At 39.7% G+C, this 42,159-nt stretch carries 35 protein-coding genes; 25 read left to right on the forward strand and 10 right to left on the reverse strand.

From position 1 onward, the window contains the following. Positions 1 to 1,782 (reverse strand): HYR domain-containing protein (locus AC58DT_RS14890; RefSeq protein WP_497217603.1); only part of this gene is annotated, 1,782 nt, incomplete at its 3' end. A gap of 189 nt (positions 1,783 to 1,971) precedes the next feature. Further along, a complete protein-coding gene (gene htpG / locus AC58DT_RS14895) occupies positions 1,972 to 3,864 on the reverse strand; it encodes a molecular chaperone HtpG (protein ID WP_497217604.1) in 1,893 nt (630 codons plus the stop codon). Between the two features lie 222 nt (positions 3,865 to 4,086). Here htpG and AC58DT_RS14900 point away from each other — a divergent pair, with 222 nt between their 5' ends. Together AC58DT_RS14900 and AC58DT_RS14905 are read left to right on the forward strand one after the other, a co-directional pair. Beyond that, a complete protein-coding gene (locus AC58DT_RS14900; RefSeq protein ID WP_497217605.1) occupies positions 4,087 to 4,776 on the forward strand; it encodes a TetR/AcrR family transcriptional regulator in 690 nt (229 codons plus the stop codon). Continuing rightward, entirely contained in the window at positions 4,776 to 6,083 is a 1,308-nt protein-coding gene (locus AC58DT_RS14905) for an ABC1 kinase family protein (protein ID WP_497217606.1), read from the forward strand. The genes AC58DT_RS14900 and AC58DT_RS14905 overlap by 1 nt, the downstream gene beginning before the upstream one ends. A 174-nt stretch (positions 6,084 to 6,257) precedes the next feature. Here AC58DT_RS14905 and AC58DT_RS14910 read toward each other — a convergent pair whose 3' ends face one another. Continuing rightward, positions 6,258 to 8,711 (reverse strand): alpha/beta hydrolase family protein, encoded by a 2,454-nt coding sequence (locus AC58DT_RS14910; protein WP_497217607.1) that lies wholly within the window; start codon positions 8,709 to 8,711, stop codon positions 6,258 to 6,260. Positions 8,712 to 8,849: 138 nt separating this feature from the next. Here AC58DT_RS14910 and AC58DT_RS14915 point away from each other — a divergent pair, with 138 nt between their 5' ends. Then, positions 8,850 to 9,857, forward strand: a complete 1,008-nt coding sequence (locus AC58DT_RS14915) for a 3-oxoacyl-ACP synthase III family protein (RefSeq protein ID WP_497217608.1) — start codon at positions 8,850 to 8,852, stop codon at positions 9,855 to 9,857. Positions 9,858 to 10,055: 198 nt separating this feature from the next. On the opposite strand, the gene AC58DT_RS14920 is transcribed toward AC58DT_RS14915, so the two are convergent. Continuing rightward, the gene (locus tag AC58DT_RS14920; RefSeq protein WP_497217609.1) at positions 10,056 to 12,494 is read right to left on the reverse strand and encodes a TonB-dependent receptor; all 2,439 of its coding nucleotides are present in this window, start codon (positions 12,492 to 12,494) and stop codon (positions 10,056 to 10,058) included. Between the two features lie 378 nt (positions 12,495 to 12,872). Between AC58DT_RS14920 and AC58DT_RS14925 the strand changes: the two genes are divergently transcribed. Then, positions 12,873 to 13,232: a CoA-binding protein gene (locus AC58DT_RS14925; RefSeq protein ID WP_497217610.1), complete on the forward strand. Its 360-nt coding sequence runs from the start codon at positions 12,873 to 12,875 to the stop codon at positions 13,230 to 13,232. Here AC58DT_RS14925 and AC58DT_RS14930 read toward each other — a convergent pair. After that, the gene (locus AC58DT_RS14930) at positions 13,203 to 14,648 is read right to left on the reverse strand and encodes a sodium:solute symporter (protein WP_497217611.1); all 1,446 of its coding nucleotides are present in this window, start codon (positions 14,646 to 14,648) and stop codon (positions 13,203 to 13,205) included. The two genes, AC58DT_RS14925 and AC58DT_RS14930, sit on opposite strands and share 30 nt — an antisense overlap. 135 nt (positions 14,649 to 14,783) lie before the next feature. On the opposite strand from AC58DT_RS14930, the gene AC58DT_RS14935 reads away from it, so the two are divergent. From AC58DT_RS14935 to AC58DT_RS14995, 13 genes are all read left to right on the forward strand, one after another. Continuing rightward, on the forward strand, positions 14,784 to 17,276 hold the full coding sequence (locus tag AC58DT_RS14935) for a T9SS type A sorting domain-containing protein (protein WP_497217612.1): 2,493 nt from the start codon (positions 14,784 to 14,786) through the stop codon (positions 17,274 to 17,276). 84 nt (positions 17,277 to 17,360) lie between these two features. After that, positions 17,361 to 17,981 (forward strand): recombination mediator RecR, encoded by a 621-nt coding sequence (gene recR, locus AC58DT_RS14940; RefSeq protein ID WP_497217613.1) that lies wholly within the window; start codon positions 17,361 to 17,363, stop codon positions 17,979 to 17,981. Positions 17,982 to 17,984: 3 nt separating this feature from the next. Next, on the forward strand, positions 17,985 to 19,106 hold the full coding sequence (locus AC58DT_RS14945) for a glycosyltransferase family 2 protein (RefSeq protein ID WP_497217614.1): 1,122 nt from the start codon (positions 17,985 to 17,987) through the stop codon (positions 19,104 to 19,106). 98 nt (positions 19,107 to 19,204) lie between these two features. Beyond that, positions 19,205 to 20,533 (forward strand): dihydrolipoamide acetyltransferase family protein, encoded by a 1,329-nt coding sequence (locus AC58DT_RS14950; protein ID WP_497217615.1) that lies wholly within the window; start codon positions 19,205 to 19,207, stop codon positions 20,531 to 20,533. 112 nt (positions 20,534 to 20,645) lie between these two features. After that, on the forward strand, positions 20,646 to 21,419 hold the full coding sequence (locus AC58DT_RS14955; protein ID WP_497217616.1) for an exonuclease domain-containing protein: 774 nt from the start codon (positions 20,646 to 20,648) through the stop codon (positions 21,417 to 21,419). Positions 21,420 to 21,426: 7 nt separating this feature from the next. After that, positions 21,427 to 22,038, forward strand: coding sequence for a fumarylacetoacetate hydrolase family protein (locus tag AC58DT_RS14960; RefSeq protein WP_497217617.1), 612 nt, complete (start codon positions 21,427 to 21,429; stop codon positions 22,036 to 22,038). 1 nt (position 22,039) lies between these two features. Beyond that, positions 22,040 to 22,381, forward strand: coding sequence for an Hpt domain-containing protein (locus AC58DT_RS14965; RefSeq protein WP_497217618.1), 342 nt, complete (start codon positions 22,040 to 22,042; stop codon positions 22,379 to 22,381). A 1-nt stretch (position 22,382) separates the two neighbouring features. Then, positions 22,383 to 23,630 (forward strand): competence/damage-inducible protein A, encoded by a 1,248-nt coding sequence (locus tag AC58DT_RS14970; protein ID WP_497217619.1) that lies wholly within the window; start codon positions 22,383 to 22,385, stop codon positions 23,628 to 23,630. Positions 23,631 to 23,707: 77 nt separating this feature from the next. After that, a complete protein-coding gene (gene rpmB, locus AC58DT_RS14975; RefSeq protein WP_014782807.1) occupies positions 23,708 to 23,947 on the forward strand; it encodes a 50S ribosomal protein L28 in 240 nt (79 codons plus the stop codon). 27 nt (positions 23,948 to 23,974) lie between these two features. Further along, positions 23,975 to 24,157, forward strand: a complete 183-nt coding sequence (rpmG, locus tag AC58DT_RS14980; protein ID WP_014782808.1) for a 50S ribosomal protein L33 — start codon at positions 23,975 to 23,977, stop codon at positions 24,155 to 24,157. Positions 24,158 to 24,165: 8 nt separating this feature from the next. Further along, positions 24,166 to 24,318, forward strand: a complete 153-nt coding sequence (locus AC58DT_RS14985) for a DUF4295 domain-containing protein (protein WP_076692490.1) — start codon at positions 24,166 to 24,168, stop codon at positions 24,316 to 24,318. A gap of 211 nt (positions 24,319 to 24,529) precedes the next feature. Then, complete coding sequence (ftsY, locus tag AC58DT_RS14990) at positions 24,530 to 25,483, forward strand: signal recognition particle-docking protein FtsY (RefSeq protein WP_497217620.1); 954 nt, start codon at positions 24,530 to 24,532, stop codon at positions 25,481 to 25,483. Then, positions 25,484 to 25,837 (forward strand): hypothetical protein, encoded by a 354-nt coding sequence (locus AC58DT_RS14995; protein ID WP_497217621.1) that lies wholly within the window; start codon positions 25,484 to 25,486, stop codon positions 25,835 to 25,837. 73 nt (positions 25,838 to 25,910) lie between these two features. Here AC58DT_RS14995 and AC58DT_RS15000 read toward each other — a convergent pair whose 3' ends face one another. Further along, complete coding sequence (locus tag AC58DT_RS15000; protein WP_497217622.1) at positions 25,911 to 27,809, reverse strand: S9 family peptidase; 1,899 nt, start codon at positions 27,807 to 27,809, stop codon at positions 25,911 to 25,913. Between the two features lie 167 nt (positions 27,810 to 27,976). Between AC58DT_RS15000 and rimO the strand changes: the two genes are divergently transcribed. Then, positions 27,977 to 29,278 carry a 30S ribosomal protein S12 methylthiotransferase RimO gene (gene rimO / locus AC58DT_RS15005; protein WP_497217623.1) on the forward strand — a complete coding sequence of 434 codons (1,302 nt, stop codon included), beginning with the start codon at positions 27,977 to 27,979 and terminating at the stop codon, positions 29,276 to 29,278. Positions 29,279 to 29,390: 112 nt separating this feature from the next. Here the strand turns inward: rimO and AC58DT_RS15010 are convergent, their stop codons facing one another. Together AC58DT_RS15010 and AC58DT_RS15015 are read right to left on the reverse strand one after the other, a co-directional pair. Then, complete coding sequence (locus tag AC58DT_RS15010) at positions 29,391 to 30,149, reverse strand: LytR/AlgR family response regulator transcription factor (RefSeq protein ID WP_272856880.1); 759 nt, start codon at positions 30,147 to 30,149, stop codon at positions 29,391 to 29,393. A gap of 1 nt (position 30,150) precedes the next feature. Then, positions 30,151 to 32,178 (reverse strand): histidine kinase, encoded by a 2,028-nt coding sequence (locus AC58DT_RS15015; RefSeq protein ID WP_497217624.1) that lies wholly within the window; start codon positions 32,176 to 32,178, stop codon positions 30,151 to 30,153. A 209-nt stretch (positions 32,179 to 32,387) separates the two neighbouring features. On the opposite strand from AC58DT_RS15015, the gene AC58DT_RS15020 reads away from it, so the two are divergent. The 6 genes from AC58DT_RS15020 to AC58DT_RS15045 all read left to right on the forward strand — a co-directional run bounded on the left by AC58DT_RS15020 (position 32,388) and on the right by AC58DT_RS15045 (position 37,493). Beyond that, the gene (locus AC58DT_RS15020; protein ID WP_045081713.1) at positions 32,388 to 33,593 is read left to right on the forward strand and encodes a hypothetical protein; all 1,206 of its coding nucleotides are present in this window, start codon (positions 32,388 to 32,390) and stop codon (positions 33,591 to 33,593) included. Positions 33,594 to 33,729: 136 nt separating this feature from the next. Beyond that, the gene (locus tag AC58DT_RS15025; protein ID WP_062623166.1) at positions 33,730 to 34,035 is read left to right on the forward strand and encodes a hypothetical protein; all 306 of its coding nucleotides are present in this window, start codon (positions 33,730 to 33,732) and stop codon (positions 34,033 to 34,035) included. A 50-nt stretch (positions 34,036 to 34,085) separates the two neighbouring features. After that, the gene (locus AC58DT_RS15030) at positions 34,086 to 35,309 is read left to right on the forward strand and encodes a glycosyltransferase (RefSeq protein ID WP_497217625.1); all 1,224 of its coding nucleotides are present in this window, start codon (positions 34,086 to 34,088) and stop codon (positions 35,307 to 35,309) included. A gap of 4 nt (positions 35,310 to 35,313) precedes the next feature. Continuing rightward, entirely contained in the window at positions 35,314 to 35,715 is a 402-nt protein-coding gene (locus tag AC58DT_RS15035) for a DUF1801 domain-containing protein (protein ID WP_497217626.1), read from the forward strand. Positions 35,716 to 35,745: 30 nt separating this feature from the next. Beyond that, complete coding sequence (locus AC58DT_RS15040) at positions 35,746 to 36,330, forward strand: hypothetical protein (RefSeq protein WP_497217627.1); 585 nt, start codon at positions 35,746 to 35,748, stop codon at positions 36,328 to 36,330. Between the two features lie 275 nt (positions 36,331 to 36,605). Further along, positions 36,606 to 37,493: a hypothetical protein gene (locus AC58DT_RS15045; RefSeq protein ID WP_497217628.1), complete on the forward strand. Its 888-nt coding sequence runs from the start codon at positions 36,606 to 36,608 to the stop codon at positions 37,491 to 37,493. Between the two features lie 129 nt (positions 37,494 to 37,622). On the opposite strand, the gene AC58DT_RS15050 is transcribed toward AC58DT_RS15045, so the two are convergent. Both AC58DT_RS15050 and AC58DT_RS15055 read right to left on the reverse strand, forming a co-directional pair. Beyond that, positions 37,623 to 39,230: an FG-GAP-like repeat-containing protein gene (locus AC58DT_RS15050; protein WP_497217629.1), complete on the reverse strand. Its 1,608-nt coding sequence runs from the start codon at positions 39,228 to 39,230 to the stop codon at positions 37,623 to 37,625. A 17-nt stretch (positions 39,231 to 39,247) separates the two neighbouring features. After that, positions 39,248 to 40,636 carry an Ig-like domain-containing protein gene (locus AC58DT_RS15055; protein ID WP_497217630.1) on the reverse strand — a complete coding sequence of 463 codons (1,389 nt, stop codon included), beginning with the start codon at positions 40,634 to 40,636 and terminating at the stop codon, positions 39,248 to 39,250. Between the two features lie 395 nt (positions 40,637 to 41,031). Here AC58DT_RS15055 and AC58DT_RS15060 point away from each other — a divergent pair, with 395 nt between their 5' ends. Then, positions 41,032 to 42,021 carry a DUF4917 family protein gene (locus tag AC58DT_RS15060; RefSeq protein WP_497217631.1) on the forward strand — a complete coding sequence of 330 codons (990 nt, stop codon included), beginning with the start codon at positions 41,032 to 41,034 and terminating at the stop codon, positions 42,019 to 42,021. The last annotated feature ends 138 nt before the right edge of the window (positions 42,022 to 42,159 follow it).

Consider the following 42,159-nt stretch of genomic DNA (forward strand, 5'->3'; position numbering starts at 1 on the left):
GATTGTAGCACCCTCAAAGTCTTCAGACTCCGTAAAGATTCCAAATCCGCCCACGCAGAATACCTCAGGAGCTGTAACGTCCTGAACGGTTACGGTAGAAGTACAGGTAGAAATGTTTCCTGAGTCATCGGTAACTGTCATAACCACGGTGTTTGCACCGGTCATTGAGCAATCAAATGAGGAAACATCAAGGCTCATTGAGGCAATGCCACAGTTGTCAGTAGAGCCGTTGTCAACATCTGCAGCGGTAATGGTAGCCATTCCGGTAACGGGGTCAAGATCTACGGTAATATCCTGGCAAACCGCCACTGGCAGCTCATTGTCTATTACGGTTACGGTAAAGTCGCAAGTAGAGGTGTTTCCGTCGCTATCGGTAACCGAAAGGGTTACGGTAGTCACGCCAACAGGGAAGGTACTTCCGCTCGGGTGCGTAGAAACGATGTTTGCGGTTAGATCACCATCCTCGGTATCAATGGCAAGGGCCGAATAGTTGGCCACGGCGCCACAGGTTCCCGGAACGTTGTTCGCCGTAATGTCTGAGGGACAGACGATAACTGGAGGGTCGCCAATAGTTGTTATTGGATTGAACGTGATACAGTAACTATTTAAGGTTCCTGAGTCACCACCTGCATCATCATTAATTTCTAATGTCCAATTTCCGTTTATAGATTCTCCGGCAAATATAGTATTAAGATCCACGCCAGGTCCATCGCCAAAAGCAACAGGAAAAGTATTTCCGCCTCCTTCTGCGCGATAATTAGCCAGAGGGGCGCCAGAGTCCCATCCAGTAATATTATTAGCAGATGCATCGGTAAAAATTAGATTTGCAGTTGCATCAAGTCCTGTAGATCCACCATTATCGGTACATAATGCTACTCGGGTTCCCGCTGGAGAAACTAAGATAATTTCTAAGTCACCAGCAAATGTATGAATGCCATTCAGGGTAATATTATCTAAAGTATAATTGGTGCCTATTAACCCTACATCTGCAACTGAAGCAATTGCGGGTGTCATTAATCCACTTGTGCCAGCTGCTGGAATTGGGCGAGGGTTTCCAGTGCTACAAACTGAGAGAGGGCCAGATGTCACTTCTTCGCCAACTACATTCATGATCATCATAACGTTGGGAAATCCTATGGAGGAAAAATTTGTTGGTACTGAAATTCCGCAAGCGGGAGCTGCAATCCAAGATACACCAGTCTGTCCAGCGGCATTTGACCCAGGGAAAAATGAGTTTGTTGCGCCTAAATTAATTCGCAATTCGTAGACCATTATTGATCCTGCGGGAATAGTAGCGCTCAACGGGACTGAAACTATTGTAAGATTGTCAGGAACATCGACAATATAATTTGAAGTGCCTTGTAAGGTTAAAGATCCCGGAAATCCACTAGGAAAGGGACCAGCCGTGGAGTAGATGTTCAATGTAAGGGACACTGGTCCTAAAATTTGTTCTACACCAAACTCCACACTTGAAACTGTAAAGTCATTCACAATACCAAAATCATTGGTAAGATCAAAATCTCTGTAAAAACTATTTTGATCAGGAATTCCTCCTGCATTGCAAGTGACTGTTCCGGGCGTGATAGTTTGAGAGACACTATGCGTTATGACTACTGGAGCCATATTATTGATGTGGCCTAGTTCTATAGAAGAACTACCTGCAGGGCCATTGATCACGGGAAGTCCTCCATAATGGCCAGAATTTGACAGTGACGTCTGCCCTAAAGCAATCGTAAATGTCAAAAGCATAAATGCAATGGAGAGTAACGTAATTTTTTTCATAATTAAAATGATTTATAGTTAGATCATTAAAAGTATGTTAAATTTTTTAAATAAATACTCTTATGATTAAGTTTTTATGTTAATTATTAGATTTATAAAAAATATTTTAATATAACATTGAACTATCAATAAAAAAGGCCATTGCGAAATATTTCGCAATGGCCTTTTTTATTTTTATTTAATTGATTTCTATTTAATCATCTCATAACTACGCTTTATGAAAGCCGTAAGTTCCTCTCCCTTCAACAAATTTTTGCTCAATCTTGCCAAATCGAGCGCTTGGTTTACCAAACGTTCTTTTTTCTTTTCGGTTTTCGTATTTAAAATTTCGCTTACCAATTCGTGATTGGTATTCACAATTAAGTTATACATTTCAGGAAATCCTCCCATCCCAAACATACCGCCACCACCGGTTTTTTGCATATCTTTCATTCTACGCATAAATTCGGGTTCGGTAATTATGAAAGGATTGGCATTGCTATCCAAAGCTTCCAATTGTACGCTGAATTTTTCCTTCGGAATAAAGCCGTCCAAAAAGGTTTTCAGCGTTTCTTTTTCTTCATCGGAAAGTTTTGATATCTGTGCATCGTCTTTTTTGATGAGGTTTTCCACGTGATCGCTATCTACGCGCACAAAGGAAATTTTCTCCTCTTTGCTTTCTACTTTTTGAAGCAAGTGTGCAACTATTGGCGAATCCAAAAGCAATACTTCATAGCCTTTGTCTTTTGCGGCTTCTATGTAGCTGTGCTGCTCTTCTTTATTGGAAGCGTAAAGGATCACAAGATTGTCGTCCTTATCGGTCTGTACGTCTTTTATTTTTTCCTTTAATTCCGAAAAGGTGAAATATTTGTCATCAACTGTTGGATACAGCGCAAAATCCTGCGCTTTTTCGAAGAATTTATCTTCGGTCAACATTCCGTATTCAATAACGATTTTAATGTCGTTCCATTTCTTTTCAAAACCTTCGCGATCGTTGTTGAAAAGACTTTTCAGCTTATCCGCAACTTTACGGGTAATGTAACTTGAAATCTTTTTCACCGCGCCATCGGCCTGCAAATAGCTTCGCGATACGTTCAGCGGAATGTCCGGACTGTCAATAACCCCACGGAGCATCGTCAAGAATTCTGGCACGATTCCTTCCACGTTATCGGTTACGAAAACCTGGTTTTGATAGAGCTGGATTTTATCCTTTTGGATGCTCATATCGTTCGTCATTTTCGGGAAATAAAGTATTCCGGTAAGATTGAACGGGTAGTCAACGTTCAAGTGTATGTGGAAAAGCGGCTCCTCAAACTGCATTGGGTACAATTCCCTGTAAAAGGAATTATAATCTTTATCCTCCAACTCAGTCGGCTGCTTTGTCCACGCCGGATTTGGATTATTGATGATATTGTCAACTTCCTTTGTTGGCGCTTTGTCCTCTTCTTTTGCGTCTTCGGGTTTTGGAAGGGTTTCGGTGCGCGTTCCGAATTTAATCGGAATTGGCATAAACTTGTTATACTTCACCAGCAATTCACGGATGCGGCTTTCTTCCAAAAACTCGGTAGAATCGTCGGCTATGTGAAGGATAATCTCAGTCCCTCTTTCCTTTTTGTCGGCTTTTTCGATGGTAAACTCCGGCGAACCGTCGCAGGTCCAGTGCACCGCTGGCTCGTCTTTGTAGCTTTTGGTGATGATTTCTACCTTTTTTGCAACCATAAACGCCGAATAAAACCCAAGACCGAAATGCCCAATAATGCCGGCATCCTTTCCGTTTTTGTCCTTGTATTTTTCAATAAATTCCTCGGCGCCAGAAAAAGCGATTTCGTTGATGTATTTTTCAACTTCGTCTTTGGTCATCCCAATTCCTTGGTCGATTATGCGAAGTTCCTTTTTCTTTTTGTCCAGCTTCACTTCAATAATTGGATCGCCATATTCCACGCCTTCGGCTTCGCCAATATTCGCCAAATGCTTCATTTTTAACGTAGCATCCGTTGCGTTTGAAATCAATTCACGAAGAAAAATCTCGTGGTCGCTGTATAAAAACTTTTTGATCAGCGGGAAAATGTTGTCCACCGATACATTAATAGTTCCTTTGCTCATATTTCTTATATTTTATTTAATAATGCTTTTAATTCATTTCCTAATAGTCAAATAAAATACCAAGCCTCTCACTTCTGCCACGTTGTCACTTCAAAATGAACATAAATTCTTTGCCAAACTTTAACAGAACATTTTGTTTAACTAAACGATAAAAACATTGAACAGTAGTTATCTTTGCATAAGAATAACGACCTATTCCATAACAACAAATATTCAAACACCATGGCAACGGCAACAAACAAAACAGGAAAACCAAAAAAATCAACTTCAAAAAAAAGCGTGAGTGCAGACAAAATAATTTCTGCATACATGGATTGGGTTTTAACCAAGGAAAAAGCACCGCTCAGCGTTTTTAAATTTTGTAAAGAGAACAATTTTACCGAAGCGGAATTCTACGAACATTTCGGTTCTTTTGAAGGACTGCAAATGGAAGTTTGGAATTCGTTTTACAAGAAAACAATTCTTTTGACGAATAAGGACGAGCATTATGCGGCCTATTCCAATCAAGAAAAAATGCTTACGTTTTTTTATACCTTTTTTGAACTGTTAACCCTAAACCGCAGCTATATTCTTTTCACCTTAAGGGAACATCAAAATATGATGAGGAATTTGAGCCAGTTAAAAGGACTTCGGCAGAATATAAAGCATTTCGCTGCAGATTTGATTCGTGAAAACAACGAAGATAAAAAGCTGAAAATCCTGAAACAATCGGTAACCGTTTTTTCCGAAGGAGCTTGGATTCAAACCCTTTTCCTATTGAAATACTGGATGGACGATAACTCTGCAGGTTTTGAAAACACAGATATTGCCATCGAGAAATCGGTTCGCGCCATTTTTGATGTTTTCGATACCCAGCCGCTGGAAAGCGTGCTTGACTTCGGAAAATTTTTATGGAAAGAAAAAATGGCCTAATGAAGACGATAGACAAGATTCCCACGAATAAAATACAGCGCGCTTCAAAATTGATGACCACCGGTGTAAAAGTGGGCGGCAATTATTTGAAGTATTACGGCAAAAAGCTCGTCAATTCTGAAACCACAAAAGACGAGTTGAACGAAAGCAACGCAGAGGATATTTACGACGGCCTTAAAAACCTGAAGGGCAGCGCGCTGAAAGTGGCGCAAATGCTGAGTATGGAAAAAAACATTATGCCAAAGGCCTATGTTGAAAAATTTTCGTTGGCGCAATTTCAGGTGCCGCCGCTGTCCGCGCCTTTGGTCCGCAAAACTTTTAAAAAATATTTTGGCGATACGCCCGAAAGCCTTTACGACACTTTTAATGCCGAATCGGTTGCGGCGGCGAGTATTGGGCAAGTGCACAAGGCCACGAAGGACGGTAAAAACTTGGCGGTAAAAATACAATATCCCGGCGTTGCGGAAAGCATCAGCAGCGATCTGGCCATGGTAAAGCCGGTGGCGATGAAAATGTTCAATATAAAAGGAAAGGACAGCGATAAATATTTCAGGGAAGTGGAAGATAAATTGCTCGAAGAAACCGATTATTTGTTGGAAGTGGAACAAAGCAAGGAAATCACCGATGCCTGTAAAAACATTCCAAATTTAAAATTTCCGAAGTATTACGAAGAACTTTCCGGCGAGCGCATAATCACAATGGACTGGATGACGGGGCAGCACCTTTCGGAATTCACCCAAACGAATACCGATAGGGCAAAATCCCAAAAAGTAGGGCAGACGCTGTGGGATTTCTATATGTTCCAAATGCACCAATTGAAGCGCGTGCACGCAGATCCGCATCCCGGAAATTTTTTGGTGAATGAAGATGCAAACCTGATTGCGATAGATTTTGGTTGTGTAAAAACCGTTCCCGAGGAATTCTATGTGCCTTATTTTGAATTGGCAAAACCAGAAAACATCAACAATCCGGAAGTGTTTTTAGAAAAAATGTACGCTTTGGAAATTTTAAAAAGGGAAGATTCGCCCGAGGAAACAAAGTTCTTTTCAGAGCTGTTCCACGAAATGCTGAGTCTGTTCACCCAACCTTTTCACAGCGAAAGCTTTGATTTTTCCGATGAGCAATTCTTCGGAAAGATTGCCGAACTGAGCAATAAATATTCAAAGGATACCGAGCTTCGGAAAATGAACGGGAATCGCGGTTCCAAACATTTCCTATATATAAATCGAACTTTTTTTGGCCTTTATAATTTGATGAACGATTTGGGGGCGAAGGTCACGATAAATAATTATAAGAATTACGTTTAAACTTTAACAAAACTTTGTTTAATCCTTTAACAATTTCACTAAACAAAGAATAGTATCTTTACAGGGAGTAATCGAATATTAAATTGCTATGAAAAAGTAAAAATATTCTATTATTTAATTGGTTAGGTTGTTTAAGAAGGGCGCATTTTATGCGCCCTTTTTTTGTATTTTAAGCTACTGCTTCATTTCTTCGGAAACATTCACTGGGTTTTCATTTTTGTTTTTTACATATTTGTCGAGCCATTGGTCCTGTTCCCATAGCACGTGCAGAATGCTTTCCTTTGCACTGTAGCCGTGGCTTTCCTTCGGGAGCATAACCAGTCTTGCCGTTGCTCCCAAACCTTTTAAAGCATTGAAATAACGCTCGCTTTGCAGCGGATAGGTGCCGGAATTATTATCAGCTTCGCCGTGGATAAGCAGCAAAGGGGTTTTCATTTTGTCGGCGTGCATAAAAGGCGACATGGTATTATAGGTTTCGGGCGAATCCCAATAGCTGCGCTCCTCACTTTGGAAACCAAAAGGCGTAAGGGTTCTATTGTATGCACCGCTCCGTGCGATCCCCGCAGCAAAAAGATCTGAGTGGCTCAACAAATTTGCAACCATAAACGCTCCGTAGGAATGGCCGCCCACGCCTACACGATTTCTATCGATATAGCCCATTTTGTCAACGGCATCAATGGCGGCTTTGGCGTTGCCAACCAATTGGGTCCTAAAAGTATCATTAGGCTCTTCATCACCTTCGCCCACAATGGGAAAGGCGGCATCATCCAAGACCACATAGCCCTGGGTTACCCAATAAATGGGCGACCCGTAATAGGGGTAAATAAATTCATTGGGGTTTGTTGTGTTTTGCGACGCGCTGTTTTTATCCTTAAATTCGCGCGGATATGCCCAAAGAATCATTGGCATTTTTTCTTTGTTTTGCATATCGTAACCTATTGGCAGATATAGAGTTCCTTCCAATTCCAGTCCGTCATCGCGCTTGTAGGTAATTACTTCTTTGTGTACGTTTTGGATGCTTTTAAATGGATTTTCAAAAGAAGTTACAGGCGTTAAATCATTTTTCTTTTTAATATTTCTGAAGTAATAATTGGGGTACTCATTTTGCGATTCTATGCGCACTAAAACCTTCCCTTTCTTCATATCGATTGCCGAATTTAAGTTTTCGAGCTTATCGGTATATTCAGATTTATAGATGCGTTTCGTCTTTTGTGTTTTTAAATTGAATTCATCTATAAAAGGAAATTGTCCTTCGTCCGAAAAGCCATCGCCCATCAAAAATGCATTGCCGTCAACTATTTCGAGCACTCTTTCGTCAAAATCGTTTCGGGTGGTTACAAAATTGCCGGGATCGTTATAACGGTCCTGATAATTTCTGTCGAAAATGATCTTCGGCGTTTCCGAAGCATTTGAAGGATTAAAAATATATGATTTTGTATTTCGGTCGTTCCACCAATAATCTGAAGCAATGGCAAGATTGTCATTTCCCCAGTTAATTCCGGAGTACCGGTTTTTGGTTTTTATAAGCAGTTTTTCGTTTCCGCTAAAAGGTGCAGGCAATTCATAAACCGCATCGCGATAATCTACTTTTACTTCCGGATCGCCTTTGTCCAAAGCTTCGGCCCAATAAATAGTGGCAGGTTTATCGGCGCGCCAATTCATTCTTCTTTTTCCCATTCGGGTTGCCATAAAACCTTTGGGTTCTACTTCGTTCAACGGTACATCATTCACTTTTTTAATTAGTTTGCCTTCATTGCTATAAATATTGGTTTCAAATGGAAAACGGCTGTACGGCACTATGTAAGAAAAGGGTCTTTTAATTGTTGATACCATTACATAATTGCCGTCTGGCGAAAAATCAAGTTCGTCGTACATGGCCGTGGGAAGAAAATCTTCTACCTTTCCATCCACCGAAATCTTCTTAATTTCCGAACGTGCCAATTGTTCAAAATTATACTCGTCGTTTGGGCTGCTCAGCAAATCCTGATAGGTTCTATTTTGCGCCTTTTCGCCATCGCTAACGGTAATAGTTGGCCCATCGGGCACGGCTTCATCTGTATTTATTAAATCTTTTCTATCTATCGGAATAACGTTTACCAATAGTGCGCTGCCATCTTTAAACCAGTTGAGAGGGTTGCCCATATTCGCATTTACTTTTAAAGTACTAAGCTGTCTGGCGGAGACACTTTCAATATCTGCAAGCCAAAGCTGCACCCCACTATCGGTGGTATTTAAAAAAGCAACCATTTTTTGGTTTGGTGAAATTGTAAAACTAGAAAGTCTCGGATTCTCGGGTATCCCCAAAACTTGCCGCGCATCTTTTTCAGTAGCTTTCTTTACTTTTAAGTTGTTAAAAAACCTTGTACGGCTACCAATATTGGTATTGGGGTTTATGCGAAGTCCGCCCAAACGCATTTCTGGTTCCGATAGTTCGGCAATAGATTTATAGGCATCGCGATAAAAAAGCACTACATTTTCTCCGTTACTATCAATCCAAACCGAAGGCGCCAATGGAGCGTCCACCAGTTCCAGAATTTCTTTTGGGGGCTTTTGATAGGTTAGTTTTTCCTGTGCAATAAAATTTGCACACATTAAAAAGAATACAACAATGGCAATGGTTTTTTTCATGATAAAATTTTTAAGAGCCTAAAGATATTCAAAATTAATAGAAGTTATTTGTTATGCATGCATACTATATAAACTGTATTTTGTTTCCTTTAAAAGCAGTATATGGTTATCTTTCCAAATTATTTTAAATTGAAATAAATGTACACTTCAAAAATTACTGGTTTGGGATATTATGTGCCCGAAAATGTGGTTACCAACGACGATCTTTCAAAATTAATGGATACCAACGATGCGTGGATCCAGGAACGTACTGGCATTAAGGAACGCAGACATATTAAAAAGGGCGATGGCAATTCCACTTCGGTTATGGCCGTAAAGGCGTCCACCATTGCCTTGGAACGCGCCAATCTTCAGCCAAACGATATAGATATGATTGTTTTTGCCACACTGAGTCCAGATATGTATTTTCCGGGCGGGGGAGTGGAAGTGCAGGAAATGATGGGTATGCGCACCATTCCGGCTTTGGACGTTCGCAATCAATGCAGCGGTTTTGTGTATGCGCTTTCGGTGGCCGATCAATTTGTAAAAACGGGAATGTACAAAAACATCTTGGTAATTGGTAGTGAAAACCACAGTGGCGGACTCGATTTTACCACCCGCGGAAGAAATGTTTCCGTGATTTTTGGCGACGGTGCCGGGGCGGCTGTTGTTTCGAGAAATAAAACAGGAAAAGGTGGGATTTTATCTACACATCTGCACAGTGAAGGGCAACATAAAAACGAGCTTTCATTGCAGGGGCCGAGCACCGCTCATTGGGTGCCAAAAATTATTGCAGAAGACCCGAAGGAAAATATTCCATATTATCCGGTGATGAACGGACAGTTTGTTTTTAAGCATGCTATTGTTCGTTTTGCCGAGGTAATTCAAGAAGGATTGGAAGCAAATAATCTGGAAGTGAAAGATATTGATATGCTTATTCCGCATCAGGCTAATTTGCGCATTTCGCAGTTTATACAGCAAAAAATGAAATTGAAAGACGAGCAGGTTTTTAATAATATTCAAAAATACGGAAATACTACTGCAGCATCTATCCCAATTGCATTGACCGAAGCTTGGGAAGAGGGTAAAATAAAAGAAGGAGATTTGGTGGTATTGGCAGCCTTCGGGAGTGGTTTTACTTGGGGGAGCGCAATTATTAGATGGTAAGCCCCAAAAAAAAATGAAAAATATAAAAAGCCTTTCAGCAAAACTGAAAGGCTTTTGTTTTACCCAAAAAAGGTATAATTTTTTAAAGGCTAATTCAAATAAATTATAAAATGAAATTTTAGGTATTGCATTATAATAGACGAAATGAAATTGCCAATAGTTTCACTACTAATGGCTTTTTAACAAAATAATAACGGACTAGAAAATTCCTCCGCCTCCAGATGAGGTGTTATCGTCTCTATTTTTTCGGCTCTTTGCACGATAATTGCTTCCTCCGAATCTATAGGCCAATCCTACATAAATGGTATTGCTTTCATTTTTAAATTCCCCGCTCTGTGGATAGGGGGTGTTTCCGCTAAATGCAAATTTCATGGAATTAAAAACGTCATTATAATTTACACTAAAGGTTCCGCGGCCTTCCCATAAACTATATCGCGCGCCCAAATTCACAAAATAGAGGGGTTCAGATTCAAACTGAATTCCCTTGTTTTTTGCTCGGTAAAGTCCAAAGGCCGATAAAGTAAGGTTTTTGGTAACCGTAAAATTATTCGACATTCTAACATTCCAGGCAACGTTATCTGTTTCTACAACTTGTGTTATTATATCGTCCTCAGTTGGAGTTCCCGTAGCGTTTTCAAAAGTTTCGGTAATACCTTTTTGGGTTTGTTTGTAAAGCTCAAAACTGGTATTAAAACTCCACCATTTTGCGGGTTTGTAGTTTGAGGAAAGTTCAATTCCGTATAAATCGGTACTGCTGAAATTTTGAAAGGTAAGAATAGACCTATCTAAATTTGTGCGATCTACGAGTATTGCACGGTTTATTTCGTTATCCACCAATCGGTAGAACAATCCGCCAGTGAAACTTCCCATTTCAAAATTACGGGTGTAATTGGCCTCTATTGAATTGGTAAACTGAGGCTCCAAGTTTATGTTTCCGAAAGAAGAAATTAAGGGTGTACTAAACTCTCGAATGGGGTTTACCTGATCGAGTCCCGGACGATCTACCCTTCGGCTGTAACTAAGCTGATACTGGTTTTTTTCGCTGGGAGAATACGTTACAAAAGCACTGGGATACACCTGAAAATAATCATTGGTGAAGGCACGCACTTTGTTTGTATCGGCTTTTACGCTAACGTTTTCAACTCGTGCGCCTAGCTGGTAAGACCATTTTTCATAGGTTTTTCCGAAAGTGGCATAAAATGAATAGATATCGCGAACGTATTCAAAGCGCGTTGACGGCGTATCTGTTAACTCGCCATTGGCATTGTAACTTTTGCCGTTGGAGGCATAATCTATGGTAGTTTCAAAAAGCCGTGCCTCGGCCCCTGCTTCAATTTTTATACTTTCTGAAATTGGATTTACATAATCAAGATTCACGGTTAGTTGATTGCGGTCCGTTTCATCATTGTCCGAAAAATTTTCTAAAGGTGAAGCTCCGCGAAATTTATATTTTCCGATGGTTTCATTTGAAAATATATTATAATCTGCTTCTAGCTCAAGACTGTGATCCGCTTTTTCAAAATTTACTTTATAGTCGAAATTATATTGTGATGATACATTTTCATTGGCAAAATAGAATAATTGTTGTTGGTTGAGAGATGGTTGGTCCAAATAAAAAATTGTGGAACTTCCGTCGCCTTTTCCTTCGTATAAATTTTGATTGGTAAAGAAGGATATCGTGTTTTTGTCATTTAAATAATAATCCATTCCCACTTTAAAAAGGTTGGATTTACTATCGTCCAAAAAATGTATCACTTCTTTTGAGTTGTTCAGGGAACGTGTAATGAGTCCGTCATTCTCGTTTTTGGAAACATTATTACTAAGGTTGGCATAGAAATTAAATTTTCCATTTCTGTAATTCATATCCAAACCCGCATTGAATTTTGCGTTTTCCCTATACGTTAGCCCAACGGAAGCATTCCCGTTAAAACCCACGTTCACATTTTTATGAAGAATAATATTAATTAGACCGCTCATGCCCTCAGGATTGTATTTTGCCGAAGGATTGGTAATAAGTTCAATTTGCTTTATGGATGACGACGGAATCTGCTTTAGCAATTGTGCTACGGGAATGTTTGAAAGTTTGCCATCTACCATTACGCGTACGTTTCCGTTGCCTCGCATTGATAGTTCACCTGTTTGTTGGTCAATGCTCACTGTGGGTAAGTTGTTCATGATGTCTGAAGCAGTGGGGCCAGCCGTAGATAGGTCTTTGCCCACGTTTATTACCTTTTTGTCCAAACGTTGTTCAATGGTGGACCTTTCGGCTACAATATTTACCTCATCTAGCGATGCTATATCTTCCTCAAGCAATATATTGCCCAAGTATATATCTTCATTTCCTTTCGTGATGTTTATTTCAGTTGTAAAAACTTTATATCCTATATACTGAATAATTACCTGGCTTTTGCCTTCCGGTATTTTGTGGATTTCAAATTTACCAGCATCGTCGGTTACTGCACCGGTAATAATTTCGCCATTTAAATCTTTTACCACTACAGTTACGTAGGGAAGTGGTTCATTTAGAACTTTGTCCGTAACACTACCGTAGATATTGCCCGGTTTTTCTGTAGGGTCAACAAAAGCGTGTAACGTGCCAAATGTGATGAATGTGATTAATAAAAAAATGTTTTTCATTTTGTGATTGATTGATGTTAATGATTAATGAATTAAATAAGAGCGGTATGTTCCATTAGATAGTATCTTGTATAACATACTAAAAGCGCAAATGTTACCGAGCTTATATATACAAGACGAAATATTTTTTCTTCTGTTACACCTAAAGTGGAGGTTTTTATATAAAAAAACAAACCCGAAGCGAGCGCTTCGGGTTTGAATCTTTACTGCAATTATTAACACTAACCATCAACGTAAAAATTGTCGCAGTAAAGAATGAAATTCTAACTACTATATAGACGCTCAAACTTTAGTAATGTTTCATCGCTCTTTTCATTTTAACGAACATTTATGAAATGTTGCTGAAGAGTATTGTATTTTCATAAAAAAACTATCAAAATGAAGAAAACACTAGTATTGGGCGCTAGCCTAAATCCAGGACGCTATTCCAACCTTGCAATAAACCGATTGGTAAGTAATGGACATGCCGTAGAAGCAGTGGGTTTAAGAAAAGGTATTGTGGCGGGTGTGGAAATTTCCACGGAAAAGAAACAATTTGAAAACATTGACACCGTAACACTCTATTTAAACCCCAAACGCCAAGAGGAATATTACGATTATATCGTTTCGTTAAAACCAAAACGCGTGGTTTTCAATCCGGGCACTGAAAACCCTGCGCTTTATGAAATACTTAAAAAAAACAATATTAAAAGTGAGGTTGCCTGTACCTTAGTTCTTTTGGGAACGAATCAATATTAGACCGAAAAAGGTAAGCGCTCCGTTCAAAATAAGTATAAAAAACCCAAATTCGAAATTTAAATAGGCCGCACTAAGGGCACTGATTAAATATCCTAAAAAGGGAGTCGATATTGCCACAATAGGCACTAACCTGTCTTTTACGGTCCACTTCGTAAAAAGCCCATAGGCATATAAACCCAAAAGCGGGCCATAGGTATATCCGGCAAAAACAAACAGCTTCGCAATTACCGAATCATCAGCAATTGCATATTTAAAAATGATGATAACAGCTATCAGCACCAATGAAACCAAAATGTGTATTAACTTACGTACGCGTATCTGCTTGGCCTCGTCATATTTTTTTTCAATTTCAAGTATATCAATACTGAAAGAAGTGGTGAGGGCTGTTAAAGCACTATCTGCACTACTATATGCCGCAGCAATCAATCCTAGAATGAAAAGCACGGCCACTCCAATCCCAAATTCGTTTTGCATTGCAAGCGTTGGGTACAATTGGTCCTTGTGGGCATCTATCCCGTTCTGTGCTGCGTAAACAGTCAGCAACAAACCGAGTACCAAAAACACAAAATTCACGATGGTAAGGACAATGGTAAACCAAAACATGTTTTTCTGAGCGTCTTTCAAATTACGGCAGGTCAAGTTCTTCTGCATCATATCTTGGTCCAGTCCCGTCATTACAATAGCGATGAAGGCTCCGCTGATAAATTGCTTCACAAAATGATCGGCAGATTTCCAATCTTCAAAAAAGAAAATCTGGCTCATATCGCTATCGGCAATAAAAGTGAATAGTTGACTTCCCGAAAGCCCTAAATCTGTAGAAACATAATATACCGAAACCCCAACGGCTATAAGCATGAAAAGAGTTTGCAGTGTATCTGTCCAAACAATTGTTTTTATCCCGCTTTTGAAAGTGTAAAGCCAAATCAACAAAATAGTGATGGTTACGGTTACCCAAAAAGGGATGTTCATGGCGTCAAAAATCAAACTTTGCAGTACCACTGCCACTAAATACAGTCGAAAGCTAGCCCCGACAACTCTTGAAAGTAAGAAAAAGGAAGCACCCGTTTTATATGAAGCATTTCCGAATCGTCCTTCCAGATAGGTATAAATTGAAGTCAAATTTAAACGGTAATACAGCGGAAGCAGCACCGTGCCAATAACTGCATAGCCCACAATATAGCCCAGTACAACCTGAAAATAACTAAACTTTGAAGCCTCTACCCATCCGGGAACCGATATAAAGGTAACGCCACTCAGCGAGGCGCCAATCATTCCAAAGGCAACCAAATACCATGGCGACTGTTTTCCTGCCTTAAAAAAATCTGCATTACTGCCGCCTTTATTGGTGAAATAGGAAATTAGAATTAAAACCAAAAAATATCCAAGAATAAGTAGCAGAATGTGTAAGGATTGCATAAAATTTAAGACTTCAATATTATTACAGCAGTTTTTTTGGTAAAAATACAAAGAATGGGTACTTCAACATTTTAATTTTTAATACATTTGAAAACTTTGATTAAATAATTATATAACTTCCTTAAAATTAAAAAGATGCGTTTTAAATTACTTCTACTTTTTACATTATTTTTTGGTTCTTTTGTCGTTCAGGCACAGGAATACCTTGAGATGATTGATGCGGGTACCTATAAGGTACAAGAGATTATTGACAGTGCCGAAGCTTACTTTGCCGATAAAGACAAAGGTCGTGGAAGTGGGTACAAACAATTTAAAAGATGGGAGTACAACGCTCTCAGAAGAGTGAAAGAGGATGGGTATCTTCCTACAACCGAGGAGCGTTTAAACGAACTTCAAAAATGGAATGCTTATTTAAATGAAACGGCATCCAGCCGTCGTGTGCTTCCGGATAACTGGCAAGAATTAGGTCCAACATCTTGGAACGCTACATCAGGATGGAACCCAGGTGTAGGTAGAATTACGGGTCTTGCTATAGACGAGGGAGATGCAAACCATATGATTGTTGGCGCAAATACCGGCGGTGTTTGGAGAACCACCGATGGCGCCCAGACTTGGACGCCTTTAAGTGATTATTTCTCTAACTTATCGGTTTATTCAGTTGCTATAGATCCAACAGATTCTGACACCTATTTTTTTGGTTCAAATAGTGGAAAAATATTTAAATCAACCGATGCTGGAGCCACTTGGAATGTTCTGGGAACTATTGGAAGCAGTAGGGTAAACAAGATAGTAATCAACCCGTCTAATACTAACATGATATTTGGTACTTCTGAAAACTCTGGAATTTATAGAACCACAGATGGCGGTGCCAATTGGGTGAAAGTAGTTTCAGGAGACAATAGCGGTTATGATGTCGAATTTAAACCAGGCGATCTTTCAGTAGTATACGCTTCAGGAAGCGGTTTTCATAAATCTACAGATGGTGGAGCCACATTCACTACAATTGGCGGTTTTACCTCTGGGGCAAAAATGATTGGTGTTTCTGCAGATGACGCAAACGTGGTGTATGTTTTGGAAGCAAACGGTGGTAGATTTGGTGGGTTTTATACTTCCAATGATAGCGGTAGTTCCTTCACAAAATTAAATCACGGAGGCCTTAACTTCTTTGGTTATAGCACTAGCGGAAATGACAATAGCGGTCAAGCTCCTCGCGATATGGGGATTGCGGTTAACCCCACTGATGTAAATGAAGTGCATATTGCAGGAATCCTTACTTGGCGCTCCACAAACGGGGGTGTTAATTTCTCGTGTACTTCAGATTGGATTCCAGGAAACGCTTCTTCTCAAAATATTGGTTACTGCCACGCCGATGTAGATGATCTTCAGTTCTACGGAACTTCTCTATTTGCGGTTACCGATGGAGGTGTTTTTAAAGCTGCAAATACAGGAACAGTTACTGCCAATTATTACGAAGATTTAACCGATGGTTTAGGAATTCGTCAATTTTATAAAATAGGAGTTTCACAAACAGCTGATGTTATAGTTTCAGGAGGTTCCCAGGATAATGGCACCTCGTTTTATACTGCCGCTACTGGATGGAGAGATTGGTTGGGAGCAGATGGTATGGAATCATTTATAGATAAAACCAACAATAATTTATTTTACGGTACTACCCAGGGAGGTCAACTTTATCGTTCCAATAACGGAGGAAGTTCCTATACTGGCCTTAACGAGCCTGGAAATGGATCAGGAAATTGGGTTACTCCATTTGAGCAAGATCCGATTACTGATAACGTAATATATGTAGGATACAATGTAGTTTACAAGTCTACAACTTTTGGTGGAAGCTGGACGGCAGCTTCACAAAATTTAGGTGCAAATCTTGATAATTTAAAAATTGCACCTTCCGATAACCAAATAATGTATGCTTCCAGATCGGCATTTCTTTTCAAAACAACTGATGGGGGAGCAACCGATTGGGTGCAAACTACAAGCGCTGGCGGAGCAATTAATTCAATAGCAATACATCCTACGGACCCTAATAAAATTGCCGTAGCCGTAACTTCAACTAACCGTGTAATGGTTTCAAATGATGGAGGCGCAACTTGGATAAACTATAAAAAGAACCTTCCAAATTTTAGTGCTTTTGCGGTAGTATGGGATGATAATGGTCAAGATGGACTGTATCTGGGTATGGATTACGGAATTTATTATATAGACAATACCTTCACAGATTGGCAGCCTTACAGTAACCTGTTGCCAAATGTATATGTAAATGAGTTGGAAATTAACAAAGTTGATGGCTTGCTGTATGCAGGAACTTACGGAAGAGGCCTTTGGGCATCTCCATTGGTGACTGGTGTTGCGGGAATTGAAGATAGAATTTCTGAAAATAACGTGTCTTTATATCCAAACCCAGCAAACTCTCAATTTACCATTGCCTTACCAAAGGCGATGAAAGCTGAAATCAGGGTTTTTGATATTTCCGGAAAACTTCTCCTTAAGGAAGCAAAACAATTAATTTCAAACAAATATTCAATTGATGTTTCGTCACTTTCAAGCGGAACGTACTTTGTTCGCATTAACAGTGAAGAAGGGACAGCAACCAAAAAACTTCTTATAAAATAAAAGGTTTTTATTATAATAGGAATGCTTCAGGAAAAGTCACTTTTTCTGAAGCATTTTTTTTAACTTGCCAGCACGAATTAAGCTATGGAATTTTCTTCAAAACTTCTTGAAAATGCGGTGAATGAAATGTCCCAACTCCCTGGAATTGGCAAGCGTACGGCACTTCGTTTAGTACTTCATTTACTTAAACAGCCCAAGGAGCAATCACAAAAATTAGCAGCTGGATTGGTAAAAATGCGCGAGGAAATAAACTTCTGTGCAAATTGCCATAATATAAGTGATACAAAACTCTGTGAAATTTGTGCAAATCCGCGTCGCGATGAACAACTGGTTTGTGTTGTTGAGGACATTCGCGATGTAATGGCCATAGAAAATACGAGTCAATATCGTGGACACTACCACGTTTTGGGCGGAAAAATTTCCCCGATGGACGGCATTGGCCCAGGCGATTTGACGATTCCTTCCTTAGTTGAAAAAGTAAAGACCGGAAACGTCCGTGAGCTTATTTTTGCGCTCAGCTCCACAATGGAAGGCGATACAACCAATTTTTACATCTATAAACAAATTGAACCCTACAATATAACCACCACCACCATTGCCCGTGGAATTTCGGTAGGCGATGAACTTGAGTATGCAGATGAGGTTACCCTTGGCCGAAGCATTTTACATCGTATTCCTTTTGAATCTTCTTTAAAAAGCACGTAAGTTTTGAAACTATCTGTCGTTATACTTAATTATAATGTTCGTTATTTTTTGGAACAATGCATTCGTTCGGTTCAAAAGGCTACCAAATATTGGGATGCTGAAATCATTGTTATTGACAATGACTCCAAGGACGATAGCTGCCAGATGGTAAAATCCCTTTTTCCAAATGTAGTTTTAATTGAAAACAAGGAAAATGTAGGCTTCAGTAAAGCAAACAATCAAGCCGTAGCCGTTGCAAAGGGCGAGTACGTTTGTATTCTGAACCCAGATACTGCTGTCTCTGAAGATACCTTTAGAAAAACCATTGAATATTATGAGAGTATCGAAAATATTGGTGCGCTCGGTGTTTATTTGATGGATGGAACAGGAAACTTCCTGCCCGAAAGCAAAAGAAACCTTCCTACCCCAAAGGTTTCTTTGATGAAACTTACCGGTTTTACACAGAAATATTATGCAAATCATATAATTGAAAGTGAAAAAGGCTCGGTTGAGGTGCTCGTGGGAGCTTTTATGCTTTTGAAAAGAAGCATTTACAACCAAGTGGGCGGGTTTGATGAAGACTATTTTATGTATGGTGAAGACATAGATTTTTCATATAAAATAACAAAGGCAGGATATCAAAACCATTATTTTGGTGACACTACCGTGCTTCACTATAAAGGCGAAAGCACCAAGAAGGACGATGCCTATTTTGAACGTTTCTATGGCGCAATGCAGATTTTTTACCAAAAGCATTTCAACAAAAATTTTCTGTTGGGAAGTTCCGTTTCTGCCGGGGTTGCCTTGGCCAAAGCGGCACATAAAATCTCTTTCGATAAAAAAGTGGAACCACTTCCAAATTTGGAACGGAATTACTTCTTCACCGAAAATATTGAATTGCTGGAAAACCTTTCAGAATGTACAGCCACTGTTTTCCAAATGGTTTCAAAAAATATGCATCCCCTGATTTCCTTACAAAATAGCTTGGTGGTGTTTGATGCAGAATATATTTCTTATGCTGAAATTTTCAAATTGATGAAACAATTGAAGAACAAAAACAATCTTTTCCGCATACGTCCTTCGGGCTGCAACTTTATAATAGGGAGTGACCAAAGCGACGAAAAGGGCGGCGTGGTTGTTTTTTAAGAAATTTGAAACCAAGAACGAACAAATTTTAACTAATTTTGCAAGGTTTTTAAAACAAGCGCATTTGTGCTTACCAAATTCGACATTGAAAAAGTATTATGGCAAAATTTGAATTGAAACTGCCCAAAATGGGTGAAAGCGTTGCAGAGGCAACTTTAACCAACTGGCTAAAGGAAGTGGGCGATACCATTGAGGCTGATGAGGCCGTTCTTGAAATCGCTACCGATAAGGTGGATAGCGAAGTGCCCAGCGAGGTAGATGGCGTTTTGGTTGAAAAACTTTTTAACGTTGATGATGTGGTTCAAGTGGGCCAGACCATTGCCATAATTGAAATTGCCGGAAGCAACGGCACTGAGAAAACGACTGCTGAAAGCACTCCTTCCCCAGAAGTTGTGAAGGAAGTTGAAAAGCAAGTGGAAACCGCCAAACAAGCTACCCAAGCTCCAATCGAAAATACGGGCGACCGCTTTTATTCGCCTTTGGTGAAAAACATTGCCGCTGCCGAGAATATTTCACAAGCAGAACTTGATGGGATTTCCGGTACCGGAAAAGACGGACGTGTAACCAAAAACGATATTTTGGAATATGTTGAAAACCGTTCCTCTTCAAAAACAGAAACACCCCAGCCACAAACAGTAGTGGAGGCCAAAAATCCTGAAACTGCAAAAGCACAAACTGCTGAACCCGCAAAACCAAAAGCTCCGGTTTCGGTTAGTGGTGAGGATGAAATAGTTGAAATGACCAGAATGGGCAAACTTATTGCCCACCATATGGTTGAAAGTACGCAAACTTCAGCACACGTGCAGTCTTTTGTGGAGTGCGATGTTACCAACGTTTGGAACTGGAGAAATAAAGTGAAGAATGCCTTTGCAAAACGCGAAGGAGAGAATTTAACCTTCACGCCAATATTTATGGAAGCGGTTGCAAAAGCGCTGAAAGACTTCCCGATGATGAATATTGCGGTTGACGGCAACAATATTATTAAGCGTAAAAACATAAATCTGGGGATGGCCGCGGCCTTGCCTGACGGAAACCTGATTGTTCCGGTAATAAAAAATGCAGACCGATTGAATCTTATAGGAATGAGCAAAGCGGTGAACGATCTTGCTAACCGTGCGCGCGAAAACAAACTGAAACCAGACGAGATACAGGGCGGAACCTACACGGTTACCAATGTTGGAACCTTTGGAAGCATCATGGGAACGCCAATTATCAACCAACCGCAAGTAGGTATTCTCGCATTGGGCGCTATCAGAAAAGTACCTGCGGTTATTGAAACCCCCGAAGGTGATTTTATTGGGATTCGTCATAAAATGTTTCTTTCGCACAGTTACGACCACAGGGTGGTTAACGGTGCTTTGGGTGGACAATTCGTAAAACGCGTCGCCGATTATTTGGAAGCATGGGACGTGAACAGAGAAATTTAATTTCACATATATTATAATGTAAAAGGGGATTTTGGAAGCAAAATCCCCTTTTCTTTTTTAAAGTTCCTTCAAAACTTCAATAAAAAGTATCTTTGCAAAACAAAAAAAAACAATGGAACTCAATTTAAAAAAACCAATCTGTTTCTTCGACCTTGAAACCACTGGAATCAATGTTGCAACAGACAGAATTGTTGAAATAGCAATCTTAAAAGTATTTCCAAACGGAAATAAGGAAAGCCACACTTGGCGTGTAAATCCAGAAATGCCCATTCCCGCAGAATCTTCCGCAATCCACGGAATTACTGATGAAATGGTTGCCAACGAACCAACCTTTAAGGAATTGGCGCCAAAAATATATGCGTTGATTAAGGATAGCGACCTGGGCGGGTTCAACTCCAACCGTTTTGACATTCCGTTGCTGGCTGAGGAATTGCTCCGAGCCGAAGTGGATTTTGATATGAAAAAAGCCCTTTCGGTAGATGTGCAGACTATTTTCCACAAAATGGAAAAGCGCACACTCGAGGCTGCCTATAAGTTTTACTGCAATAAGGATCTAACCGATGCCCACAGCGCCGCTGCCGATACAAATGCAACCTACGAAGTATTGAAGGCGCAATTGGACAGGTATCCGGAGCTTCAAAACGATGTCAATTATTTGGCCGATTTCAGTTCACACCGCGATCATGCCGATTTTGCAGGTTTTATAAGTTATAACGAAGACGGTATCGAGATTTTCTCTTTTGGAAAGTATAAGGGAAATTTGGTAACTGAAATTTTGGAAAAAGACTCCGGCTACTTTGGCTGGTTGCTGAATGCCGATTTTCCTTTGTACACTAAGCAGGTGCTCACCCGCATTCGGCTTCAAAAGTTAAATACAAAATTCTAAATTTATAATGAAGATAATCTGTATAGGTCGAAATTATGCAGACCACATTAAAGAACTGGACAACGCAAAACCAACCGACCCGGTTATTTTTTTAAAACCCGACACTGCAATATTATTAAAGAAACAGCCGTTTTTTATTCCAGAGTTTTCAAATGATGTACATTACGAAGTAGAATTGCTAGTTAGGATTAATAGGATTGGGAAACACATTGACCAAAAATTCGCCCATAAATATTACGATGAAATCGGTTTGGGAATTGATTTTACGGCACGCGATTTACAGACAGAATTAAAGGAAAAGGGGTTGCCCTGGGAAAAAGCAAAAGCGTTTGACGGTTCTGCAGTTATTGGAAACTTCATGGATAAGGAGCAATTTGCAGATATAAATAACATAGATTTTAGCTTAAAAAAGAATGGAAAAAATGTTCAAAATGGCAATTCAATGCTGATGATGTGGAAAATTGATGCTTTAATCGAATATATTTCAAAATATTTTACCTTGAAAATTGGGGACATTATCTTTACGGGCACTCCCGCAGGCGTTGGTAGCGTTAAAGCTGATGATATGTTAACGGGATACATTGGGGAAGCAGAAATGTTTTCCATTAAAGTTAAGTAAGATGACCAAATATTATGCAAAGGAAAATCTAAGTGAAATCGCTGATGGGGATCAAGATTTCTTAAAGATTTTGGCACAAACATTTTTAGACGAAATCCCTCCTGATTTACATTCCATGGAAGAAGCTATTGAGAATGAAAACAGGGAATTGGCATATCAATTTGCCCATAAAATGAAACCAAACATTGAAATGTTCGGTATAGATGCGCTGAAGGATATTACAAGTATCGAGGCGTGGTCAAAGACATCCAAAAGCAAAGCTACAGTTCTTCCGCACCTGGAAAATGTGCTTGGCACATTAAACCACGTGTTTGACGAACTGAGAGAAGACTTCCAACTATAACATGCTCGCAGAAATTATTACCATAGGCGATGAGATTCTCATAGGCCAGATCGTTGATACCAATTCGGCTTATATTTCAAAAGAATTGAACAGGATTGGGGTAAAGGTCTATCAGATTACCTCGGTACAAGATGAAAGGCAACATATTCTGCAAGCATTCGAGGATGCAAAAAAGCACGCTGATTTAGTTATTATCACTGGGGGTTTGGGGCCTACCAAAGACGATATAACCAAGCAGACCTTCTGTGATTTTTTTAGTGATACTTTGATCGAAAATCAAAGTGTGATTGAAAACGTAAAGCATCTTTTTGAAAAATACCAGCTCAATAAGCCTTTGCCTGCAAATTTTCGCCAAGCAATGGTTCCTTCCAAAGCTACTGTGTTAATGAACCTTTATGGTACCGCTCCAGGAATGTGGATGGAAAATGATGAAAGTGTTTTTGTGTCACTCCCTGGTGTGCCCTATGAGATGAAGCATTTGTTACAGGAAGAAGTTTTGCCGCGAGTAACTAAGCGTTTCAATAGGCCGCATATTTATCACAAAACTCTTCTAACCTATGGATTGGGCGAAAGTGCTATTGCTGAAAGAATCGCCGATTGGGAAAACAGCTTGCCAAAAAATATAAAACTTGCATATTTGCCCTCCTTGGGGAAAGTTCGTTTAAGATTGTCATCTAGCGGAAATAATGAGTCGGATTTACAGGAAAGCGTTAATTCAAGAATGGAAGTTTTAAGTGAAATGCTTTCGGATATCGCCATTGGCTATGAAGACGAAACCAGTATTGTTGGCAGAATTGCGCACATTCTCAATCAAAAAAATCAGACTTTAAGTTTAGCTGAAAGTTGTTCTGGAGGCGCTATTGCCGAACAGATTACTTCCGAAGCAGGCGCATCATCTTTTTTCTTGGGAGGTATTGTTCCGTATAAAACAGAACTAAAAACACAGATTCTTGGGGTTCCTTCTTCCTTAATAGAAGAATATACTGTTGTGAGTATTGAAGTGGCAGAAAGCATGGCGGCGAATTGTTGCAAGCTTTTCAACACAGATTTTGCTATTGCAACCACTGGAATTGCTGGCCCAACAAAAGGCGATGCCGTAGATGAAGTTGGCACGGTATGTATTGCTATTGCTTCGCCCAGAGGAATTGTTTCAGAAAAGTTCAGCTTTGGAAATGACCGTTTTCGCGTTATTAAAAAGACAATAAATAAAGCTTTCGAAATGCTTCTAAAAGAAATTTCAAAAAACTAATTTTCTTTTGTTGTACATCACAAAAGAATTACTTAAATTTGCACCCTGTTTTAAAAATAACTTAAAAAGGTTAAGGAATGTCAAGAGTTTGTGAACTTACCGGAAAGAAAGCGATGGTTGGAAATAACGTATCGCACGCAATGAACAAAACCAAACGTAAGTTTGATGTAAACTTGCTTAAAAAGCGTTTTTATATTCCAGAAGAAGACAAGTGGGTGACCCTTCGTGTTTCAGCTTCTGCTATAAAAGACATTAATAAAAAAGGTATTTCTGCGGTTATGAAAGAAGCCCGCGAAAAAGGCTTTTTAACTAAATAATTGCAATAATCAATAAAGTCTGTTACAATGGCTAAAAAAGGAAATAGAGTACAAGTGATTTTGGAGTGCACAGAGCACAAGGAGTCTGGTCAAGCTGGAACTTCACGTTACATCACCACCAAAAACAAAAAGAATACACCGGACAGAATGGAGTTGAAAAAATTCAACCCAATCCTGAAGAAAATGACGGTTCATAAAGAGATTAAATAATATAAGTCATGGCAAAGAAATCAGTAGCATCGTTACAAACAGGTTCAAAGCGTTTAACCAAAGCAATAAAAATGGTTAAATCGCCAAAAACAGGAGCTTATACATTTACTGAAGCTATCATGGCTCCAGAATTTGTAAACGACTGGTTGAACAAAAAATAACCAGCTTAAAATATTGAGAAAAAGCCACTTTTTTGCGAAGGTGGCTTTTCGTATTTTTGCTGACCCCTTCCGTCTTTGAAATCGTCCTAAAGGCAATTTCAAAGCCACCTTCCCCTTTTTTAAGGGAAGGAACGCGAGATTAAACTTTGAAAAAGTTGCGCAACCGAGTAAACAACTTGGAACTTGAAACCTGAAACCTTGAATTTTTAATATGAGTTTATTCAAAAAAATATTTTCTAAAGAGAAAAAGGAAACCCTCGATAAAGGGCTTGAAAAATCCAAAACTTCCTTTTTTGATAAACTAAGCAAAGCTGTTGCGGGAAAGAGCAAAGTTGACGATGATGTTTTGGACAATTTGGAAGAAGTTCTTGTTTCCAGTGACGTTGGCGTAAACACAACCCTTAAGGTAATTGATAGGATTGAAGGTCGTGTTGCCAAGGATAAATACGTTGGAACCGATGAGTTGAATAGAATTCTCCGTGAGGAAATAGCTGGTCTTTTAAGCGAAATAGATTCCGGAAACGCCACAGATTTCGAAATTCCAATAAACAAAAAACCATATGTTATTATGGTAGTGGGAGTAAATGGTGTGGGAAAAACAACCACTATCGGTAAGCTTGCATATCAATTTAAAAAGGCTGGAAAAAAGGTAGTGTTGGGTGCTGCGGATACTTTTCGTGCAGCGGCAATTGATCAATTGCAGATCTGGGCAGACAGAACTGACGTTGAAATTGTAAAGCAAAGTATGGGCAGTGACCCTGCCAGTGTGGCTTTTGATACATTACAAAGCGCTGTAACCCAAAATGCCGATGTTGTTATCATTGACACCGCAGGACGACTACACAACAAAGTAAACCTAATGAACGAGCTTACAAAGGTGAAACGCGTAATGCAAAAGGTGATTCCCGATGCGCCGCACGATGTACTTTTGGTATTGGACGGCTCTACGGGTCAAAATGCTTTTGAACAAGCCAAGCAATTTACCGCTGCAACCGAAGTTACCTCCCTTGCCGTTACAAAACTTGACGGAACTGCAAAGGGCGGAGTGGTCATCGGAATTAGTGACCAATTTCAGATTCCGGTAAAATATATTGGAGTAGGAGAAGGAATGGAGGATCTTCAGGTATTCAACAAGTTTGAGTTTGTAGATTCATTCTTTAAATAGATGAAAACAGAAACCCCTAACAAAGATAGTAAGCTCTTTAAATATATAATATGGGTTTTAACGGGCTACATTGGTATTCTTACGGGTTATCACGCTATCAAAATACTTCAATATTATATTAAACCTCTTCCAAATCCGTTGATGCCTTTGGATTTGTATAAATATATTGCCTTTCCTTATTTGTCTTTTATTCCACCTCTTTTATTCTTAATTTCTTTAGGACTTTATTTTATTAAGAAGGAATATTTTAAAAAAGGGTACATTATTTTTTACGTTATTCTCATTCTAATTTTTCATTTATCACAAACCAGCCTTCTCAATCTTTTTGATACCTTCAATCCGTATGGCGGATAAATAAAACCACGAATTCGCGAATAGATATATTCGTGAATTCGTGGCTGTTTTTAAACTTTTGTCTAACGTCTATTTAAAGGGTTTCCTTCAGCCAATTAAAAAATTCACGTTGCCAAACCAGTGCATTTTGTGGCTGCAACACCCAGTGGTTTTCGTCGGGAAAATAAACCAGTTTGCTCTTTATTCCCTTTAATTGTGCTGCTTGAAAAGCACCCAAGCCTTGTTCAATAGGTACACGGTAATCCTTTCCGCCCTGCACAATCATAATCGGGGTGTCCCATTTATCAACATAGGTTGTAGGGTTGAATTCATTATAGGCTTTCTGTGCCTTGGCATTGTCTTTTTCCCAATAAGCACCGCCCATATCGTAGTTTACAAAGAATAATTCCTCAGTTGTTCCGTACATAGCACGGGTGTCAAAAACGCCGTCGTGTGCAATAAAAGTTTTAAAACGCCCGTCGTGATTTCCTGCCAACCAAAACACGGAATAACCCCCGAAACTTGCACCAATAGCGCCCAATCGGTCCTTGTCAACATATGGTTCTTTGGCAACATCATCAATCGCATCAAGGTAATCCTGCATCGCGCCGCCGCCCCAATCGCCGCTGATGGCTTCATTCCACTCCACGCCGTGCCCGGGCATTCCGCGACGGTTGGGTGCCACAACTATATAACCTTGTGAAGCCATTAACTGGAAATTCCATCGCGTAGAATAAAATTGGGAAAGCGCCGATTGCGGTCCACCCTGTGCATAAAGCAAGGTCGGGTATTTTTTGTTTTTATCGAAGTTTGGCGGAAGAATTATCCAAACTAACATCTGTTTGCCATCCTTAGTAGTAACCATTCTTTTTTCAACCGTTGGCAAATCAAGTTTTCCGTAGAACTCATTGTTCACTTGGGTAAGCTGTCTAAAAGTCCTGTTCTTTAAATCAAAAGAAAAAATTTCCGAAGCATGGTTCATATCGGTGCGGGTAACAATCAGCTGCCCATTATTTTCCGCAACAATGCCCGTAACATCAAATTGCCCTTTTGAAAGTTGTTCAACAACTGGCATTTTTCGGGTTTTCCCGGGATAATCAACCTTAAAAATTTGCTTTGTTCCATCTACGGGAGCGGTAAAATAAATGTCTTTGTTATTATCTGCCCAAATAAAACCATTTACAGTTCCATCCCACTGGCTGGTTAGGTTTTGTTTTACACCGCCCTGCAATACTACAATATCATTTTTATCTGCTTCATAGCCATCGGTTGCCATCTGTAGCCACGCCAAAGCGTCTTCTTTTGAAAATGCTGGCTGGGTGTCATAGCCTTTGTTTTCTTCTGTAATATTTTCGGTCTGTTTGGTGCTTAGATTGTATTTATATATGTCGGTATTTGTACTTACGGCATAATCGGTTCCTGCTTTCTTTTTGCTTACGTAGTATATATTTTCACCCTTTGGACCCCAAATGTAATCCTCGTCGCCACCAAAAGGTTTTTGGGGCGTGTAATACGGCTGGCCTGGTGTAATGTCGGTTTCGGCACCGGTGTTTACATCTTTATAAAAAACGTGATTGTAGGTACCGTCGTTCCACGTATCCCAATGGCGATAATCCAAGGAAGTATAAACATAGGCATCACTTTTTGGGAGGTCGTTATAGATATCCTTTCCGGTCACCTCTTTTATCTGAACGGGTTTGTCTATTAAAAGGTACTGTCCGTTTGGCGAAAGATTTTTGTCGGTTACCTTTGCTTCTTCTTTGGAAATTTCAGTAAAATTACCACCAGTAACGGGCATCTTATAATACTTGGAATCAAAACTGTTTTCCTCCATATTTGGAATTGAAACTTTATAAAAAAGTTCTTTTCCGTCAGGAGAGATCCCGATAGGGCTAACTTTTTTCACCTGCCATAAAAGCTCGGGTGTCATTGTTTTTTGTGCGAACAGGAAGCCGGCACAGAGAAAGGCCAGCAGGAATGTTATTTTTTTCATTTTTAATTATTTTTTTGAAATGTAAAGTTACTTAAAAAGTCGTAGTGTTCAGTCGCAGTTGGCAGTAATTGGAATTTGGCATTTGTTTATTTTATTTAGTCGTATCTTTGCACGCTTTTTGAAATTCAAAAATCGTAAATCGTAATTCGTAAATCCAAAATTCAACAATGCGTACCAAAACCCTAAAGAAAAACAAGATAAACGTAGTTACCCTGGGCTGCTCCAAGAATGTCTATGACAGCGAAGTTCTGATGGGCCAGTTGCGCGCCAGCAATAAAGAGGTAGTGCACGAAGAGGAAGGGAATATTGTGGTAATAAACACCTGCGGGTTTATAAACAATGCAAAAGAGGAAAGTATAAATACCATTCTTGAATTTGTGCAGAAAAAGGAAGACGGTTTGGTGGACAAGGTTTTTGTTACGGGCTGTCTTTCGGAAAGATACAAGCCAGATCTGCAAAAGGAAATCCCGAATGTGGATGAATATTTTGGCACTACCGAACTTCCCGGACTTTTAAAAGCGCTGGGCGCCGATTACAAACACGAATTGATTGGCGAACGAATTACAACTACTCCAAAAAATTATGCCTATTTCAAAATAGCCGAAGGCTGCGATCGGCCGTGTTCGTTCTGCGCAATCCCCATTATGCGTGGACAGCACCGAAGCACGCCTATGGAGGATTTAGTAACGGAAGCCGAAAAACTTGCAGGCAAAGGGGTAAAAGAACTCATTTTAATTGCCCAGGATTTAACCTATTATGGCTTAGATTTATATAAAAAACGAAACCTTGCAGAACTGCTCCAAAAGCTCGCAAAGGTTGAAGGGATTGAATGGATCCGTTTGCACTACGCCTTCCCAACGGGTTTCCCGATGGATGTTTTGGAAGTGATGCGCACCGAGCCCAAGATTTGTAATTATCTGGATATTCCGCTGCAGCACATTTCAGATTCTATTTTGAAATCGATGCGTCGCGGTACCACGAAGGCGAAAACTACCAAATTATTGGAAGAATTTAGGGCGGCAGTTCCAGAAATGGCAATCAGAACCACGTTAATCGTCGGCTATCCGGGGGAGACTGAAGAAGATTTCCAAACCCTAAAACAATGGGTAAAAGAGATGCGCTTTGAGCGTTTGGGCTGTTTCACCTATTCCCACGAAGAAAATACGCACGCCTACAATCTTGAGGATGACGTGCCGGAAGAGGTTAAAATGGATCGCGCCAACCAGATTATGGAAATACAGTCGCAGATTTCTTGGGAATTGAACCAACAGAAAATAGGAAAGGAATTCAAAGTAGTGATAGACCGAAAAGAAGGCGGCTATTTTGTGGGAAGAACCGAATTTGACAGTCCCGATGTGGACAACGAGGTTTTGATCAATGCCGAAGAGGGCTATCTGCGAACCGGCGAATTTTGTACTGTGAAAATTACGGCCGCCGAAGATTTTGACCTTTACGCGGAGGTGGTTTAATTGCCACTCCCTGCAGATAGTATTTAGCGAATTTGAAGAGATGCGGAATGGATTTTTATTTGGAGGGTTTAAAATAACTTCCTTTTCCGCTGTAGTTTTTGATTGTACTTATCTATTTAAAGCGAAGCATGGTTTCCAGAATCTCATTGATCTGTATTCGCTTCTGTCTGGATACGGGTATTTCAATATTATCGCTCATAATTAAACTACCGCCATCCTGTTTTAAAATTCCTTTTACAAACTTGGGGTTTATAAGATGTGATTGATGCACTCTTATAAACTTGTGCTCTGAAAGTATATCATCTATTTCTTTCAGGGTGCGGCTAATCAAAATTTTTGTACCGTCCTGTAAGAAAAAGTTGGTGTAGTTATTATCAGACTGGCAGCGCATTATGTTCTTTATCTCTACAATATTAAAACCTATTCCCGTGGGGAGTGCAATTTTAGTACATTCCTTATTCGATTTTTCAAAGCTGCTTTGAAGCAATCGCCACTGTTCAGTACTGATTTTCTTTCTTCTCTTTTCCCAATTGGCGAGTGCCGCCACTATATTTCGCTCCGAAATGGGTTTTAAGAGATAGTTGATGGCGCTATAATTAAAAGCACGAATGGCATATCGGTCATAAGCCGTTGTGAATATAATGTCAAAATCTATGGGCAAAAGTTTGTCCAGCAACGCAAAACCGTTTAAGTTGGGCATTTCAATATCTAGGAAAAGCAAGTCTGGCGGGTTGTTCTGAATATATAGCAGTCCCTCGATCGGGTTGGTGAAAATGCCCAATATTTCATAATCTGAATGTACCTTTTTGATGAGATTGGCAAGGACCTCCGTACAATGTGCCTCGTCGTCAATAATGATTACTTTAGTCATTTTATGAATAAAAATAGGTTAATACAACTTTTGTCCCCAAGGGTTTATTTTCACTTTCCAGATCTATTATTTCAAGCTTTATGGACGTTTCATTTGAATGGTTGAACAACGCCAACCGTTCTCTGGTAATCTCCATTCCCATGGATTTATGCATCTTATTTTCAGTGCTGCTCGCTTTTCTGCCTATGCCGTTATCTTCAATTATTATTTTTAAAATATCGCTGGTATCAAAGGTAATCTTCAGCAACTTTTGGCCGCTCTGGCTCGGCCTTAACCCGTGCCAAATGGCGTTCTCAACAAAAGGTTGGAGTAAAAGGGGCGGTATGTTGAACTGCGAGAGTTCTTCGATTGAGGATACATCGATGGTATAGTTGAAGGCATCGCCCATTCTATTTTTTTCCAAGGAAAGATAAAGTTTTATTATTTCAAGTTCTTCTTCCACCGAAATGATTTCACGGTTGCTGTTGTAGAGGATGCTGCGTAGTAAGGTTGAAAAATCATCTAAATATGAAATGGCATCCTCATTGCGCGAGGTCATAATTAAATGTTTTATGGAATTGAGACTATTGAAAAGAAAATGCGGATTCATCTGCGATCGAAGGGCAAGCATTTCCATTTCCTGCAACTTTTGGGTAAAAGAGTTTTTAAGTTGTTCTTCTTTTTGTTTTTCAATTTTTGAATAGAGTTGGATCAACTCCTCGGTCTTTTGGTTTATCTTTCTGTCCAGCTCCACGCGCATATTCTCTTGAAGCTGTTGGTTTTTTCGTAATTGTGTAATTAGGTTTTGGCTGGTGGTTTCCTTTTCTTTTTGAAGCAGGAAAATATTTTCTCCCAAAGCAAATGCAAAACAGAAAACTTCGGCAAGTAAGCCTGCCTGAAAAATTATAGTGGGTGCATAGGGAAAATTAAAAATGCTCTCTGGGTGGTGATTGCTTTTGGTTATCATAACATAGGAAGCCAGAACCGCACCAATAAAAAAGAAACTGTGGCCCACTACAAAGTACTTCAATAAAGGATGCTTTACTTTATAAATGATCCAAATGAGCATTACCAAATTCAATGGCAATACTATAAACCGTATGGTGGTGGTTATGTCACTAGAAATGGCAGCATCTTTCCAGAATATTAAGTAAATAAAAATAGTTAATCCGTAGAGAAAACAGAACCATCCAAAATAGTTAAGGGCCTTAGTGAGGGATTGGTTATACTTTTTAATTTCCAGCAGATTGATGATAAAAAAGATGTAAAAGCCAATAAATAGAAACTGGGAAGCCTCTGGTAACGTACCCGCACGATAGGATATATGGAGAAAGAAATTGCCAACGCTAACGGTTGTTCCTCTCAAGGCAGCAAATGCAAAGACCAATTGAAAGAATATGTAGGCCAAATAATAGGCATAGAGGTTATGACGCGTCCGCAACCAAAAAACCACTCCAAATAGAAAAATGGTAAATAATGAGAGTATATAAAAAACCATAAACGCTACCGAATGCTTTTCGGATTCGATATAGTTATTGGCAAATTCTAAATAATATGCTTTTGTAAAAAGCGCGACATTTCCATTTCTTATTTTTCTAGTACTGTTGACTCTTATGAAAACTTGCGATTTTTCGGAAGGTGGCAGCACGAGTTCAGTGATATAAAATTCTCTCTTATTGCTGCGTTTATTGAGGGGGACTAAATTACCATTCTTAAAAGTTTTAAAATCCGTACCTACTTGTTGATACACGTAGGCATAATCGTGTGCGGTAAAGCAATAAATGGGCAGCGTATCATTTGATCGGTTCTCGAGTTCAAATTTTAACCAAATGGCGGTTTCGGGTTCATTTTCGTAATTCGCATCATAAGGTTTCCATTCGGGAGTATTTTGTACTTCTTCAAATGTTGCTTGAAGAGAAGTACGCTGTGCTTTTACTTCAGAATTATTAAGTAGCTTCAATTCTCCCACGATAGAATCTGCTGCTATCTGTGCAGAAAGTTGCCATAGATTTCCTAAGACAATGAAGACTATTAAAAAGGATTTTTTCATCAATTAGCTAAAATACCATTCTATTTGCTAAGGTTTTTTGAAATTTTAGTATTTGGTGGTTTTTATTGAGTATTTGGTATTGCTAATAGCTTTTTTCCAAATTCTAACCCACAGCCGTCATATGCTAAGTGGCTGTTTTTTTCTGTACGGGTGATGAGTAGGTTTGTGCAAAGAATATTGAAAACCTTTAAATATTAAAACACTTAATTATGAAAAAACTACTGAAAAATGCTTCCGAAAAGCTAAGTCTTTTAGTGTTGTGTTCACTTGCCTTGATAGCGGCTTCCTGCTCCAGCGACGATCCTGTTGAACCGCCCGTGAACGTAGATCCTATCCAATTGGACTGTGATTATTTCCTCGAGAACAGAACTTTGGTAGACAATCCAAACGCTCCAATAGATTATATCGTGAGCTGTGTTTCACAGGTTCGAGCCAATTTAATTGTAGAGCCAGGTGTTGTTATTGCTTTCACCCCAGATTCCGGACTTATTTTGAGAGAAAATGTATCTTCAATCCAAGCAGTGGGTACTGCCAATAAGCCTATCGTATTTACTGGAACCCAGCCAACCCGTGGTTCATGGCGTGGGATTTTTGTGGAAAGTGAAAATTCATCAAATATTATGGAATTTGTCACCGTTAGTTATGGTGGCGGTCAAGCTTTTAATAGCAATGGCGACCGCGGGAATGTTATTGTATATGCCGATGGAGCTCTAACGTTAAAAAATTGTACTGTAATTAACAGTCAAACCTCTGGCTTAAATGCGGTATATAGAAATACACGTCTCACGCTGCAAAATAACGTCTTCAGCGGCAATGCAAATCCATTGCTTATAAATACCGTTTATGCCACCCAAACTTCGGCAACCGATAATTATTCGGGTAACGATCTGGACAGGGTCTTGCTTTACAATTATTCGGCTGAATTTGAGAACTCCAGCGTTTGGAAGAAAGTAAATGTACCATACCGAGTGCTCAATACCGGTATTAGCGGCGTAAATGCAAGAGGCGAGTTGACCATTGAACCGGGAGTAACCATAGAAATGTCGCCCGGCACCGAGATAAATATCCGTGATACAGGGGGATTGAAAATGGTAGGAAATGCAGCGAATCCCATAACCATTAAAGGGGTGTCCAATACCCCCGGCTCCTGGGTGGGCATTAAGATAGACGGCACCAACCCGATGAATGAAATCGCATTTGCTACCATAAGCAATGCGGGGGAGGACCCAAGTACCAACAAAGGTGCAATTGATCTTTGGTACAATGCCAAACTGAGCGTACACGATACCCAATTTAAGGATCTTGCATCCTGCGGTGTGTACGGCAGATTGCTTGGCGGCCAAACTTCAAACCCCAATTATTCCTCATACAACCTTACTTTTACCAACACCCCGTGTTCTGAATTTTTTGAATAATAGCGCCATATAAGTTGCAACAATAGGTTTCACTATCCTTTGTTAAGAGCCTTTCGGAAGACTTACTTCTCCGAAAGGCTTTTGTTTTTTGGCGATACTTACGTTTAATAATTATCTTTGGATAAAACCTTGCGCTATGACCAACTCCCAACGCTTCAAATTTCCAAAAACAGTCCTTTTCGGAATAACAGCACTATATATCGTATTGATGGTGGCCACTTATTTTCTTTACTACAAAGAACCCGTAATTGTCTGTGCCCAGCGTATGTTGTCTGCCCAGGCAATTGCACTGTTATTTCAAGTGGCGCTCAATTATATAAATTACCACTCAAAAAATAAAATCGTAATATTGGCCACGCTTTTTGTAAGTGCAATGCTTTTTCTCGGAGCACTTACGGCTTTCTTCAATCTCGGAATGATGTGCGAGCTTTACGGATTTTAACCAACCGATAGATTTTTTTATTCCGAAACCTGTAATTCGAAACCAAAAACTTGAAACAACTTTTAATGATCGGCCACACCTTTCCCGAGCCCAGCACCACTGCTGCGGGTAGTAGGATGATGCAATTGATCGAATTATTCAAGGAAGAAAAGTACCAAATCACCTTTGCCAGTACAGCTGCCGTTTCCGAAAAGACTGCAAACCTTCAAAGGCAGCATATTTCAATACAAAATATTAAGTTGAACGATGTTTCCTTTGATGAATTTATAAAAAAATTGAACCCCGAAATCGTCGTTTTTGACCGCTACATAACCGAGGAACAATTCGGCTGGCGGGTTTCGGAAAATTGCCCGAAAGCCTTAAAAATTCTCGATACCGAAGATTTACATTTTCTGCGAAAGGCTAGGGAAGAGGCGGTAAAGAATGTCAAAACTATTTCTGAAGCAAATCTATTTTCAGAAACCGCCAAACGCGAACTGGCCAGCATCCTGAGATGCGATCTGTCGCTTATCATTTCAGAATATGAAATGGAACTGTTACAAAACAGGTTTAAGATTGCTTCGGAGATACTTTATTATTTGCCGTTTTTGGTAGCAGCAGTTTCCGAAAGCACTCCCACTTTTGAGGAGCGGCAAAATTTTCTCGCAATCGGCAATTTGCTTCACGCACCCAATGTAGATTCGGTATTGCAATTGAAAAAGCTCTGGCCCGCAATAAAAAAACCGCTTCCCAAAGCGGAGCTCCATATCTATGGAGCCTATGCTCCCCAGCAAATCCTTCAACTGCACAATGTAAACGAAGGTTTTATTGTAAAAGGCTGGGCACCGGATGTGGAAGGCGTGATGAAAAATTATCGGGTGCAATTGGCCCCCTTACGATTTGGCGCGGGATTAAAGGGAAAACTTTTGGATGCGATGCGCTTTGGACTGCCATCGATAACTACAGCAATAGGAGCGGAAGGGATGCACGGCGAACATTCTTTTGGTGGTATTATTGCAACTTCAAGTGAAGATTTTATAAGTGCTGCCGTAAAATTATATTCCAAGGAAAACCTTTGGAACCAAGCAAAACAAAACGGTTTTGAAATCATTGCAAAACGTTTTCAGAAAAACCTTTATTCTTCCGCTTTCAAAAAACAAATTCACGGCCTTATAATTAACCTAGCGCAGCATCGGCAACACAACTTTATTGGGCAGCTATTACAGCACCACAGTATGCAGAGCACCAAATATTTGAGCAGGTGGATTGAGGCGAAAAATTCATCTAAACCCTAAGCTTATGACAGCCATATCAAAAGACATTTCAGCCTACAACCATTCGCAAACAGAAGCAGATAAAGCTATTTGCGGAGTGCTTTCAAGAGAAATCAGTACGCATCTGCCCGAGGCCGAAAACAAGATCTGGCACGGGCACCCTGTTTGGTTTTTGGACGCTAACCCAATAACGGGCTATAGTAAAGAGAAAAGAGGGCTACGGCTTATGTTTTGGAGCGGAGCAGATTTTGGCGAAGAGCTTTTGGACGTAAGGGGCAAAAAATTTAAGGATGCCTCAAGGTTTTACCTATCTGTAGCGGAAATAAATACCGAGGAGTTAAAACGTTGGCTTGAAAAATCCAGGGATATACAGTGGGATTATAAAAATATAGTGAAGCGCAAGGGCGTTTTGGAAAGGTTGAAATAATTTATAAACTTCTAATACATTTAAACTAATTTGAGGCCAAAACACACTTACTTACAGGGACGCTTTGTTTTTATAGTCTCGCTTGTTGTAATAGGAGTAACCTTTTTAACCGTTTATCTTACTGGTGTAAATTACTATCGAAGCATCTCTTCAAACCTCTATATTTCCTTAAGCATTATAGGTGTGGTGCTTTTTTTATTTATGGCCTATGGGCTTTACAAAGGAATCAATCTAAAGGATGACTATCCAAAATTTAGAAATTTTAAAACAGGCGAGTTTATTCCTTCCTCAGGAGAATTGCCAGATATTGATATGCCCAGCATCGTTTCTGATGAGGGCGTTAGTGGCTTCATAATTTCCATTTTGCTCTGGGTAGCGATGGCTATTCTTTTTTTCTTTCTTTTGCTAGTTCTTGAAGCGTTTTTCTGGATATCTATATTCATCATTTTAGCAATGCTTTATTGGGTCTTTTTTAGAGCGTTGAGACTGGTTTTTTCCAAATCATTAAAAACAAAAGATAATTTGGGAATCGCTGTAGTATATGCGCTAGGCTATACTTTTTTATACCTCGGTTGGATTTTCGCCATTGTATACTTAGTGGAATTATGGCGGTAACGGTCCGTTAAACCGCCCACATCTACCCCCAACGCCCCAGACCTCGAAGAGCAAAAACCGATAAGAATTAATATTCGAATCACTTTGCCCTATAAAATATACATTGGTTGATGGCACTATACTATCACAGTGGGCAAAACGTTTATGGCGGTAGAGGAGAAGTAGGTGAGTTTTTATTTATATTTGGAGCTAAACAGTATAGCATATAATTGGAATAAAAGCAAAAGTTGCCTTTATCCGCATATCGGCGGTAATTTAAGAACCGATAGAATACAATGAAAATTAAATCCTTACTATTAACCTTATTAACGCTCACTTTAGTGCCGTTTGCTTTTGCACATCCAACGGGCAATATGATAACCGTAGGAGAGAATGTTCTTTGGTCTTATATCAACCCGATTAACGACCCCAACCACCACGCCTGTATTATGGTTTGGAATAAAAAATCAGAGCCGAAAGTCTTTATCCAATCAGAATATCCTGCAAGTGATTATATGCTTTACAATAAGCAAAACGAGATTTATATCATTGAAAGAAGGCATATACAAGCTACCCAAGAATTTGAAGTAAGGTTGATGAAAACAACAATCGGTAAAACGCCAAAAATTATTTGGAACTGGTTTAAAGACGATTGGCGAATTGGAGAAGGTGGCTTTTTTATGCTATCCGACAATCAAATGGTTTTTGGAAAATATCCTGAAATTCACACTCTAAAAAAAGGCGAAAAACCCCAAAAATATTTCGACTTTGATCAACCCGTAAAGAGAATTAGAGCGGTTGAAAACAATCAAATTCTCTTATTAGGAAATAACGCCTGTTTTTTGACTCGACAAGACGGAAGCATAGTGGAACAATGGAATCAATTAATAGACAACAATATTAAAGACGCACCTTTGAACAGAAACCAAATATTTGATGCCGATTATAAAAACGGAAATCTGCTATTTGCCTATTGGGGAAAAAGGACTTTTGAGCGGATAAATAAAAGCGGAACGCGTCAAACACTACTTGAGCAATCAAAACCGTTCACGCCACATTGGGTAGCATTTTGGAACGATGAAAAATTACTATTTTCATCCAAACTGGTTTTTGATGGAAGTACACCAAAGCCTTTTTTGGTTTCACTTAATGATAAAAATCAAAGTCAAGTAGTGTGGAATTGATAAATAAAAACTACCGCCAACAAAGAACTAAGCTAAAAAACAAACACATTTCTGATAGTATTATTTTAAGCTTACAGAGATTTAAAAAAGATCTGTAAGCTTTTTTTTGGTGTTCATTCCTCTGAAAATTTACCTTTTAATAAAACGCTGCGATTTTAAGGTGTTGCCGTCTTGTATTTTCAGGATGTAATTGCCTGTTGCCAAAGTAGAAACGTCGATTGCGTTTGCATCCAATGGCGCACCCATCAATTTTCTGCCCTGCATATCAAAAATGAAATAGGAAGGGTTTGTAAAATCTGTGGTATCGCCAAGGTTTAGAACGTGCTGTGCCGGATTGGGATAAAGGATAAGATTGTTGGTAACACTCTCGTTCAAACCGAGTACGGTAGAGCCTTCCACCACCGAAATAACCTGATCTACCGCAACGTTTTCCAGAGTGTCAACGATGCCAGAAGGCCAAGCAATGGTAAGGGTGGCAATCTCGGTATCTTGGCCAAGGCCGAAATGTGTATTGAGCGTGCTCATATATTTAAACCCTTCGCCGCTGCGCACTTCGCGAATCTGTGTACCCAATGCTGAGGTTATGGTAACCCGCGCCCCAATACCGTTAATATTGCTCTCCACGCCTATGGTATTGATGGTAAGCCAGTGGTTTGAGTTTCCATCGTTATAGTAAATCTGTCCGCCCGTAAAAGAGTCAATAAAACCATCATTGTTCAGATCGCCCAAAGAACCGTTGTTATTTGGCAACGCCAGTGGAATCAAGGTAAAGGTAAGGTCGCCATTGTTCAACAGTATATTTCCGTTAGAAGCAATGTCCGCATACCCATCATTGTTGAAATCATAGGTGCAGTTTTCAATTCCAGTAGTTGTCAAGGCGTGTATGCCCGTGGATGCCGAAATATCCGTAAAAGTGCCGTCGCCATTGTTTCTGTTTAGCTTGTGGGTAAAGTTGGCGCTGCTGCTGCCTACAAATACGTCCAAATGGCCATCGTTGTCAAAATCTGCCCACGCCGAAGACCACGTTTGCATATTGTCTTTCAATCCTGCTATTCCTGCCACTTCCACAAAATTGCCCGCGCCATCATTTTGATACAGTTGGTTTTCACTTCGTTCGTTCACATCACCATTTACGTTACATTTCGCAATAAAACAATCCATATCGCCATCGTTGTCATAATCTACCCATACGGAACCATAATTGCCGCCGGACGGATAGTCCCCAATGTCGCCCTGATGAAAGGTAAAAGTACCATCCCCATTGTTGATATAGTAAACACTCGGCGCCACGTCGTGACAAACAAAGGCATCCAAATGGCCGTCATTGTTTATGTCAACAAAGTTGGAACGCTGTGAAAAGACATACTGCGGAAAGCTGATTTCATCAAAACCATCACTATTGTTGGCCTGCATAAAAGTAACGCCATTACCGCCGGCATACAGTAGGTCGGTTTTGCCATTCTTGTCAAAATCAGCGGCCGAAAGGCTCCAGGAAGGTGTGTTGTCCGCAGGGGTGGTAGTAATATTCCGCTCCACGAAACTGCCGTCCGGTTGCTGATAATATATTTGAACGTTGGTTGCCGTTACGGAAACCACATCATCCAGAAAATCGCCGTTCATATCAACGGCGGCGCGTTCTGCACCGTTTGTTGAAATGGGGGACGGGGTAAAAGATACTTGGGCATGTGCCATTCCAAAGAACAGCAACAGCATTGATAGGGTAGAAAATTTATTCATAATAGTTAGTTTTTAGTTTAATCACAAGGTTCTGCAAGCGAGTTGATCCATTCCTCCAAGATAGGCAGAAAATTCTCATCGGTTAAGGTTCGTCCATTCATGGGCATTCGGTATTCCTCCAAGGTGGTCGCTACCCTAAAATAAAGGATGGAATTTTCGGCATCGCCGGGGGTAATTAGCTTGGCCCCGTCATAGCCCGGCACCTGCAGATCGGGCTCTACGCACACGCCCAGATTATCGTGTTCGTGGCTTTCCCTAAACGCCAAGCGCAGCGACCGTGCGCCGCAATGGCCGCCATATACGTGGCAGTGGGCGCAGTTGATATCAAAATAGGAACGTACCCGAGTTTCCAGGGTTTGGGAAATATCCTTCCAACTGGGAACGGTCTCCACATTTCCGGGAATTTCATCAGGTGCAATGTAGCCCAGTGCCTCCCATTTGGCAAGCTGGTTCTCCATGCCGTCGGCGTAGCTGTAAATGGAATTTAGGTTTTGCGGCTTTGGCGCTATGGGAATAATTTCGTCAAAGGACTTATGGCAGATAAAACACTCGGTTTCGGAAGGGATACGGTAGTTTACCGATTTCGTTTCCCCATTCTCAATCCATTCAATGGGCACGTTAAAGCCATAGCCCGTGGTATTCAGCACAGCTTCCTGCTGCGCCTCATCCCAGATGTAGTTGGCAAAAATCCACCCCTCTTCCTTCTTAATCAGCAAGCGCGTTTCTATGTTTTGGGTGGCATTGTTGGGCAGCACGTTTTCGTAATAAAAAGTTTTTATCAATACGCTTCCGGTGGGAAAGTTTAGGTTGTCGCCATCAGAAACATAGGTTGCCGAAACATTGTACGGCATCCACACAAAGCGTTTTTTATGGGCATAGTCTGAAAAGAGCGTGTTTATGGGCTCGTAGGGCAAAACACCATATACGGGCGATTGAGCGGCAAGATTACTTTCAAAGAAATTATAGTCCGAAAGCTTTTCATACGGCACCGCGGCAAGGTCAAAATTCACCGGTGAAAATGGCAGGACATTTATTGTTACCGTCGCGGTAGCACAACTAAGGCCCGATGGATCACAAACCGTATAATCAAAAGTAATCTCCCCCACAAAGGTTCCATCAGGTCGGTATTCCACGGTATCATCCAGAATATTCGTTGGCGTTCCGTTGTCTTTTACAGATACTGCTCCGCTCTGCGGGGCCGTAAGTGTGATGACGCCATTGGTGGGCACATTGCTGTCATTGGCCAGCACGGGAATGTCCAAAGTGGCATTCTGGAAAACCTCGCCGCTATCTGCATTGGCAACAATGTTTAAAGGAATATACCCAGGGCCTTCATCGTCTTTACAGGCCTGTAGTGCAAGAACCGCGACAAAAAGAAGGGTGATTCGGGAAAGAAAGGATTTCATAATAAGGGTAGGTAGTTTTAGAATAATAGGCGAATTATTTTTTTCGGAAGTGATAAATGTAAGAAAAACTTATTGTTCCGAAACAAAAGTTTCTAAGGTTTTAAAAATTAGTACGATAAAATCAAGGATTTAAGAGAATTATTTTAATTGCCGTAATTACTGCACTTCCATTCCCGCTGCCGCCACACTTTACCGCAGAAACCCCACGCTGCCTTTACATTAACGTATTGCGGTAGAGGAGAAGAAGGTGTTGAAAACTAAGGTGGAAACCTTGATGCAGGTGATTGGGAAATAAACTTTATATTTGGGGAGGCATGCTGTTGCGCACATGTGCGGGATAGCAGCAATAAGATTTTAAAAACATGCGTATATAAACATGTTGCCAATAATTTGAAATGAAATTCACAATCGAACAATTAAATGCAGAAGGAATAAGACAATGGGATTGGATTAAAGGTCAATTTCCAGATTGCCCTTTACTTTTAGGAAATGGTTTTAGCCTAAATTTCAGCTCAAGATTACTTTATCGCAATTTATATGAAAAGTATATAGAAGATTGTCCTGAAGATGCTAAAAAACTATTCAAAGAATTTAAATCGACAAACTTTGAAATTATTTTAGAACATTTAGAGTCGACAGAAAGAGTTTGTAGCGCATTAGAAATTGAACAACAAAGAATAAGTAGAAATAAAGACTTAATTAAACAAGGTTTAATCGATTCTATTAATCGTATTCACCCAACACCAGACGAAATAAAAATAGACCAAATTAAACTTGTAGCGGAACAAATAAAGGAATTCGAACAAATTTTCACTACAAATTATGACTTATTTCTTTACTATTTAATTTTAGAAAGTAAAAAATTCGGAGATTATTTTTATATGCCATTCTTTGAGGACGAAAGGTTTAAGCGTTTTAAAACTGGAGATGTTTTTAAGAAAAATCATATTTACTATTTACACGGAGCACTTTTTGTTTTTGAAAAATCTGTAGAAACAATAAAAATAAAACGTGATGAAAATTGGCTCATTGAAGTAATTACAAAAGAAATATCTAAAGACAATTATCCTTTATTTATAAGTGAAGGAACTTCTGAAATGAAATTAAAAGGTATTCAATCAAATAATTATCTGACATATTGTTTTAGAGAACTGAAAGAAAATAAAAACAAAAATCTTGTCATTTACGGACAATCATTAAGTGACCAAGATTTGCATATTGTAAAAGCAATTGACGAGAATTATGACAAAGTTGCTATTTCAATTAGAATATCTGAAAACAAAACAATGAACGAATTAAAATCGGAAATGAATAGAATAAAATCTATCCTAAAAAACACAGAAGTTGAATTTTACGATTCTGCTTCGTTATTTAAATTTGAATAAAAAAACTATTGGCAACACCGGTAACCGTTGCACAACCCCTTAATTTTTTAAACCTGAACCAATATAGGCCGTTTTAAGCGGCTTTGCTTTTTTGGTCAGGCTTGAGAATGAATCAAATTTGGTGCCTTTAAAAAATGC

The organism is Aequorivita sp. CRS11 (genome assembly GCF_059693805.1).

Excerpts from the sequence above, each read along its gene's own strand:
- AC58DT_RS14960 (WP_497217617.1), top strand. The coding sequence starts at position 21,427 with ATGAAGATAATCTGTATAGGTCGAAATTATGCAGACCACATTAAAGAA.
- AC58DT_RS15010 (WP_272856880.1), bottom strand. The coding sequence starts at position 30,149 with ATGACTAAAGTAATCATTATTGACGACGAGGCACATTGTACGGAGGTC.
- AC58DT_RS14930 (WP_497217611.1), bottom strand. The coding sequence starts at position 14,648 with ATGCAATCCTTACACATTCTGCTACTTATTCTTGGATATTTTTTGGTT.
- AC58DT_RS15060 (WP_497217631.1), top strand. The coding sequence starts at position 41,032 with ATGAAATTCACAATCGAACAATTAAATGCAGAAGGAATAAGACAATGG.
- rimO (WP_497217623.1), top strand. The coding sequence starts at position 27,977 with ATGCGTACCAAAACCCTAAAGAAAAACAAGATAAACGTAGTTACCCTG.
- htpG (WP_497217604.1), bottom strand. The coding sequence starts at position 3,864 with ATGAGCAAAGGAACTATTAATGTATCGGTGGACAACATTTTCCCGCTG.
- AC58DT_RS15045 (WP_497217628.1), top strand. The coding sequence starts at position 36,606 with ATGAAAATTAAATCCTTACTATTAACCTTATTAACGCTCACTTTAGTG.
- AC58DT_RS15055 (WP_497217630.1), bottom strand. The coding sequence starts at position 40,636 with ATGAAATCCTTTCTTTCCCGAATCACCCTTCTTTTTGTCGCGGTTCTT.
- AC58DT_RS14970 (WP_497217619.1), top strand. The coding sequence starts at position 22,383 with ATGCTCGCAGAAATTATTACCATAGGCGATGAGATTCTCATAGGCCAG.
- AC58DT_RS14915 (WP_497217608.1), top strand. The coding sequence starts at position 8,850 with ATGTACACTTCAAAAATTACTGGTTTGGGATATTATGTGCCCGAAAAT.
- AC58DT_RS14935 (WP_497217612.1), top strand. The coding sequence starts at position 14,784 with ATGCGTTTTAAATTACTTCTACTTTTTACATTATTTTTTGGTTCTTTT.
- AC58DT_RS15020 (WP_045081713.1), top strand. The coding sequence starts at position 32,388 with ATGAAAAAACTACTGAAAAATGCTTCCGAAAAGCTAAGTCTTTTAGTG.
- AC58DT_RS15000 (WP_497217622.1), bottom strand. The coding sequence starts at position 27,809 with ATGAAAAAAATAACATTCCTGCTGGCCTTTCTCTGTGCCGGCTTCCTG.
- ftsY (WP_497217620.1), top strand. The coding sequence starts at position 24,530 with ATGAGTTTATTCAAAAAAATATTTTCTAAAGAGAAAAAGGAAACCCTC.
- AC58DT_RS15035 (WP_497217626.1), top strand. The coding sequence starts at position 35,314 with ATGACAGCCATATCAAAAGACATTTCAGCCTACAACCATTCGCAAACA.
- AC58DT_RS14910 (WP_497217607.1), bottom strand. The coding sequence starts at position 8,711 with ATGAAAAAAACCATTGCCATTGTTGTATTCTTTTTAATGTGTGCAAAT.
- AC58DT_RS15015 (WP_497217624.1), bottom strand. The coding sequence starts at position 32,178 with ATGAAAAAATCCTTTTTAATAGTCTTCATTGTCTTAGGAAATCTATGG.
- AC58DT_RS15050 (WP_497217629.1), bottom strand. The coding sequence starts at position 39,230 with ATGAATAAATTTTCTACCCTATCAATGCTGTTGCTGTTCTTTGGAATG.
- AC58DT_RS14905 (WP_497217606.1), top strand. The coding sequence starts at position 4,776 with ATGAAGACGATAGACAAGATTCCCACGAATAAAATACAGCGCGCTTCA.
- AC58DT_RS14925 (WP_497217610.1), top strand. The coding sequence starts at position 12,873 with ATGAAGAAAACACTAGTATTGGGCGCTAGCCTAAATCCAGGACGCTAT.
- rpmB (WP_014782807.1), top strand. The coding sequence starts at position 23,708 with ATGTCAAGAGTTTGTGAACTTACCGGAAAGAAAGCGATGGTTGGAAAT.
- AC58DT_RS14920 (WP_497217609.1), bottom strand. The coding sequence starts at position 12,494 with ATGAAAAACATTTTTTTATTAATCACATTCATCACATTTGGCACGTTA.
- AC58DT_RS14995 (WP_497217621.1), top strand. The coding sequence starts at position 25,484 with ATGAAAACAGAAACCCCTAACAAAGATAGTAAGCTCTTTAAATATATA.
- AC58DT_RS14965 (WP_497217618.1), top strand. The coding sequence starts at position 22,040 with ATGACCAAATATTATGCAAAGGAAAATCTAAGTGAAATCGCTGATGGG.
- AC58DT_RS14955 (WP_497217616.1), top strand. The coding sequence starts at position 20,646 with ATGGAACTCAATTTAAAAAAACCAATCTGTTTCTTCGACCTTGAAACC.
- AC58DT_RS15025 (WP_062623166.1), top strand. The coding sequence starts at position 33,730 with ATGACCAACTCCCAACGCTTCAAATTTCCAAAAACAGTCCTTTTCGGA.
- AC58DT_RS14900 (WP_497217605.1), top strand. The coding sequence starts at position 4,087 with ATGGCAACGGCAACAAACAAAACAGGAAAACCAAAAAAATCAACTTCA.
- recR (WP_497217613.1), top strand. The coding sequence starts at position 17,361 with ATGGAATTTTCTTCAAAACTTCTTGAAAATGCGGTGAATGAAATGTCC.
- rpmG (WP_014782808.1), top strand. The coding sequence starts at position 23,975 with ATGGCTAAAAAAGGAAATAGAGTACAAGTGATTTTGGAGTGCACAGAG.
- AC58DT_RS14950 (WP_497217615.1), top strand. The coding sequence starts at position 19,205 with ATGGCAAAATTTGAATTGAAACTGCCCAAAATGGGTGAAAGCGTTGCA.
- AC58DT_RS14985 (WP_076692490.1), top strand. The coding sequence starts at position 24,166 with ATGGCAAAGAAATCAGTAGCATCGTTACAAACAGGTTCAAAGCGTTTA.